The organism is Pseudomonas sp. p106 (genome assembly GCF_003936645.1).
In the GTDB taxonomy this organism is placed as follows: domain Bacteria; phylum Pseudomonadota; class Gammaproteobacteria; order Pseudomonadales; family Pseudomonadaceae; genus Aquipseudomonas; species Aquipseudomonas putida_E.
Map to the genome: position 1 here is coordinate 57672 of NZ_RHQR01000021.1, position 40552 is coordinate 98223.

At 63.1% G+C, this 40552-nt stretch carries 35 protein-coding genes and 7 tRNA genes (1 of these 42 running past the window's edge); 37 read left to right on the top strand and 5 right to left on the bottom strand.

Translation table 11 applies throughout. The features are described from left to right. The 4 genes in view from mltG to EGJ09_RS21980 are tightly spaced (at most 30 nt apart) and all read left to right on the top strand, a layout consistent with a single transcriptional unit that may run on beyond the window. A protein-coding gene (gene mltG, locus EGJ09_RS21965) for an endolytic transglycosylase MltG (RefSeq protein WP_046786555.1) crosses the window boundary here: on the top strand, positions 1-993 show its 3' portion. 138 nt of this gene lie to the left of the window's left edge; only the last 993 of its 1131 coding nucleotides appear in the window; its start codon lies off the left edge, out of view; it ends in the stop codon at positions 991-993. Between the two features lie 9 nt (positions 994-1002). Continuing rightward, a complete protein-coding gene (gene tmk, locus EGJ09_RS21970) occupies positions 1003-1635 on the top strand; it encodes a dTMP kinase (RefSeq protein ID WP_119688519.1) in 633 nt (210 codons plus the stop codon). After that, positions 1628-2614, top strand: coding sequence for a DNA polymerase III subunit delta' (locus EGJ09_RS21975; protein WP_046786553.1), 987 nt, complete (start codon positions 1628-1630; stop codon positions 2612-2614). Before tmk ends, EGJ09_RS21975 begins: the two co-directional genes overlap by 8 nt. A gap of 30 nt (positions 2615-2644) precedes the next feature. Beyond that, positions 2645-3427, top strand: a complete 783-nt coding sequence (locus EGJ09_RS21980; protein WP_125924768.1) for a TatD family hydrolase — start codon at positions 2645-2647, stop codon at positions 3425-3427. Positions 3428-3700: 273 nt separating this feature from the next. On the opposite strand, the gene EGJ09_RS21985 is transcribed toward EGJ09_RS21980, so the two are convergent. Then, a complete protein-coding gene (locus EGJ09_RS21985; RefSeq protein WP_119688521.1) occupies positions 3701-4834 on the bottom strand; it encodes an aminotransferase class V-fold PLP-dependent enzyme in 1134 nt (377 codons plus the stop codon). Between the two features lie 71 nt (positions 4835-4905). On the opposite strand from EGJ09_RS21985, the gene EGJ09_RS21990 reads away from it, so the two are divergent. The 4 genes from EGJ09_RS21990 to EGJ09_RS22005 all read left to right on the top strand — a co-directional run bounded on the left by EGJ09_RS21990 (position 4906) and on the right by EGJ09_RS22005 (position 7859). Continuing rightward, the gene (locus EGJ09_RS21990) at positions 4906-5541 is read left to right on the top strand and encodes a TetR/AcrR family transcriptional regulator (protein ID WP_046786550.1); all 636 of its coding nucleotides are present in this window, start codon (positions 4906-4908) and stop codon (positions 5539-5541) included. 107 nt (positions 5542-5648) lie between these two features. After that, complete coding sequence (locus EGJ09_RS21995; protein WP_046786549.1) at positions 5649-6617, top strand: GTP 3',8-cyclase MoaA; 969 nt, start codon at positions 5649-5651, stop codon at positions 6615-6617. Between the two features lie 65 nt (positions 6618-6682). Beyond that, positions 6683-7288 (top strand): DUF4823 domain-containing protein, encoded by a 606-nt coding sequence (locus tag EGJ09_RS22000; RefSeq protein ID WP_046786548.1) that lies wholly within the window; start codon positions 6683-6685, stop codon positions 7286-7288. Positions 7289-7298: 10 nt separating this feature from the next. After that, positions 7299-7859 (top strand): DUF1285 domain-containing protein, encoded by a 561-nt coding sequence (locus EGJ09_RS22005; RefSeq protein ID WP_046786547.1) that lies wholly within the window; start codon positions 7299-7301, stop codon positions 7857-7859. A 61-nt stretch (positions 7860-7920) separates the two neighbouring features. Here EGJ09_RS22005 and EGJ09_RS22010 read toward each other — a convergent pair. Together EGJ09_RS22010 and EGJ09_RS22015 are read right to left on the bottom strand one after the other, a co-directional pair. Then, positions 7921-7996 (bottom strand) — tRNA-Asn (locus EGJ09_RS22010). A 74-nt stretch (positions 7997-8070) separates the two neighbouring features. Then, positions 8071-9267 carry an amino acid aminotransferase gene (locus EGJ09_RS22015; protein ID WP_039604031.1) on the bottom strand — a complete coding sequence of 399 codons (1197 nt, stop codon included), beginning with the start codon at positions 9265-9267 and terminating at the stop codon, positions 8071-8073. Positions 9268-9554: 287 nt separating this feature from the next. Here EGJ09_RS22015 and uvrB point away from each other — a divergent pair, with 287 nt between their 5' ends. The 11 genes from uvrB (at position 9555) to EGJ09_RS22070 (ending at position 17544) form a co-directional block, all read left to right on the top strand. Next, the gene (gene uvrB / locus EGJ09_RS22020) at positions 9555-11570 is read left to right on the top strand and encodes an excinuclease ABC subunit UvrB (protein WP_125924769.1); all 2016 of its coding nucleotides are present in this window, start codon (positions 9555-9557) and stop codon (positions 11568-11570) included. Between the two features lie 146 nt (positions 11571-11716). Next, entirely contained in the window at positions 11717-13198 is a 1482-nt protein-coding gene (gene gltX, locus EGJ09_RS22025; protein ID WP_125924770.1) for a glutamate--tRNA ligase, read from the top strand. Positions 13199-13444: 246 nt separating this feature from the next. After that, positions 13445-13520, top strand: a tRNA-Ala gene (locus EGJ09_RS22030). A 42-nt stretch (positions 13521-13562) separates the two neighbouring features. After that, positions 13563-13638, top strand: a tRNA-Glu gene (locus EGJ09_RS22035). 52 nt (positions 13639-13690) lie between these two features. Next, positions 13691-13766: transfer RNA gene (locus EGJ09_RS22040), tRNA-Ala, on the top strand. A 42-nt stretch (positions 13767-13808) separates the two neighbouring features. Beyond that, positions 13809-13884 (top strand) — tRNA-Glu (locus tag EGJ09_RS22045). A 169-nt stretch (positions 13885-14053) separates the two neighbouring features. Next, positions 14054-14593, top strand: coding sequence for a TetR/AcrR family transcriptional regulator (locus tag EGJ09_RS22050; protein WP_046786544.1), 540 nt, complete (start codon positions 14054-14056; stop codon positions 14591-14593). A gap of 23 nt (positions 14594-14616) precedes the next feature. After that, complete coding sequence (locus EGJ09_RS22055) at positions 14617-15450, top strand: alpha/beta fold hydrolase (protein ID WP_119688525.1); 834 nt, start codon at positions 14617-14619, stop codon at positions 15448-15450. A gap of 43 nt (positions 15451-15493) precedes the next feature. Beyond that, positions 15494-15928, top strand: a complete 435-nt coding sequence (locus EGJ09_RS22060) for a thioesterase family protein (RefSeq protein ID WP_046786542.1) — start codon at positions 15494-15496, stop codon at positions 15926-15928. A 51-nt stretch (positions 15929-15979) separates the two neighbouring features. Next, positions 15980-16951 (top strand): tRNA-dihydrouridine synthase, encoded by a 972-nt coding sequence (locus EGJ09_RS22065; protein WP_046786541.1) that lies wholly within the window; start codon positions 15980-15982, stop codon positions 16949-16951. Between the two features lie 149 nt (positions 16952-17100). Continuing rightward, positions 17101-17544, top strand: coding sequence for an Hsp20 family protein (locus EGJ09_RS22070; RefSeq protein WP_012313453.1), 444 nt, complete (start codon positions 17101-17103; stop codon positions 17542-17544). 119 nt (positions 17545-17663) lie between these two features. Here the strand turns inward: EGJ09_RS22070 and EGJ09_RS22075 are convergent, their stop codons facing one another. After that, positions 17664-20960 (bottom strand): PAS domain S-box protein, encoded by a 3297-nt coding sequence (locus tag EGJ09_RS22075; RefSeq protein WP_125924771.1) that lies wholly within the window; start codon positions 20958-20960, stop codon positions 17664-17666. A 60-nt stretch (positions 20961-21020) separates the two neighbouring features. After that, positions 21021-21899, bottom strand: a complete 879-nt coding sequence (locus EGJ09_RS22080; RefSeq protein WP_125924772.1) for a LysR family transcriptional regulator — start codon at positions 21897-21899, stop codon at positions 21021-21023. 130 nt (positions 21900-22029) lie between these two features. On the opposite strand from EGJ09_RS22080, the gene leuC reads away from it, so the two are divergent. The 18 genes from leuC (at position 22030) to EGJ09_RS22170 (ending at position 40551) form a co-directional block, all read left to right on the top strand. Further along, positions 22030-23463, top strand: coding sequence for a 3-isopropylmalate dehydratase large subunit (gene leuC / locus EGJ09_RS22085; protein WP_046786538.1), 1434 nt, complete (start codon positions 22030-22032; stop codon positions 23461-23463). Further along, positions 23460-24104, top strand: coding sequence for a 3-isopropylmalate dehydratase small subunit (gene leuD, locus EGJ09_RS22090; protein WP_046786537.1), 645 nt, complete (start codon positions 23460-23462; stop codon positions 24102-24104). The genes leuC and leuD overlap by 4 nt, the downstream gene beginning before the upstream one ends. A gap of 87 nt (positions 24105-24191) precedes the next feature. Further along, positions 24192-24956, top strand: a complete 765-nt coding sequence (locus tag EGJ09_RS22095) for a class I SAM-dependent methyltransferase (RefSeq protein WP_125924773.1) — start codon at positions 24192-24194, stop codon at positions 24954-24956. 54 nt (positions 24957-25010) lie between these two features. Then, positions 25011-26093 (top strand): 3-isopropylmalate dehydrogenase, encoded by a 1083-nt coding sequence (leuB, locus tag EGJ09_RS22100; protein WP_115275634.1) that lies wholly within the window; start codon positions 25011-25013, stop codon positions 26091-26093. A 63-nt stretch (positions 26094-26156) separates the two neighbouring features. Then, on the top strand, positions 26157-27269 hold the full coding sequence (gene asd, locus EGJ09_RS22105) for an aspartate-semialdehyde dehydrogenase (RefSeq protein WP_046786534.1): 1113 nt from the start codon (positions 26157-26159) through the stop codon (positions 27267-27269). Positions 27270-27410: 141 nt separating this feature from the next. Next, positions 27411-28415 carry an aspartate-semialdehyde dehydrogenase gene (locus tag EGJ09_RS22110; protein ID WP_115275635.1) on the top strand — a complete coding sequence of 335 codons (1005 nt, stop codon included), beginning with the start codon at positions 27411-27413 and terminating at the stop codon, positions 28413-28415. A gap of 70 nt (positions 28416-28485) precedes the next feature. Continuing rightward, a complete protein-coding gene (locus EGJ09_RS22115; RefSeq protein WP_125924774.1) occupies positions 28486-31176 on the top strand; it encodes a FimV/HubP family polar landmark protein in 2691 nt (896 codons plus the stop codon). Positions 31177-31274: 98 nt separating this feature from the next. Beyond that, entirely contained in the window at positions 31275-32129 is an 855-nt protein-coding gene (gene truA, locus EGJ09_RS22120) for a tRNA pseudouridine(38-40) synthase TruA (protein ID WP_046786531.1), read from the top strand. 60 nt (positions 32130-32189) lie between these two features. After that, positions 32190-32810, top strand: a complete 621-nt coding sequence (locus EGJ09_RS22125) for a phosphoribosylanthranilate isomerase (protein ID WP_012313464.1) — start codon at positions 32190-32192, stop codon at positions 32808-32810. Positions 32811-33033: 223 nt separating this feature from the next. After that, positions 33034-33927, top strand: a complete 894-nt coding sequence (gene accD / locus EGJ09_RS22130; RefSeq protein ID WP_012313465.1) for an acetyl-CoA carboxylase, carboxyltransferase subunit beta — start codon at positions 33034-33036, stop codon at positions 33925-33927. After that, a complete protein-coding gene (gene folC / locus EGJ09_RS22135; protein ID WP_046786530.1) occupies positions 33927-35213 on the top strand; it encodes a bifunctional tetrahydrofolate synthase/dihydrofolate synthase in 1287 nt (428 codons plus the stop codon). The genes accD and folC overlap by 1 nt, the downstream gene beginning before the upstream one ends. A gap of 4 nt (positions 35214-35217) precedes the next feature. Further along, positions 35218-35877: an SPOR domain-containing protein gene (locus EGJ09_RS22140; protein WP_115275640.1), complete on the top strand. Its 660-nt coding sequence runs from the start codon at positions 35218-35220 to the stop codon at positions 35875-35877. Between the two features lie 117 nt (positions 35878-35994). Continuing rightward, positions 35995-36552, top strand: a complete 558-nt coding sequence (locus EGJ09_RS22145) for a CvpA family protein (protein WP_012313468.1) — start codon at positions 35995-35997, stop codon at positions 36550-36552. A 42-nt stretch (positions 36553-36594) separates the two neighbouring features. Continuing rightward, entirely contained in the window at positions 36595-38100 is a 1506-nt protein-coding gene (gene purF, locus EGJ09_RS22150) for an amidophosphoribosyltransferase (RefSeq protein ID WP_046786528.1), read from the top strand. A 16-nt stretch (positions 38101-38116) separates the two neighbouring features. Further along, complete coding sequence (locus EGJ09_RS22155) at positions 38117-39328, top strand: O-succinylhomoserine sulfhydrylase (RefSeq protein WP_039603172.1); 1212 nt, start codon at positions 38117-38119, stop codon at positions 39326-39328. Further along, positions 39325-40098 carry an SDR family oxidoreductase gene (locus tag EGJ09_RS22160; protein ID WP_125924775.1) on the top strand — a complete coding sequence of 258 codons (774 nt, stop codon included), beginning with the start codon at positions 39325-39327 and terminating at the stop codon, positions 40096-40098. Before EGJ09_RS22155 ends, EGJ09_RS22160 begins: the two co-directional genes overlap by 4 nt. A gap of 220 nt (positions 40099-40318) precedes the next feature. After that, a tRNA-Val gene (locus EGJ09_RS22165) sits at positions 40319-40394 on the top strand. An 80-nt stretch (positions 40395-40474) separates the two neighbouring features. Then, a tRNA-Asp gene (locus EGJ09_RS22170) sits at positions 40475-40551 on the top strand. Position 40552 lies beyond the last annotated feature (1 nt).

The following is a 40552-nucleotide window of genomic DNA, read 5'->3' on the forward strand; positions in this document are numbered from 1 at the left end:
AGTGGCACCAACCCCAATCGCATGTTCTACCGCATGGAGGGCGAGGGGTTGCTCGATGACGCCTTCTGGTTGCGCCTGTACTGGCGCTTCAACATGGCCGGCACACCCCTGAAAACCGGCGAATATCGCATCACGCCGGGCATGACCGTCGAAGCGTTGTTCGACGCCTGGCGCCGTGCCGATGTGGTGCAGTACAACCTGACCCTGGTGGAGGGTTGGACGTTCCGCCAGGTGCGTTCGGCGATCGCCAGGCACGAGAAGATCAAGCACACCCTCGATGGCCTTACCGACTCCGAAGTCATGGACAAGCTTGGCCACACCGGCGTGTTTCCGGAGGGCCGCTTCTTCCCTGATACCTACCGTTTCGTGCGGGGCATGAGTGACGTCGAGCTGCTGCAGCAGGCCTATATGCGGCTGGACGAAGTGCTGGCCAAAGAGTGGGCCGAGCGCGCCACCGACTTGCCTTATCGTGACCCGTACCAGGCGTTGATCATGGCCTCGTTGGTGGAGAAGGAAACCGGCATCCCTCAGGAGCGCGGGCAGATTGCCGGGGTGTTCGTTCGTCGCCTGCGGCTGGGCATGATGCTGCAGACAGACCCTACGGTCATCTACGGCATGGGCGAACGCTACAACGGCAGAATCACCCGTGCCGACCTGCGTGAGCCAACGCCTTACAACACCTATACCATCTCTGGTCTGCCGCCCACGCCGATCGCCATGGTCGGTCGAGAGGCGATCCACGCTGCGCTCCATCCAGCCGATGGCACCAGCCTGTACTTCGTCGCCCGGGGTGATGGCAGCCATGTGTTCTCCGATGACTTGGACGATCACAATTCTGCAGTGCGCGAGTATCAGCTCAAGCGTCGTGCAGACTACCGGTCAAGCCCCGCTCCCCAAGCGTCGCCAGAGTCTGGCGAACCCTCTGCCCAGGACCCGGCACCGGCCAGCGACCCCGCGCCGGCCGACGCGCCTGCGGCTGACGAACAACATTAAGGACTGCCTGTGAGCGGCTTGTTTATTACCCTGGAAGGCCCCGAAGGCGCGGGCAAAAGTACCAACCGTGATTACCTGGCAGCACGCCTGCGAGAGCAGGGGCTGGATGTGGTGCTTACCCGCGAGCCTGGCGGTACTCCGCTGGCTGAAAAGGTCCGCGAACTGCTGTTGGCACCCAGTGATGAAGTGATGGCTGCCGACACCGAGCTGTTGTTGGTGTTCGCCGCGCGCGCTCAGCATCTGGCGCAGGTGATCCGCCCGGCGCTGGAGCGTGGGGCCGTGGTGCTATGTGATCGTTTCACGGACGCTACCTACGCCTACCAAGGCGGTGGCCGCGGCCTTTCGGTAGAGCGGATCGCCGTGCTCGAGCAGTTTGTCCAAGATGAGCTGCGCCCCGACCTGACGCTGGTTTTCGACCTGCCGGTGGAAGTAGGTTTGGCCCGTGCTGCTGCCCGTGGGCGGCTGGATCGTTTCGAGCAGGAGGGCCAGGCCTTCTTCGAGGCCGTGCGCCAGGCTTACCTGCAGCGCGCCCGGCGCGAGCCGCAGCGCTACGACCTGCTGGACGCGGCGCAGCCGCTGGAAGCCGTGCAGCGCGCCATTGACGCGCTGTTGCCGGGCATCCTGGAGCGTTGCCGTGGCTGAAGCCTACCCTTGGCAGCAGGCGCTGTGGCAGCAGTTGGCGGGGCGTGCGCAGCATGCCCACGCCTACCTGCTGCACGGGCCGCAGGGTATCGGCAAGCGCGCCTTGGCCGAGCGCCTGATGGCCCGCTTGTTGTGCCAGCAGCCACAGGGGCTTGATGCCTGCGGGCAGTGCAAGTCCTGCTTGCTGCTCAAGGCGGGCAGCCATCCGGACAACTTTGTGCTGGAGCCTGAAGAGGCTGACAAGCCGATCAAGGTCGATCAGGTGCGCGAGCTGGTGTCGTTCGTCGTGCAGACGGCGCAGTTGGGCGGGCGCAAGGTCATCCTGATCGAGCCGGTCGAGGCGATGAACGTCAATGCGTCCAACGCCCTGCTCAAAAGCCTGGAAGAGCCTTCCGGCGACACCGTGCTGCTGCTGGTCAGCCACCAGCCCAGCCGGCTGTTGCCGACCATCAAGAGCCGCTGCCAGCAGGTCAGCTGCCCGCAGCCGAGCCTTGCCCAGAGCCAGGCCTGGCTGGCCACTGCGCTGGCCGGCAGTGACGAGGCCGAGCGTGACGAGCTGCTGACCCTCGCTGCCGGCTCGCCGTTGATGGCGGTGAACCTGCAGGCCCAAGGTGTGCGCGAGCAACGTGCGCTGGTGACCGATGGGGTGAAAAAGCTGCTCAAGCAGCAGCAATCACCCAGTCAGCTGGCCGAGGCGTGGAGTGGTGTGCCCTTGTTGCTGCTGTTTGACTGGTTCTTCGACTGGTCGCACCTGATCCTGCGTTATCAATTGACCCAGGACGAGGAGGGGCTAGGCTTGGCCGATATGCGCAAGGTGGTGCAATACCTTGCGCAGAAGAGCCGGCAGGCCAAGGTGCTCGAGGTGCAGGCGTGGATTCTCGAGCAGCGCCAGAAGGTGCTGGGCAAGGCCAACCTCAACCGCGTGCTGCTGCTGGAAGCCTTGTTGGCCCATTGGGTGCAGTTGCCCGGCTCCCGCTGATTTTTCATTTTTTCATGTGTGACGTCTCCCATGCTCGTAGATTCTCATTGCCACCTCGACCGTCTTGACCTCAGTGCCCATCAGGGCTCCCTCGATGCCGCCCTGCAGGCGGCCCGCGAGCGCGGGGTCGGGCATTTTCTGTGTATCGGTGTCAGCGCCGAAAATGCCGGGGCAGTGAAGGCGCTGAGCGAGCAGTACGCCGATGTCGACTGCTCGGTGGGCGTGCACCCGCTTGACCTGGCCCCCGGCGAGACCCCAGCGCTGGAATGGCTCCTGCGCGAACTGGCGCACCCGCATGTCGTCGCGATCGGTGAAACCGGGTTGGACTACCACTACGAGCCGGAGGCGGCCGAGCTGCAGCAGGCGTCGTTCCGCCTGCACCTGGAGGCGTCGCGCCAGACCGGCAAGCCGGTGATCGTGCATACGCGAGCAGCCAAAGCCGACACCTTGGCGCTGCTGCGTGAGGCCAGCCTGCCGCAGGCCGGCGTGCTGCATTGCTTCACCGAGGACTGGGAGATGGCCAAGGCGGCCCTGGACCTGGGTTACTACATTTCGCTGTCCGGTATTGTCACCTTCCGCAATGCCGATGCCTTGCGCGAGGTGGCGCGACAGGTGCCGGTCGATCGCTTGCTGGTGGAGACCGACTCGCCGTACCTGGCTCCGATTCCTTACCGTGGCAAGCCGAACCTGCCGCAGTATGTGCGTGAGGTGGCCGAGTACGTGGCTTCCTTGCGCGGCGTCAGCTATGAGCAGTTGGCCGGGCAGACCACCGACAACTTCAAGCGGTTGTTCCCTTTGGCCCGGGTGGCCTGAGCCCGGCGCTGACTCTCAAGGGCGCTGCAAATCTGCCCGTGGCCCCAGCTGCGCCATTGAGGCAAAAAAAACCCGGGTTCTGGGGGAGGAATCCGGGTTAAGACCATTAGGAGTAAAACAAAGGTACGCGGTCCGTGAGCACCTTTATCGACGCGCCACTGGGGGGGATGCGCCGCGCCAACACTTCAAGTATTGGTCAGGTTTGGCGCAGTGCCAGTGCCAATTGTTCGTTTTTTAAACAGATTTGGAATACGCCCGGGCCCGCTTCCTTCCTCAGCGCATGGCCAGGCGCCGTACTTGCTGCACAGCTTCGTCGATAAGCCGCTCACTGGTATAGAAGTGCGGCGAAAAGCGCACACCTGGGCCTCGTAGGGCACAGATCGTCCGCTCTGCGGTCAGGCTGCGGTGAATGTCTGCGCTGTTCTGGCCGCAAATACTGAATGTGACGATTCCACCCCGTCGCTCCGGGCTATCCGGGCTGTGTAACTGAACCCCGGAAATACCCGCCAGCCCTTGGTGCAACTGCTCGACACGTTGCTGCAATTGCCGGGCAACTTCGTCCATGCCGACTTCCTCGAGCAGCGACAGGCTGGCCTCCAGCGCGCAGGCGCCGAGCATGTTCGGGCTGCCGCATTCGAACCGCCGTGCGCTGCGGGCGGGTTGCCACTGGCGGCGTTCGAAGTCACCCAGATTATCCAGCATGTGCCAGCCATAGGCGTTGAGCCTTAGCTGCGGGCGCAGCGCGGCCCTGCAGTAAAATACCCCCAGGCCTTCAGGGCCCAGCATCCATTTGTGGCCGTCAGCCATGGCGAAATCACATTCATAGCGCTGCACGTCGAAAGGCAGGGCGCCAATTTGCTGAATGGCATCGACGCAGAACAGTACCTTGCGTGCCCGGCACCCCTGGCCCAGGCGCGTCAGGTCCAGGCGCAGGCCGCTGCCGAACTGCACGGCGCTGACCGCCAGCAGGCGTGTGCGCCGGTTGCAGGCCGCCAGTAGCGAAGCCTCCGGGTCGGCCCCGGCGAGGCTTGCCTGAACCACCTCGACGCCGCGATCGGTCAGCGCCTCCCAGACAACCCGGTTGGAGGGGAACTCCTCGTCGCTGATCACCACCTGGTCGCCGGGCTGCCAGTCCAGGCCGAAAGCCACCAGCGAGAGTGCCTCGGAAGTGTTCTTGACCAGCGCGATATCGCCGCGTGAGGGTGCGTTGAGCAGGCGCGCGAGCCGCTCACGCAGGCGTCGCTCGGTGGCCAACCATGCCGGGTAGTCACTGGCGCCCAGGTTCACGTTTTCCCGCGCAAAGCGCGCCACGGCTTCGCTGGCCCTGCGTGGCCAGGGGGCGATGGCCGCGTGGTTCAGGTAGCGCAGCCCCGGAGCCTGGTCAAACTCATCGTGAAACATAGACATGGTTGGATGATCCGTGCAATTTGCTGCAAGTTAGGCATAATAAACCGCTTCAATGTCATCCAGTCCTTCCCATGCAGAAAGAACCTCGTAAGGTCCGTGAGTTTCGCCGTCGCGAACAGGAAATCCTCGATACTGCGCTCAAGCTGTTTCTCGAACAGGGTGAAGACAGTGTCACCGTCGAGATGATCGCTGACGCTGTAGGTATCGGCAAAGGTACGATCTACAAGCACTTCAAGTCCAAGGCGGAGATCTACCTGCGCCTGATGCTCGACTACGAGCGTGACCTGAATGCGCTGTTGCATTCGGCCGATGTTGATCGCGACAAGGAGGCGCTGTCGCGCGCCTATTTCGAGTTCCGCATGCGCGACCCGCAGCGTTACCGGTTGTTCGATCGCCTGGAAGAAAAGGTGGTCAAGGGCAACCAGGTGCCGGAGATGGTCGAGGAGCTGCACAGTATCCGTGCCTCCAACTTCGACCGGCTGACCCAGCTGATCAAGGGCCGCATCAGCGAAGGCAAGCTCGAAGACGTGCCGCCATACTTCCATTACTGCGCCGCCTGGGCCTTGGTGCACGGTGCCGTGGCGCTCTACCACTCGCCATTCTGGAGCAATGTGCTCGAGGACCAGGAAGGTTTCTTCCAGTTCCTCATGGACATCGGCGTGCGCATGGGCAACAAGCGCAAGCGTGACCCGGAACCCGCGAACTGAAGCGCTCCGTCCCGGTCGGTTGAAGCCGGTGTGGAACGGGGGCTTGCAAAAACCTGAATTTTGAGTCAGGTTTTGCCGGCCCCGTTTCATCCATGCCGGAGTCATTCATGATTGTCGATCGTCAAGGCAGGCGTTTTCGCAACCTGCGCGTCAGCCTGACGGCTGCCTGCAACTATGCCTGCAGCTACTGCGTGCCCAACGGCAAACGCCTGGTTGCGGCGCAGGATGAGCTGTCCGCCGAGGCGCTGGCCCGCGGGGTGGCCTATCTGATCGAGGCAGCCGGTATTGAGCGCCTGCGTATTACCGGCGGTGAGCCACTGGTCAGCCCCAGGCTGGATGCTTTTTTGGCTGCAGTGGCCAAGCTCGAGCTCCAGGACATCACCCTGACTACCAATGGTCAGTTGCTCGGGCGCAAGTTGCCACAGTTGCAGGCGGCCGGCATCCGTCGTCTGAATGTGTCCCTCGATACGCTCGACCCCCAGGCATTTCGGCGCATCGCCCGTGGTGGCGACCTGGCCAGCGTTCTCGCGGGCATGCAGCAGGCCAGTGCCAGGGGCATGCAGATCAAGGTCAACATGGTACCCATGCGTGGGCAGAACCTGGACCAGGTTGTGCCCATGCTCGACTACTGCCTGGCCCGAGGTTTCGAACTGCGTTTCATCGAACTGATGCGCATGGGCCATCTGGCCCGTGATCACAACGCATTCCTGCAGCAGTTCGTGGGGCTCGACCAACTGCTGGATCTGATTGGCCACGCGCATGCTTTTGAGAGGGCCGATGCGCCGCTGGATGCCACTGCGCTGCGTTACCAGGTGCCGGGCAAGGGCCATTTCGGCGTGATCGCCAACGAGAGCGTACCGTTCTGCCGGAGCTGCTCGCGCCTGCGCCTGTCATCTACCGGCTGGCTGCACGGGTGCCTGTCGTCGAGCAACCGTCACTTTGTCGGCGATCTGCTGGAGCAGCCCCGTCATCAGGCGCTCCCAGCCCTGCAGCGGTTGCTGGTCAAGGCGTTGGCCGACAAACAGGCGCTGGCGTTTTCCGGTGACGTGATGGTGATGAAGGTGATTGGCGGCTGATCTGGCGCAAAAGCTGCATCCGCCGGCTATTCGCCGGTTTTTCGTCGCCGGTCACTGGAGGAAAGATGCGTAGCCTGGTCTTGCTGCTGGCGCTTATGGCGCTGGGCGGCTGCATGAATGTCAGCGATATGGGCGAGGGCGTCCGTTACCACATGAGCGATGCCGGCCTGCTGGATCACAGCGACACACGCCGCACGCTGTCGATTCGCCTGCAGCCCGATTCGTTCATCTTCATCGGCCAGGGCGCCTTCATGCCGCCAAGCAAAGGGCCAGTACCGAAGCAGAACGTGGTTGCCGAGGAGGCCTTCAAGAGCTTCGTCGAGTATTTCCCGCTGGTACGGCGCGCCCAGGGCCCGCTGGGCCTCGAAGAGGCCATCGCCGAGGCCCGGTCGGTCGGCGCCGACTATGTGCTGTATACCCGTTTTGCCCGCACCGACGACCGTATCGGCAATGGCAATGAGTGGTATGACGAGCAGGCTGTCGACCGCCTGGGCTGGGACACCGGTGTGGTGCAGATGATGCTGATCGAAACCAGTACCCGCTACCTCATCGACACTGCGCGAATCAAAAGCCGTGGCGGTTTGTTGACGTTCCACGACAATGCTCCGCAGGATTTGCTCGCAGCGCCGATGCGCGAGTACGCTCGTAGCCTTCTGGGCATGAGTGAGTGAGGGCAGGGTGATGACAGATTCCGGCAAGGCCAATGATCTTCTGGCGCAGTTACCCAAGCACAAGGGCCTGCCGCCGGTGCATCTGTGGAATCCGGACTTCTGTGGCGATATCGATATGCGTATTGCCCGTGATGGTACCTGGTACTACCTGGGTACGCCGATCGGGCGCAAGCCGATGGTGCGCTTGTTTTCCACCATCATCCGCCGGGATGGCGACGACTACTTCCTGGTCACGCCGGTAGAGAAAGTGGGTATTCGGGTCGACGATGCGCCGTTCGTTGCCGTTGCGCTGGATGTGCGGGGCACGGGCGAGCAGCAGGTGCTGAGTTTTACCAGCAACGTCGAGGATCAGGTAGAGGCCGGGCCGCGCAATCCGCTGCGGGTAGAGGTTGACCCTGTCACTCAGGAGCCTTCGCCTTATGTGCTGATGCGCAACAATCTAGAGGCGTTGATCCATCGCAATGTGTTCTACCAGTTGGTCGAGCTGGCGGTGCCTCGTGAGATCGATGGCGAGCAATGGCTGGGCGTCTGGAGCCATGGGCAGTTCTATCCCATCGGGCGCAACTGCTGAATACCTCGGCGTAGCAATAAAAAAACCTCCAGTGCTTGCGCATCTGGAGGTTTTTAGTATTTGGCTCCGCGACCTGGACTCGAACCAGGGACCCAATGATTAACAGTCATTTGCTCTACCGACTGAGCTATCGCGGAATCTGCGCATATCTTACCGATTGCCAGGGGCAAGTCAACCCGCCCCCAGCGAATCAGCCAGCCAAATCAAGCAGTTACAGCACTTCTACGATGGCCTTGGTGACCACGTGGATGTTGCTCTGGTTGAGTGCGGCCACGGCGATACGGCCTGTGTCCAGTGCATAGATGCCGAACTCGTTCTTCAGGCGTGCCACTTGCTCTACCGTCAGGCCCGAATAGGAGAACATGCCCGCTTGGCGGCCAACGAAGCTGAAGTCGCGCTTGGCGCCGTATTCGGCCAGCAGTTCGACCATCTGCTTGCGCATGCCGTGGATGCGCTGGCGCATTTCACCCAGCTCGGCTTCCCACATCTGGCGCAGTTCGGCGCTGTTGAGTACGGTGGCAACGATGGTTGCGCCGTGGGTCGGCGGGTTGGAGTAGGTGGTGCGGATCACGCGCTTGACCTGCGACAGCACGCGGGTGCTTTCGTCTTTGTTGCCGGTCACGATCGACAGTGCGCCAACGCGCTCGCCGTACAGCGAGAACGACTTGGAGAACGAGCTGGAAACGAAGAAGTCCAGGCCCGACTCGGCGAACAGGCGCACGGCGAAGGCGTCTTCGCCGATGCCCTCGCCAAAGCCCTGGTAGGCCATGTCGAGGAACGGTACGTGGCCCTTGGCCTTGACCACTTCCAGAACGTTTTTCCAGTCGTCCAGGCCCAGGTCGACGCCTGTCGGGTTGTGGCAGCAGGCGTGCAGGACAATGATCGAGCCAGACGGCAGGTTGTTCAGGTCTTCGAGCATGCCGGCGCGGTTGACGTCGTTGCTCGGGGCGTCGTAGTAACGGTAGTTCTGTACCGGGAAGCCGGCCGTTTCAAACAGGGCGCGGTGGTTCTCCCAGCTCGGGTCGCTGATGGCGACCACGGCATTGGGCGACAGGCGCTTGAGGAAGTCGGCGCCGATCTTCAGTGCACCGGTACCGCCAACGGCCTGCACGGTAACCACGCGGCCAGCGGCCAGCAGTGGCGACTCGGCGCCGAAGATCAGTTTCTGCACGGCCTGGTCGTAGGTGGCGATGCCGTCGATCGGCAGGTAGCCGCGCGAAGCGTGCTGGGCGGCACGCTGGGTTTCGGCTTCGATCACGGCGCGCAGCAGCGGAATGCGGCCTTCCTCATTGCAGTACACGCCCACACCCAGGTTGACCTTGTCGGTACGGGGATCGGCGTTGAATGCTTCGTTGAGGCCCAGAATGGGGTCGCGGGGTGCCAGCTCGACAGCGGAAAACAGGCTCATTGTTACCTTGGCTCTGAATGGAGAGTGATAGGGCGTACACGCTCCAGCCGAATGCACTGAAGCGGTGCACAAACGGGGAGTCAGTATAGTGATACCGACCGGTCACTGCGACAGTGTGGCGCAGCTTTTCCGGCTATTTGCGCAAATTTTTTTCAACCATTGGTCGAATTGCCCGGTCCACCGCAGTGAGCGTTCACACCGCCGCCTTGAATGCGGCCCCAGGCGGGCGCATTTGGGTATAGACTACTGGCTAAATTTACAGTTGCTGCGTTACCGCGAGGTCCGACATGTCCGAGTTCCAGCTCGTCACCCGTTTTCAGCCGGCCGGCGACCAGCCCGAGGCTATCCGCCAGATGGTAGAGGGCATCGAGGCAGGCCTGTCGCACCAGACCCTGCTCGGTGTGACCGGCTCGGGCAAGACCTTCAGCGTTGCCAACGTCATTGCGCAGGTGCAGCGCCCGACCTTGGTGCTGGCGCCCAACAAGACGCTCGCCGCGCAGTTGTATGGCGAGTTCAAGGCGTTCTTCCCGAACAACGCCGTCGAGTATTTCGTTTCCTATTACGACTATTACCAGCCCGAAGCCTACGTGCCTTCCTCGGACACCTTCATCGAGAAGGACGCTTCGATCAACGATCATATCGAGCAGATGCGGCTGTCTGCGACCAAGGCGCTGCTGGAGCGTCGCGATGCGATCATCGTCACCACGGTTTCGTGCATCTACGGCCTGGGCAGCCCCGAAACCTACCTGAAGATGGTCCTGCACGTCGACCGCGGCGACAAGCTTGACCAGCGCGCGCTGTTGCGCCGCCTGGCCGATCTGCAGTACACGCGCAACGAGATGGACTTTGCCCGTGCCACCTTCCGGGTACGCGGCGACGTCATCGATATCTTCCCGGCTGAATCGGACCTCGAAGCCATCCGCATCGAGCTGTTCGACGACGAGGTGGAGAACATCGCTGCGTTCGACCCGCTCACCGGGGAAGTCTTCCGCAAGTTGCCGCGTTTCACCTTCTACCCCAAGAGCCATTACGTTACCCCGCGGGAAACCCTGCTGGAGGCGGTGGAAGGGATCAAGGATGAACTCAAGGACCGCCTCGAGTACCTGCACAAGGCCAACAAGCTGGTCGAAGCCCAGCGCCTGGAGCAGCGTACCCGGTTCGACCTGGAGATGATTCTCGAGCTGGGTTACTGCAACGGCATCGAGAACTACTCGCGCTACCTGTCCGGGCGCCCGGCGGGTGCACCGCCGCCCACCCTCTACGACTACCTGCCGGACGATGCGCTGCTGGTGATCGACGAATCCCACGTCAGCGTTCCGCAGGTCGGGGCGATGTACAAGGGCGACCGCTCGCGCAAGGAAACGCTGGTCGAGTACGGCTTTCGCCTGCCATCGGCGCTGGACAACCGGCCGATGCGCTTCGATGAGTGGGAGTCGGTCAGCCCGCAGACCATCTTTGTCTCGGCAACGCCCGGGCCTTACGAGGCCGAGCACGCCGGGCGGGTGGTCGAGCAGGTGGTGCGCCCGACCGGGTTGGTCGACCCGCAGGTCGAGGTGCGTCCGGCGCTGACCCAGGTCGACGACCTGCTGTCGGAAATCCACAAGCGCGTGGCGCTGGGCGAGCGGGTGCTGGCCACCACGTTGACCAAGCGCATGGCTGAGGATCTCTCCGACTACCTGGCCGATCACGATGTGCGGGTGCGCTACCTGCACTCGGACATCGATACCGTGGAACGGGTCGAAATCATCCGTGACCTGCGCCTGGGCACTTTTGATGTACTGGTTGGCATCAACCTGCTGCGCGAGGGCCTGGACATGCCCGAGGTATCACTGGTGGCGATCCTGGACGCCGACAAGGAAGGGTTCCTGCGCTCCGAGCGCTCGCTCATCCAGACCATCGGGCGTGCCGCGCGCAACCTCAATGGCCGCGCGATTCTCTATGCCGATCAGATAACCGGCTCCATGCAGCGTGCTATCGATGAAACCGAGCGCCGCCGCGAGAAGCAGATCGCTTTCAACCAGGCCAATGGCATCGTGCCCAAGGGCGTGGTCAAGGACATCACCGATATCATGGAAGGCGCCACCGTGCCGGGGTCGCGTAGCAAGAAGCGCAAGGGCATGGCCAAGGCCGCCGAGGAGAGCGCCCGTTACGAGGCCGAACTGCGCACGCCGGGCGAGATCACCAAGCGCATCAAGCAACTGGAAGAGAAAATGATGCAGTTTGCCCGCGACCTGGAATTCGAGGCGGCGGCGCAGTTGCGCGACGAGATTACCAAGCTGCGCGAGCGGTTGATTACCAGTTGAAGCCTGGTTCGGTCCTTGGGGAGCGGCATGATGTTTGGCGGTCTCCAGGCGTCCGATAGCCCAATAACCCACCTCCCGCGCTGGAGCGCGGTGCCCGCACCCTGCTAACATCGTGCCTTTGTTTCATCTTTCGTTCGAGACCCTCCATGACCACCGTACGCACGCGTATCGCGCCATCGCCCACGGGCGACCCCCATGTCGGCACCGCCTACATCGCCCTGTTCAACTACTGCTTCGCCAAGCAGCATGGCGGTGAGTTCATCCTGCGCATCGAGGACACCGACCAGTTGCGCTCGACCCGCGAGTCGGAGCAGCAGATCTTCGACGCCCTGCGCTGGCTTGGCATCGAATGGAACGAAGGCCCGGATGTGGGCGGCCCGCACGGCCCGTACCGGCAGAGCGAGCGCGGCGAGATCTACGCCCAGTACGCCAAGCAACTGGTCGATGCCGGCCATGCGTTCTACTGCTTCTGCACCGCCGAAGAGCTGGAGCAGATGCGCGCCGAGCAGATGGCCCGTGGCGAAACCCCGCGCTACGATGGCCGCGCGTTGCTGTTGAGCGACGAGGAAGTGCAGCGCCGCCTGGCCGCTGGCGAGCCCCATGTGATCCGCATGAAGGTACCGAGCGAAGGTATCTGCGTGGTCCCGGACATGCTCCGTGGCGATGTCGAGATCCCATGGGACCGCATGGACATGCAGGTGCTGATGAAGAACGACGGCCTGCCCACCTACTTCCTGGCCAACGTGGTCGACGACCACCTGATGGGCATCACCCACGTACTGCGCGGTGAAGAGTGGCTGCCATCGGCACCCAAGCTGATCAAGCTGTACGAATACTTCGGCTGGGAGCAGCCCAAGCTGTGCTACATGCCGCTGCTGCGCAACCCGGACAAGAGCAAGCTCTCCAAGCGCAAGAACCCGACCTCGGTGACCTTCTATGAGCGCATGGGCTTCATGCCTGAGGCCATGCTCAACTACCTCGGCCGCATGGGCTGGTCGATGCCGGACGAGCGCGAGAAGTTCTCCCTGGCCGAAATGGTCGAGCACTTCGACCTGTCGCGTATCTCTCTGGGCGGCCCGATCTTCGACATCGAGAAGCTGTCGTGGCTCAACGGCCAGTGGCTGCGCGAACTGCCGGTGGAAGAATTCGCCGCGCGCGTGCAGAAGTGGGCGTTCAACAGCGACTACATGATGAAAATCGCCCCGCACGTGCAGGGGCGGGTCGAAACCTTCAGCCAGGTTGCTCCGCTGGGTGGTTTCTTCTTCGAGGGCGCGCTCAAGCTCGACGCCAAACTGTTCGAAAGCAAGAAACTCTCCGCCGACCAGGTGCGCCAGGTGATGCAGTTGATCCTGTGGAAACTGGAAAGCCTTCGCCAGTGGGAAAAAGAGCGTATCACCGGCTGCATCCAGGCAGTGGTCGAAGCGCTGGAGCTGAAGCTGCGTGACGCCATGCCGCTGATGTTCGCCGCCATCACCGGCCAGGCCAGCTCGGTGTCGGTGCTCGATGCCATGGAGATCCTCGGCCCTGACCTTACCCGCTATCGCCTGCGCCAAGCCCTGGACCTGCTCGGTGGTGTGTCGAAGAAAGAAAACAAAGAGTGGGAAAAGCTGCTGGCCAACATCGCTTGATGCGGCTTTGACGCGGGGCCATTGCCAGCGGGCTATGCCGCTGGCAATGGTTCAAGTGCTCAAAAGCAGAGTGCGCAAATCAGGGCAGGGTGGTAAGTGGTTGTTATCTGTGAAAAAAATTTTGGATATTTTCAAAATTTCGTTTGACAGCCCTGCAATCCGAACTTAATATGCGCCCCGTCCACAGCGATGAACGAAACGAAGCGCCAGGCACCCAGCCGGTGATTCAGTTCAAAGCGACATTGTGGGGCTATAGCTCAGCTGGGAGAGCGCCTGCATGGCATGCAGGAGGTCAGCGGTTCGATCCCGCTTAGCTCCACCAATTTAGCCAGGGTTCGCAGCAGCGAATCTTCGCGAAGGTTACGTCCCCTTCGTCTAGTGGCCTAGGACACCGCCCTTTCACGGCGGTAACAGGGGTTCGAGTCCCCTAGGGGACGCCAGTTTTGCACAAGCGATGTTCAATGCGTCGCTGGGCCGAGAGGCTAGAAATCCGGGGCTATAGCTCAGCTGGGAGAGCGCCTGCATGGCATGCAGGAGGTCAGCGGTTCGATCCCGCTTAGCTCCACCAATTCAGCCAGGGTTCGCAGCAGCGGATCTTCGCGAAGGTTATGTCCCCTTCGTCTAGTGGCCTAGGACACCGCCCTTTCACGGCGGTAACAGGGGTTCGAGTCCCCTAGGGGACGCCATTTTTACCCGCGTTTTGCGGGACTTTAGAGGCTCATTCGATTATTGAATGGGCCTTTTGTTTTTTCCCTCCCTGAAAAATGTGCACCGACAGGCGGTGGTCGATTCTGCTTGCCAAAAAATATTATGAGAATAATATTTCGATCATCATATTCTGATCGTGAGCCGGCCATGAGCGACAAGAAGACCAAGACCCGCGAGCGGATCCTTGAGGCTGCGCGAAGCGCGTTGATCCAGCACGGCCCCGCCGAGCCAAGCGTCAGCCAGGTCATGGGTGCTGCAGGGCTTACCGTGGGAGGCTTCTATGCGCACTTCGACAGCAAGGACGAGCTCATGCTCGAGGCATTTAGCCAGTTGCTCAGCGAGCGCAGGGCCCTGCTGGCTCACGTTGACCCGAGCCTGGACGGGGAAGGGCGGCGGGCGCTGGTGAGCGCGTTCTACCTGTCGCGCAAGCACCGCGATGCGCAGGTGCATGCCTGCCCGCTGCCCAATTCGATCGGCGAGATGCAGCGCCTGCCAGACGTGTTTCGCGAGGTACTGGCCGAGCACATCGAATTGATGACTGCGGCGATGGTTGACCGCCCTGAAGATGCCGACAAGGCCCTGGCTGATCTGGCCCTGATGATAGGCGGCCTGGCCCTGGCGCGTGCCTTGGGCACGGGCGAGCTTTCTGACCGCATCCTGCGTGCCGCCAAATCGGCGGTTATCTAAGCTTCTGACCCTGGAGCAAGGCGATGACTACCCTGAGCTGGATTCGCGGCGTGAATGGCACCCTGGGGCGTCTGGCCCCCGAGCATGTGGCCGGCAAGATGCGCCGGGCCTTCATGACCCCGCGCAACCTGCCGCCAAGGCAGTGGGAGTTGCCATTGCTGGCGAGCGCCGAGCGCATCACCCTGCGCTTCGGGCTGTCGGCATTGCGTTGGGGGCAAGGCCCGACCGTGTTGCTGATGCACGGCTGGGAAGGGCGTGCGACCCAGTTTGCCGCGTTGATCGAAACCCTGGTAAAGGCCGGGCATACCGTGGTCTCTCTGGAGGGGCCGGCCCATGGCTGTTCGCCTGGGCAGCAAGCGCACGTGGTGCTGTTTGCCCGTGCACTGCTGGAGGCTGCCGCCGAACTGCCGCCGTTGCGTGCCGTGATAGGCCATTCCATGGGCGGTGCCAGTGTCTTGCTGGCACTGCAGATGGGGCTTCGGGCCGAGGCTGCGGTGAGTATTGCAGCGCCGGCCCAGCTGCTTGGTGTGCTGCGCGGCTTCGCCCGCCACCTTGGCCTGCCGGCGCGAGCCAGGGCCGCGTTCATCCGCAAGGTCGAACAGGACGTCGGCATGCAGATCAATCGCCTGGATGTCAGTGGTTACCAGTTGGAGCTGCCAGGGCTGGTCGTGCATGCCGCCGATGATGCCTTGGTGCCCGCCGGTGAGGCCGAGATCATCCACAAGGCCTGGTTCGACAGCCGCCTGCTGCGGCTGGAGGAGGGTGGCCACCAGCGCGTGCTCGCCGACCCGCGCGTGAGCGAGGCGGTGCTCGAATTACTGGCGCGTGTCAGTGCGCCCGCCCGGCAAAGCGCTTGAACATCCGATACACTCTGCCCGTTCACTGACATTGGGAGCGGGCATGAGTTGGGACCTGGCAACGCCATTCATCATCGACCTGCGCGTCGGCAGCGAGGACATCGACGGCCTCGGGCACGCCAATAACGCGGTCTACGTCACGTGGCTGGAGCGTTGCGCCTGGCGCCACTCCCAGCGCCTGGGGCTGGACCTGGCCGAATACCGGCGCCTGGACCGGGCCATGGCGGTGGTGCGCCATGAAATCGACTACCTCGCTGCAGCCTACGAAGATGACGAGTTGCAACTGGCAACCTGGATCATCGATTGGGATCAGCGCCTGCGCATGTCCCGGCGCTTCCAGCTCAAGCGCCCGCGTGACGGTGTGACGCTGCTGCGCGCGCAGACCACCTTTGCCTGCATCGAGTTGTCCAGTGGCAAACCCAGGCGCATGCCGGCGGAGTTCATCGACGGGTACGGTCCTGCGCTGATCGGCGCCTGAATACCCGGCATTTTTTGGTAGACTGCCGGCTTTTCCCGCCGAGACCTCGAAATGCAAATTGCCCTGGCCCCTATGGAGGGGCTGGTCGACAACATCCTGCGCGACGTTCTGACCCGAGTGGGCGGCATCGATTGGTGCGTCACCGAGTTCATCCGCGTGTGCGACCGCCTGTTGCCTGCTTCTTCCTTCGACAAGCTCGCACCTGAACTGCGTCAGGGCGCGCGCACGGCTGCCGGTGTACCAATGCGTGTGCAGTTGCTGGGCTCGGACCCCGTCTGCCTGGCCGAAAACGCTGCGCTGGCCTGTGAGCTGGGGGCGCCGGTGATTGACCTTAATTTCGGTTGCCCGGCCAAGACCGTGAACAAGTCACGCGGCGGCGCAGTGCTGCTCAAGGAACCCGAACTGCTGCACGCCATCGTGCGTGAAGTGCGGCGCGCAGTGCCGGCGCACATCCCGGTCACCTCCAAGATGCGCCTTGGCTTCGATACCCCGGACGGTGCGCTCGATTGTGCGACCGCGCTGGCTGAGGGCGGCTCGGCGCACCTGGTGGTACATGCACGCACCAAAGTCGAGGGCTATAAGCCGCCAGCGCACTGGGAGTGGGTGGCGCGGGTGCAGGATGTGGTCAAGGTGCCGGTGTTCGCCAACGGTGAGATCTGGACCGTGGACGACTGGCGGCGTTGCCGCGAGGTAAGCGGCGCCGAGGACATCATGCTCGGGCGGGGGCTGGTGTCGCGGCCGGACCTGGCCTTGCAGATTGCGGCTGCGCGGGACGGGCGTGAGTACCAGCCGATGAGTTGGGAGGCGTTGTTGCCTTTGCTGCGCGAGTTCTGGCGCCAGGCCCAGGCCAAGCTGTCGCCGCGCTACGCACCGGGGCGGATGAAGCAGTGGTTGGCGATGCTCACGCGGAGCTACCCCGAGGCGGTGCTGCTGTTTGCCGAGCTGCGCAGGGAAGATGATTGCCAGCGGATCAGCCGGTTACTGGGCGTTGAAGTGCAGGCATTCGAGGAATGTGTCGCCTGATCAGTTCTGCCTGGGGCCGGTAAAGCCGCCGCAAAATTTTTTGTTTTTGCCCCTTGAAAGCCATCTCCTGAGCCCTATTTATTCAGTACGCGATGCCGAAGCCGGGTCGCGTAGTGACTTTACTTGCTGAATCTCAGGAGTTTATGACCATGACTACCGCTTTCTCTCTTGCACCTCTGTTCCGCCATTCCGTTGGCTTCGACCGTTTCAACGACCTGTTCGAGTCTGCGGCACGTAACGAGGCGGGTAGCAGCTACCCTCCCTACAACGTTGAAAAGCATGGCGATGACCACTATCGCATCGTCGTTGCCGCAGCCGGTTTCCAGGAGCAGGACCTCGACCTTCAGGTCGAGAAAGGCGTCCTGACCGTGATCGGCGGCAAACGCGAAAACGGCGCCGCAGAAGTGACCTACCTGCACCAGGGCATCGCCCAGCGCGCGTTCAAGCTGTCGTTCCGCCTGGCGGACCATATCGAGGTCAAATCGGCAGGCCTCGCCAATGGGCTGCTCAGCATTGACTTGCTGCGCATTGTGCCGGAAGAAGCCAAGGCCAAGCGCATCCCGATCAATGGTGACAAACCAGCACTCAACTGAGGCTGGCGGCGTTATCAGGGCTGCTACGCAGCCCATCGCCGGCAAGCCGGCTCCTACCCTGTGGGAGCCGGCTTTCCTGCATTGGGCCGCCTGGCGGCCCCAAATCCTTTTTTCCTTGCTCAGAAATCGGCGGGGGCCTCCAGCAGCATCTGCCGGAACTCCGGTAGCGGCAGCGGCCGGCTGTGCAGGTAACCCTGGTACAGGTGGCACCCCAGCCGCTCCAGAAATTCCAGTTGCTCTGTCAGCTCCACGCCTTCGGCGATCACCGCCAGGTCAAGGCTGCGCGCCATGGCGACGATGGCGCGGACAATCTCGGCGTCGTTGGAGTCTTGCGGGGCGTCGCGCACGAAGGTCTGGTCGATCTTCAGCGCGTCCACCGGCAAGCGCTTGAGGTAGGTCAGCGAGGAATAGCCCGTACCGAAATCGTCCATGGCGAAGCTCACCCCATAGCGTTTGAGCTCGCGCATCTTGCTGATGGTGTCTTCCAGGTTCTGGATCACGATGCCCTCGGTGATTTCCAGCTTGAGCATGTGCCGTGGCAAGCGATAGTCGTCCAGGCTGCGCAGCACCCGTTGGACGAAGTCGTTCTGGCGGAACTGCCGGGGGCTGATGTTCACGCACAGGCTGAAATCATCGGCATCGATCAACCCGTCTGCGAGCATGCGCGAACAAGCGTCGCAGGCTTCGTCGAGTATCCAGCTGCCAACTTCCAGGATCAGGCCGCTTTCCTCCAGCACCTGGATGAACTGAGCCGGCGGTTGCTGGCCCAATTGCGGGTGATGCCAGCGCAACAGTACCTCGGCTCCGATAATGCGGTTGTCGCGGGCATCCACCTGGGGCTGAAAGTGCAAGGCCAGCTCGCCCCGTGCCAGGGCCAGGCGCAGGTCGCTTTCCATGCGCAGGCGCTCGCTGGCGGCCTTCTGCATGGTGGTATGGAACAGCTGGGTGGTGTTGCGCCCTGAGTCCTTGGCGCGGTACAGGGCGATGTCGGCGCGTTTGAGCAGGTCGGCGGGGGTGGTGCCGTGGTCGGGGATCAGTGCCACGCCAATGCTTGGGGTTACCTGCAGACGCTGGCCGTCCAGCGACATGGGTTCGGCCAGCAGTTCGCGCAGGGTATCGGCCAGCTCCCGAACCTTGTTCTCCACCGCTTCGCGGCTGCCTTCCAGGCCACTGAGCAGTACCACGAATTCATCGCCACCCAGGCGTGCCACCGTGTCTTCCAGGCGCACACTGGCTTCCAGGCGGGCGGTGATGATCTTCAGCACCGTGTCGCCCACCGGGTGGCCGAGGGAGTCGTTGATGTGCTTGAAATGGTCGAGGTCGAGGAACAGCAGGGCGCCGCGCAGGTTGTGCCGGCGCAGCAGGGCGATCTGTTGGCTCAGGCGGTCCATCAGCAAGGCGCGGTTGGGCAGGTTGGTCAGCGGGTCGTGGTAGGCCAGGTGGCGGATCTGTGCCTGGGCATTCTTCAACTGGCTGACATCGCGCGCAGTGAGTAACAGGCAATCGGCCTCGTTGAGGCTGATCGGCTCAACCGATACTTCCACAGTGAGAATGTCGCCACGTTTGTTGCGCCCGAGCATCTCCCGGTGGTGTACCCGGCCACGCTCCTTCAGCTCCACCAGCAACGCGTTGCGCTGCTTGTCATCGGCCCAGATACCCAGCTCGTAGACGCTGCGGCCGATCACTTCGGCGGTGCTGTAGCCGGTCAGCCGGCAGAAGCCATCGTTGACTTCCACATAGCGACCGCTGTGGCGCTCGGTGATGGTGATGGCGTCCGGGCTGGAGTGAAATGCCTTGGCGAACTTCTCTTCACTGGACTTGAGCGCCGCTTCGGCCCGTTGCTGCTGGGTTATATCGCGCAGGGTCGTGACGCTGCAGGGCTGGTTGTCGACGCTGACCAGCCGGCTGGAAATCACACAGGTCAGTGGTGAGCCGTTGCGGTGGTTGACCACCACGGCGACATTGCTCAGGGCCTGTTCGCGGATAACCCGTTCGATGCGGTGGGCGCGTTCGATCGACTCGGCCCACAGGCCGATCTGTTCGGCGGTGCGGCCGATCACCTGTTCGGCGCTCCAGCCAAAGGTCTGGGTGAAGGCCGGGTTGATCTCGATGAACTGGCCAGTGTCCTGGCGGGTTACGCAGATCGGGTCGGGGCTGACCTGGAAAAGGCTGGCGAACTTCTCTTCCGAGGCGCTAAGGCGCAGTTCGCGCTCGACCTGCTCGGTGATGTCCAGAAGGGTGCCAGCCATGCGCAACGGGTTGCCGTGCTCGTCGCGGTACAGGCGTGCGCGGCTTTCGATGTAGCGTGAAGCGCCGTTTTCCAGTTGCACCCGGTAGGTTATCTGGTAGTTGCCTTCTGGGCCTTCGCGCAGGCTGCGGTAAGCCTGGCGCATGCCATCGCGTTCGTCCTGGGGCACGCCTTCGAAAAATGCGTCGAACGATTCGTGAAAGGGTATCGGGTCCAGCCCGTGCAATTGTGCGGCACGGGCCGAGCCATAGAGCATGCCGCTGGGTATGTGCCAGTCCCAGGTGCCCAGTTGCGCCGAGTCCAGGGCCAGGTCAAGGCGTTCCTGGCTATCCTTGAGCGCTTGCTCGGCGCGTTTGCGCTCGGACGTGTCGACGAAGGTGCTGAGCAGGAACGTCACCCCTTCCAGTTCGATGCCCTGGGCGCACAGGATGCCGTCGTGGATCTTGCCGCTGCTGGCGCGCAACTGCACTTCCAAGATGGCCGGGCCGCCGCTGGCACGGGTCGCATCCAGTACCAGGTGACGCTGCTCCGGGGTTGCCCAGAGGCCCAGCTCCAGGGTGGTCTTGCCGATCACTTGGTCACCGGGCCAGCCGAACATGTCTTCGAAATGCTGGTTGACTTCAAAAATCATGCCGTCGTGGTGGCGGGTGAGCAAAATTGCGTTGGGGCTCAGGTGGAAAAGGGTGGCAAAGCGTTTCTCCGAGTTGATCAGGGCGGTTTCCCGCTCGCGCTGGCGGGTTATCTCGCGGATTACCCCGATCATCTGAGGCCGGCCCTGGCGGTCATGGGTCAGGCTGCCGTTGATTTCCAGCCAGTGCAGGCTGCCATCCGGCCAGCGGATGCGGTGGCGCATGGCTTTCTCGGCCGGTTCACCGTTGACCACTGCCTGGAACAGTTGGCGTGTGCGGGCGCGATCTTCTTCCGGCAACAGGTCCAGGTAGTCGATGTCGTTGGGCAAGGGGCGCTGCGGATCGAAACCGAACAGTGCCTGGGTGCCGCGCGACCAGCTGACCCGCCCACTGTCGATGTCCCACAGCCAGGCGCCCAGGCGGGCACCATTGAGCGCAGCCAGCAATTGCGGAGCGTTCTGCCAGGCCAGTTCCGACTCCTGGGGGTCGGCCGCAGGGATGCGCGGCAGGCGCGGAAAGCGGTTTGCTGATTTGGGCATGGATACCAGACCTTTGGCGTTTGACGCGTCCCTGGTTGGAAGTGCAGGGCTGACGACCGGTCAGGCGGCCCCTGCGTGACTGTCGAGCAGGGCCATGAAGGCCCGGGCGGCGTTCGATAGCGTTCGCTCGGTATGCAGTATGTAGCCTAGCTGGCGTGACAGCTGTATGCCGGGCAAAGCGATGGGTGCAACCTGCTCGTCGAGCATGGTGCGCGGCAGCACGCTCCAGGCCAGGCCGATCGAGACCATCATCTTGATGGTTTCCAGGTAGTTGGTGCTCATGGCGATGTTCGGGGCCAGGCCCTGGCTTTCGAACAGGCGCTGGACGATGTGGTGGGTGAAGGTATTGCCGCCGGGGAATACCGCCGGATGGCGGGCAACGTCAGCCAGGCTGACCTGGGTATTGCTGGCCAGCGGGTGCTCGGGGGCTGCGACGAAATCCAGCGCGTCGTCCCAGATGGGCATGGCCTTGATCAGGTGATGGGGCTCTGGTGCCAGGGTGATGACCGCTATCTCGGCGCGGCCATGCAGAACCTCGTCATAGGCCGCCTCTGAATCGAGGAACTGGATATCCAGCGCAACGGCCGGGTACTGGCGAGTGAATGCTCGCAGCAGCGGGGGCAGGCGGTGCAGGCCAATGTGATGGCTGGTGGCGAGGGTCAGGCGACCACTCACCTGCCCGGTCAGGTTGGTCAGCGCACGTCGGGTATCATCGAGGACGTTGAGGATCTGATAGGCGCGCGGCAGCAGGGCGCGGCCGGCTTCGGTCAGGGTCACCTCGCGGCCCAGGCGATCGAACAGGCGCACGTCCAGCTGTTGCTCCAGCCCGGCAATGCGCTTGCTGATGGCCGGTTGGGTCAGGTGCAGGCGTTCGCCGGCACCGGAAAAGCTGCCGGTCTCGGCAATGGCAATGAAGGCGCTGAGGTTGGCCAGGTCCATCGTTCGAATTCCTGATGGTTATGCAAAGCATGAAAATTATGAATTTGAGTTATTCAATCTATCGCCATAGCATCGTCCGTACAAGCCAAGGGGTCTTTGGCATAGAAAGACGCTGATGAGGAACAGTCTGATGGCTGGCAAAACGCTCTACGACAAACTCTGGGAAGCCCATGAGGTCAAGCGCCGTGATGACGGCTCGTCCTTGATCTACATCGACCGCCATATCATTCACGAAGTGACCTCGCCCCAGGCCTTTGAAGGCCTGCGCCTGGCCAACCGCAAGCCGTGGCGCATCGATGCCAACATCGCCACCCCGGACCACAACGTGCCGACCACCCCGGAACGCAAGGGCGGGATCGAGGCCATCGTCGACCAGGTGTCGCGCCTGCAGGTGCAGACCCTCGATGAGAACTGTGACGAATACGGCATCGTCGAATTCAAGATGAATGACGTGCGCCAGGGCATCGTCCATGTCATCAGCCCCGAGCAGGGCGCCACCTTGCCCGGCATGACCGTGGTCTGTGGCGACTCGCACACTTCCACCCACGGCGCTTTCGGGGCCTTGGCCCATGGTATCGGCACCTCCGAGGTCGAGCATGTGCTCGCCACCCAGTGCCTGGTCGCCAAAAAGATGAAGAACATGCTGGTGCGCGTCGAGGGCACATTGCCTGCCGGCGTGACGGCCAAGGACATCGTGCTTGCCGTGATCGGCAAGATCGGTACCGCCGGTGGCAACGGCCACGCCATGGAATTTGCTGGCAGCGCCATCCGCGCCCTGTCCATGGAAGGCCGCATGACCATCTGCAACATGTCGATCGAGGCCGGTGCACGGGTTGGCCTGGTTGCGACCGATGCCACCACCATTGCCTACGTCGAAGGCCGCCCTTATGCGCCCAAAGGCGAGCAGTGGGAGCGTGCGGTCGAGGCGTGGAAAGACCTGGTATCCGATGACGATGCGGTATTCGACACCGTGGTCGAGCTCGATGCAGCGCAAATCAAGCCGCAGGTCAGCTGGGGCACGTCGCCCGAGATGGTCCTGGCCGTCGACCAGCGTGTGCCGGACCCTGCCGCCGAAGCCGATCTGGTCAAGCGTGGCTCGATCGAGCGCGCCCTCAAGTACATGGGCCTGAGCGCCAACCAGGCGATCACCGATATCCAACTGGACCGCGTGTTCATTGGCTCCTGCACCAACTCGCGGATCGAAGACCTGCGCGCCGCAGCCGAAATCGCCAAAGGCCGCAAGGTCGCTGCCACCGTCAAGCAGGCCATCGTCGTGCCGGGTTCGGGCCTGGTCAAGGCCCAGGCCGAGCGTGAAGGCCTGGACAAGATCTTCCTCGAGGCTGGTTTCGAATGGCGTGAGCCAGGCTGCTCGATGTGCCTGGCGATGAACCCGGACCGCCTGGAAAGCGGCGAGCATTGCGCGTCCACGTCCAACCGCAACTTCGAAGGCCGTCAGGGCGCCGGTGGCCGTACCCACCTGGTCAGCCCGGCCATGGCTGCCGCTGCGGCGGTGACTGGTCACTTCATCGATGTTCGCGAGTTGATCCAAGGGAGCGCAGCATGAAAGCCTTTACCCAGCACACCGGCCTCGTCGCGCCGTTGGACCGTGCCAACGTCGACACCGATCAGATCATTCCCAAGCAGTTCCTCAAGTCGATCAAGCGTACCGGCTTCGGCCCCAACCTGTTCGACGAGTGGCGTTACCTGGACGTCGGCCAGCCTTACCAGGACAACAGTAAGCGCCCGCTGAACAAAGAGTTCGTGCTCAACCACGAGCGCTACCAGGGTGCCAGTGTGTTGCTGGCGCGGGAGAACTTCGGCTGTGGTTCGAGCCGTGAGCACGCCCCTTGGGCGCTGGACGAATACGGCTTCCGCAGCGTGATCGCGCCGAGCTTCGCCGACATCTTCTTCAACAACAGCTTCAAGAACGGCTTGTTGCCGATCATTCTGAGCGATGAGGAAGTCGACGAGCTGTTCAAGCAGGTCGAAGCCAACCCTGGCTACCAGTTGACCATCGACCTGCAGGCACAGGCGGTGACCCGTCCGGATGGCAAGGTGCTGCACTTTGAGATCGACGCGTTCCGCAAGCACTGCCTGCTCAATGGCCTGGACGATATCGGCCTGACCTTGCAGGACGGCGAGGCGATCAAGGCGTTTGAAGGCAAACACCGCACCGCACAGCCTTGGCTGTTCCGTGATGCCTGAATGATGTAATCGGGTTTGCTGGCCTCATCGCCGGCTAGCCGGCGATAGCGGCCGTAGAGACAACCCAAAATCAAAAGGAATGCGCCCATGACCAGCACCACCCACACCGATGTGGTCCAACGCCAGTTCGGCGAACAGGCCAGTGCCTACCTCAGCAGCGCCGTGCACGCCCAGGGCAGTGAATTCGCCCTGCTGCAAGCCGAGCTGGCGGGGCAGGGTGCGGCTCGCGTGCTGGACCTGGGCTGTGGTGCCGGTCATGTCAGCTTCCACGTAGCGCCTCTGGTGGCAGAGGTGGTCGCCTACGACCTGTCGCAGTCGATGCTTGACGTGGTTGCCAGCGCCGCCGCCGAGCGCGGCCTGGGCAATATCACCACCGAGCATGGTGCCGCCGAACGCCTGCCGTTCGCCGATGCCTCGTTCGATTACGTCTTCAGCCGCTACTCGGCGCACCACTGGAGCGACCTGGGTGTGGCGTTGCGCGAAGTGCGTCGGGTGTTGAAGCCGGGCGGGGTGGCAGCCTTCATTGACGTGATGTCGCCGGGCAGCCCGTTGCTCGATACCTATTTGCAAACGGTTGAAGTGCTGCGCGACACCAGCCACGTACGCGATTATTCTGCCGCCCAGTGGCAGCGCCAGGTCAGCGAAGCTGGCCTGCATGCCCGCAGCCACACCCGTCAGCGCCTGCGCCTGGAGTGGGCCTCGTGGGTCGAGCGCATGCGCACGCCCGAGCCGCTGCGCGTGGCCATACGCCAGTTGCAGCAAGCCATGGGCGAGGAAGTGCGGCAGTATTACCAGATTGAGGCAGACGGCTCGTTCAGCACCGACGTGATCGTGTTGTGGGCAGAGCGCTGAGTTTTTTACGGTGCGGCCGGGCTGGCCGCACCGCTTGAATGGATAGAGGAAAGCATGAGCAAGCAGATTCTGATTCTCCCAGGTGATGGCATTGGTCCGGAAATCATGGCCGAGGCGGTCAAGGTGCTGGCGCTGGCCAACGACAAGTTCCAGCTCGGCTTGAGCCTCGAGCACGACGTGATCGGCGGTGCTGCCATCGACAAGCACGGCGTGCCGCTGGCCGACGAGACCCTGGAACGTGCGCGCCAGGCCGATGCCGTTCTGTTGGGCGCTGTGGGCGGGCCGAAGTGGGACAAGATCGAGCGGGACATCCGCCCTGAGCGCGGCCTGCTGAAAATCCGCTCGCAGCTGGGCCTGTTCGCCAACCTGCGCCCGGCCATCCTCTACCCGCAACTGGCCGATGCCTCGTCGCTCAAGCCGGAAATCGTCTCGGGCCTGGACATCCTCATCGTCCGTGAGCTGACCGGCGGCATCTACTTTGGTGCCCCGCGTGGCCAGCGTGAACTCGAAGGCGGCGAGCGTCAGGCCTACGACACCCTCCCGTACAGCGAGAGCGAAGTGCGCCGTATCGCCCGCGTCGGCTTCGACATGGCCCGCGTGCGTGGCAAGAAGCTGTGCTCGGTGGACAAGGCCAACGTCCTGGCCTCCAGCCAACTTTGGCGTGAAGTGGTCGAGGACGTGGCCAAGGACTACCCGGACGTAGAACTGAGCCACATGTATGTCGACAACGCTGCCATGCAACTGGTGCGCGCGCCCAAGCAGTTCGACGTGATGGTGACCGACAACATGTTCGGTGACATCCTGTCGGATGAAGCTTCCATGCTGACCGGTTCGATCGGCATGCTGCCTTCGGCGTCGCTCGATGCCAATAACAAGGGCATGTACGAGCCTTGCCACGGCTCGGCGCCGGACATCGCCGGCCAAGGCATTGCCAACCCGCTGGCGACCATTCTGTCGGTGTCGATGATGCTGCGTTACAGCTTCAACCAGCAGGCCGCAGCCGAGGCCATCGAGCAGGCGGTAAGCCAGGTCCTGGACCAGGGCCTGCGTACCGGTGACATCTGGTCGGCCGGTTGCAGCAAGGTAGGTACGCAGGAAATGGGCGACGCAGTAGTCGCAGCGCTGCGGAATCTGTAATCTCTCTGGCCCGCCACCGTTTTTGGTCGGTGGCGGCCCACTTTTAGCAAAGGTGTAGTTGCGATGAAACGTGTAGGTCTGATCGGTTGGCGCGGCATGGTCGGTTCCGTGCTCATGCAGCGGATGCTGGAGGAGCAGGATTTCGACCTTATCGAGCCGGTGTTCTTCACTACCTCCAATGTCGGTGGCCAGGGCCCGAACGTGGGCAAGGATATTGCTCCGCTCAAGGACGCTTATTCGATTGAAGAACTCAAGACCCTCGACGTGATCCTGACCTGTCAGGGCGGCGACTACACCAACGAGGTCTTCCCCAAGCTGCGTGAAGCCGGCTGGCAGGGGTACTGGATCGATGCTGCCTCGTCGCTGCGCATGCAGGACGATGCGGTGATCGTGCTCGACCCGGTCAACCGCAAGGTGATCGACCAGCAGCTCGATGCCGGCACCAAGAACTACATCGGCGGCAACTGCACCGTCAGCCTGATGCTGATGGGCCTTGGCGGCCTGTTCGAAGCGGGCCTGGTCGAGTGGATGAGCGCCATGACCTACCAGGCGGCGTCCGGTGCCGGTGCGCAGAACATGCGTGAGCTGATCAAGCAGATGGGTGCTACCCACGCGGCAGTTGCCGATGACCTGGCCAACCCGGCCAGCGCCATCCTCGACATCGACCGCAAGGTGGCCGAGGCCATGCGCAGCGAGGCCTACCCGGCCGAGAACTTCGGCGTGCCCCTGGCGGGCAGCCTTATCCCATGGATCGACAAGGAGCTGCCGAACGGCCAGAGCCGTGAAGAGTGGAAGGCCCAGGCCGAAACCAACAAGATCCTCGGCCGCTTCAAGAGCCCGATCCCGGTCGATGGCATCTGCGTGCGCATCGGCGCCATGCGCTGCCACAGCCAGGCACTGACCATCAAGCTGAACAAGGACGTGCCGCTGGCCGATATCGAAGGCATGATCAGCCAGCACAACCCGTGGGTGAAGCTGGTGCCGAACCAGCGCGAGATCAGCATGCAGGAGCTGACCCCGACCAACGTCACCGGTACCCTGAACATTCCGGTGGGCCGTTTGCGCAAGCTGAACATGGGCTCGCAGTATCTGGGCGCGTTCACCGTCGGCGATCAGCTGCTGTGGGGTGCTGCCGAGCCGCTGCGCCGCATGCTGCGGATTCTGCTCGAGCGTTGATCGTTCTGCGTTGAACAGAAAACCCGCGCTGGTGACAGCGCGGGTTTTTTTATGGTGCGCCCCACAGGGCCAGCACAGACAAAACGGTACAATCCGAGTAAAGTGCCGCCCCCCCGCCGTTACAGCAAAAGGATCCTCTCCATGACCCAACCCTTGGACATCGCCGTCGTCGGCGCCACCGGTAGCGTCGGTGAAACCTTGGTACAGATTCTCGAAGAATTGCACTTCCCGGTCGGCACGCTGCACCTGCTGGCCAGCATGGAGTCGGCGGGCAGCAGCGTGATGTTCGCCGGCAAGAAGGTCAAAGTGCGTGAGGTCGACAGTTTCGATTTCACCCAGGTCAAACTGGCCTTCTTCGCCGCCAGCCCGGCCGTCAGCCGTAGCTTTGCCAGCAAGGCCCGTGAGGCCGGCTGCACGGTCATTGACCTGTCTGGCGGCCTGGATGACGCCCTGGCGGTCGTGCCTGAGGCCAACGCCGAGCGCATCGCCGGCCTGGCGCTGCCGGCGTGCATCGCCAGCCCCAGTGCCGCAGCCGTGGCCTTGGCCGTCGCGCTGGCGCCACTGAAGGGGCTGTTGGAGATCGAGCGCGTGCAGGTCATGGCCGCGCTCGCGGTGTCTGCCCAGGGCCGGGAGGCTGTCAACGAACTGGCCCGGCAGACCGCCGAGTTGCTCAACGCCCGCCCGCTGGAGCCGCGTTTCTTCGATCGCCAGGTGGCGTTCAACCTGCTGGCCCAGGTCGGTGCGGCAGACGAACAGGGCCACACCGCGCTCGAACGCCGCCTGGTTGATGAGCTGCCGGTGCTGTTGGGGCAGCCGGAACTGAAGATTTCCGTGACCTGCGTTCAAGTCCCGGTGTTTTTTGGCGATAGCTTCAGTGTGGCGGTACAGAGCCGTAATCCGGTGGATCTTGTTGCGGTCAATGCCGCGCTGGAGGGTGCCGACAGTGTCGAGCTGGTCGAGCGGGATGATTATCCGACCCCGGTAGGGGACGCAGTAGGGCAAGACGTGGTCTATGTTGGTCGTGTACGCCATGGTGTTGACGAAGACCAGCAGCTCAACCTGTGGCTGACCACCGACAACCTGCGCAAGGGCGCTGCGCTCAACGCCGTGCAGGTGGCGCAATTGTTGATTAAACACATAGCGTAAAAGATACTGGCGAGCACTTTTGTCCCGCACCGCATGCGGTTTCGGGACGATTCATACAAGGGATGAGGTCATGCTTCGAATTCGCAAACTGGTTCTGGCCATGGCGGCAGCGTCGGCGCTGTCATCTGGCATGGCGAATGCCCTGGGGTTGGGTGAGCTGACGCTCAAGTCGGCGCAGAACCAGCCGCTGGACGCCGAGATCGAATTGCTCGATGTGCGCGACCTCACCGCTGCCGAAGTGGCACCAAGCCTGGCGCCGCCGGAAGAGTTCAGCAAGGCCGGGGTGGAGTATCCGGGCTACCTTGAGGACCTGAGCTTTACCCCGGTGATCAACCCCAATGGCAAGAGCGTGCTGCGGGTAACCTCCAGCCAGCCGCTGCCGGGCTCGGTGGTCAAGTTTCTGGTCCAGGTGATGTGGCCCCAGGGCCGCCTGCTGCGTGACTACAGTGTGCTGCTCGACCAGGCCAAGGCCCAAGGCGAGCAGCCTGCCGCGGCCAATGTCACCCCGGCAACCAGCAGCGCCGGCAGCTACACCACCAAACGCCGCGATACCCTTTGGCAGATTGCTGCGCGCAATACCCAAAGTGGTGGCTCGGTGCAGCAGACCATGATCGCCATTCAGGCGCTGAACCCGGATGCCTTTATCGGCAACAATATCAACCAGTTGAAGGTTGGCCAGGTGTTGCGCCTGCCCGATCGTCAGCAGGTCCAGAGCATCCCCCAGGCCGAGGCCAATCGCGAAGTGGCCGAACAGTACGCCGCCTGGCGTGAGGGCCGGCGCCTCGGCCCCCGCGCCAGGCAGTTGGACGCCACCCGTCGCGGCGCTGCCGATGCGGCGCCGGAACGTATCGCCCAGGGCGACAACCTGCGCCTGGTCAGCCCAGGCAACCAGCCTGGCGCTGGCGATGCCAAGGCGCTCAACGACAAGCTGGCCGTGGCCCAGGAGAGCCTGGACACCAGCCGTCGTGACAATGAAGAACTCAAGAGCCGGATGAGCGACCTGCAAAGCCAGCTGGACAAGCTGCAGCGCCTGATTCAGCTCAAGAACGACCAGCTGGCACGCCTGGAGGCACAGGGTGCTGCCGGGGAGCCGGCATCGGCCGCCGCCTTGCCTGGTGAATCGGCCCCGGCGCAGCCTGCAGGCAACGCCCAGGTACCGCCCGCCGAGCCCGTCGTGGCACCGGCGCCGGCTGCCGTCGACACCGCGCCTGGCTCTGCCCCGGCTGGCGAGGATGCCCCAGCCGCCCAGCAGCCGGGCGCGCTGGATGAGATGCTGGGGAATCCGTTGGTGCTGGGCCTGATCGCAGGTTCCGCATTCCTCGTGCTGCTGTTGCTGCTGTTGCTGCTGGCGCGCCGACGCAAAGCCCAGCAGGAGGCCGAAAAGCACCTGCGTATGGCGCGGGCACTGGCCGAGGAGGGCGAGCGTAACCCCGACCTCGACCTGCCTTCGAGCAGCTTCGATGAGCTGGAAGTGTCGGCGCCTGGCGTAACCCTGTCGCCGGCGGTGGTAGCGGCTTCGGCTGCTGCAGCCGTTGCGGCGGAAAAACCCGTAGCCCCAGCCCCCGTTGCCGCGCCATCACCGGCACAGGACCCGAATGCCGAGCTGTTGGCTGAGGTCGAGCAGAGCCTGGCCAGCGGCCGTCTGAACCATGCGGCCGACCTGTTGGAGACGGCCGTCGCTGCGCAACCGGAGCATGATGGCCTGCGGTTGAAGCTGATGGAGGTTTATGCGCGCCAGGGTGACCACAGCGCATTCGTGGAGCAGGAGCGCAAGCTGCCGGGCAGCGAAGAAAATATCGCGCAGGTCAGTCAGCTCAAGGAGCATTACCCGGCCATGCTCGGCATCGCCGCAGCGGGGCTGGGGGCTGCGGCGCTGGCTGCCGAGCTGGATGAGCAGTATGTGCAGGATCTGTTGCAGGATGAGGCGCAGCCGCCGGCAGAGGTCGATGCCGAGCCTGAGCCTGACGCTGTTGCTGAGCCTGAGCCTGAGCCTGAACCTGAACCGCAAGCCGAGGCCGATGCTCAAGCGCCTGCTCTTGATGATAATGGTCTGGACAGTGCCTTCGACCTTGACCTGGGTGACGATCTGCCCCTGAACGACCTTGAACCGCCGATGCTCGATGAAGCGGCGTTGACGGATCTGCAGGTAAATGACGAGCCGCTCGCCGCCGCTGATCCTGCCGTGCAGGAAGCAGATGCCGATGCCGATGCCGACTTCGAAGCCTTGCTGGCGCAGGCTCAGGCCGAACCGCAGAGCGTCGATGATCTGGCGGACTTCGACCTGGACATCGGTGAGCCGAGCGTTGCCGAACCGGTCGAGGAAGAGCCGGTCGACGTTGCTGCCGAACTGGCCGCTTTCGATTCCATCCCTGAGTTCGACCCGATTTCCGAGCTGGAGCTGCCGGAAGACTTCGACCTGTCGCTGTCGCTGGATGACCAGTCACCGGCTGCCAAGAGCTTTGCTTCGGAGCTGAGCGACGTCAACGCCGAACTGGACAAGCTCTCGCAGAATCTCGAGTCGCCGTCGCTGGCGCCGCACTTCACCGCTGCCGATGCTGCCCAGGAGCCGGAACCTTTGGACGACCTGGACTTCGATTTCTTCTCCGGCAGCGACGAAGTGGCCACCAAGCTCGATCTGGCACGTGCCTATATCGACATGGGCGACCATCAGGGTGCGCGTGACATCCTCGATGAAGTGGTCAAGGATGGCGACGACACCCAACGTCAGGAAGCCGAAGACATGCTGTCCCGGCTGGTCTGAAGGCCTCACCTGCAGCGTAAAACCAACGGCAGCCCAACAAGGCTGCCGTTGTCGTTATAATCCCCGGCACTTCGTATTGCCCCACAGGTTTCACGCTCTTGGACATCATCGACACCGCTGCCACCGAATCGGCCGCCGAAGGCTTCACCCGCATTGCCCTGGGCGTGGAATACAAGGGTTCGCGCTACCGCGGCTGGCAACGCCAGGCCAGCGGTGTGCCCAGTGTCCAGCAGGCACTGGAGCAAGCCCTGTCGAAAGTGGCCAACGAGCCCATCACGGTGGTCTGCGCCGGGCGTACCGACGCCGGTGTGCATGGGTGTGGGCAGATCGTGCATTTCGATACCCGCGCCAATCGCGACGAACGCGCCTGGACCCTGGGCAGCAACTTCAACCTGCCCCATGACATCAGTGTGGTCTGGTCGCGGCCGATGCCTGCGGATTTCCATGCGCGCTTCAAGGCCACCGCCCGGCGCTACCGTTATGTCATCTACAACGACCCGATCCGCCCGGCACACTTGGCCGAGGAAGTGACCTGGAATCACCGGCCGCTTGATGTAGAACGCATGGCCGATGCTGCGCAGTTCCTGCTGGGTACCCACGACTTCAGTGCCTTTCGCGCCAGCCAGTGCCAGGCCAAGTCGCCGATCAAGCATATTCATCACCTGCGGGTCACCCGTCACGGGCAGATGATCGTGCTGGATGTGCGGGCCACCGCTTTCCTGCACCATATGGTGCGCAACATTGCCGGCGTGCTGATGACCATTGGTGCAGGTGAGCGCCCTGCGGGCTGGGCCCGTGAAGTGCTGGAAGGGCGCAACCGGCGCGAAGGCGGTGTGACGGCCCATCCGTACGGCCTGTACCTGGTGCAGGTAGAGTACCCGGAGGAATTCCAGCTGCCACAGCGTTACATTGGCCCACACTTTCTGACCGGCTACGAGGCGTTGGCCGACTGACGGGCGAAAACGCTTTTGCTACCATCGGGCCTTTCAGTGTTTTCTCAGGGTTTGCAGTCCATGAGCAATGTTCGCAGCAAGATCTGCGGGATTACCCGCATAGAAGACGCGCTGGCCGCCGCCGAGGCGGGGGCCGATGCCATCGGCTTCGTTTTCTATGCCAAAAGCCCGCGCGCCGTCGACGTGCGCCAGGCGCGGGCGATCATGGCCGAGTTGCCACCCTTCGTGACTACGGTCGGCCTGTTCGTCAACGCCTCGCGCTGCGAACTCAACGAGATCCTCGAGGCTGTGCCGCTGGACCTGCTACAGTTCCACGGCGACGAAACCCCGGCTGACTGCGAAGGCTACCACCGCCCCTGGATCAAGGCGCTGCGAGTGCGCCCGGGTGATGACCTGGAGGCTGCCTGCCGGCACTATGCCGGTGCGCGTGGCATCCTGCTCGACACCTATGTTGCCGGCGTACCCGGTGGTACTGGCGAGGCGTTCGACTGGTCGCTGGTGCCTTCACGGCTGAGCAAGCCGATCATTCTTGCCGGAGGCTTGTCGGCCGGCAATGTCGGCCAGGCCATCGCCCAGGTGCGGCCGTATGCGGTGGATGTCAGTGGTGGTGTGGAGCAGGCCAAGGGCATAAAGGACGCGGCGAAGATCGAAGCGTTCATGCGCGCGGTGAAACAGGCGTGATGCCAGATGTGACGGCTGGCTGCGCGCCATCGTCCATAGCTATCGCAGCCCTGCGGGGCGGCTGCCGGCATGCCGGTTGGCCAAAGAATACGTTGAAGACGGTGCGGTACGCAGGCAGCCCCTGTGGCCGGCTCGTCATCGTTTGACAGAAGAATTTGAGCTCAAAGGGCAGGGCATGGCCGGCCAGACTGGTCCCCGCCCGCCAATACTGGAGAAATAAAGCATGAGCAACTGGTTAGTCGACAAACTGATCCCTTCGATCATGCGTTCCGAGGTGAAGAAGAGCTCGGTGCCAGAAGGCCTGTGGCACAAGTGCCCAGCCTGTGAGGCCGTGCTGTATCGTCCGGAGCTGGAAAAGACCCTGGATGTCTGCCCCAAGTGCAACCACCACATGCGTATTGGCGCACGTCAGCGCATCGACATCTTCCTCGATGCTGAAGGCCGCGCCGAGCTGGGTGCCGAGCTGGAGCCGGTCGACCGCCTGAAATTCCGCGATGGCAAAAAGTACAAGGACCGCCTGGTCGGTGCCCAGAAGCAGACCGGCGAGAAGGACGCCCTGATCTCCATGAGCGGTACCCTGATGGGCATGCCGATCGTGGTCAGTGCCTTCGAATTTTCCTTTATGGGTGGTTCCATGGGCGCCGTCGTCGGTGAGCGTTTTGTCCGCGCCGCCAACCATGCCCTGGAAAACCGCTGCCCGATGATCTGCTTCTCGGCCTCCGGTGGTGCGCGCATGCAGGAAGCGCTGATCTCGCTGATGCAGATGGCCAAGACCTCGGCCGTGCTGGCCCGCCTGCGCGAAGAGGGCATTCCGTTCATCTCCGTATTGACCGATCCGGTCTACGGCGGTGTTTCCGCCAGTCTGGCGATGCTCGGCGATGTCATTGTCGGTGAGCCGAAGGCGCTGATCGGCTTTGCCGGCCCGCGCGTGATCGAGCAGACCGTGCGCGAAAAGCTGCCTGAGGGCTTCCAGCGCAGCGAGTTCCTGCTGGAGCACGGCGCCATCGACCTGATCATCTCGCGTGGCGAGCTGCGTCCACGCCTGGCGCGTCTGCTGGCGCAGATGACCGGCCAGGAAACTCCCGAGCAGGCACGCGAGGCCGCTGCGGTCGCCTGATGAAAGACAGAACCCTGGGCGAATGGCTCGCCTACCTCGAGCAGTTGCACCCCTCGGCCATCGACATGGGGCTGGAGCGTTCGCAAAAGGTGCTTGCACGATTGGCCCTGGGCAAGCTGGCGCCCCGTGTGGTGACCGTCACCGGCACCAACGGCAAAGGCTCGACCTGTGCCTTCGTGGCGTCGATGCTGCGTGCTCAGGGGCTCAAGGTTGGCGTGTACAGCTCGCCACACCTGTTGCGTTACAACGAACGGGTGCTGATCGATGGCCAGGAGGCCAGTGATGAGCGCCTGTGCGAAGCCTTTGCGGCCGTCGAGGCGGCGCGAGGCGAGATTTCCCTTACCTATTTCGAGATGGGCACCCTGGCGGCATTCTGGCTGTTCTACCAGTCCGGGCTGGATGCCGTGGTGCTTGAAGTAGGCCTGGGTGGTCGTCTGGATACCGTGAACGTCGTCGATGCCGACCTGGCCCTGGTGACCAGTATCGGCGTCGACCATGTCGATTACCTGGGCGATACCCGCGAGTTGGTAGCCTTCGAGAAGGCTGGCATCTTCCGCCCGGGCAAGCCGGCATTGTGCGGTGACCTGGATCCCCCTCGGCCATTGTTGGACAAGGCGCGTGAACTGGCGGCGCCGTTGTTCCTGCGGGGGCGTGACTTCGATCTGACCAGTGCCGATAGTACTTGGCACTGGCGCGGGACAGCAGCAGATGGCGCGGTGGTGGAGCTGTCAGGCCTGCCGCTGCTCGACCTGCCGATGGAGAACGCCACCCTGGCCCTGCAGGCTTACCTGCTGATGGGGCTGCCTTGGGATGCCGGGCAAATTCGTCAGGCGCTGCTCGATACCCGTATCACCGGGCGGCTGGACCGTCGCACGTTCAGTTGGCAAGGCAAGCGCGTGGAGCTGTTGCTGGATGTGGGGCATAACCCCCATGCAGCAGAGTACCTGGCGCGTCGCCTGTCAGCGCGACCGCTCAAGGGCCGGCGCCTGGCAGTCTTCGGCCTGCTGGCGGACAAGGACCTGGCGGGCGTCCTGGCGCCGTTGCAGGGCCTGGTCGACGACTGGGCGGTGGCGCCTTTGCAGTCACCGCGCAGCCGTCCGGCCGCCGAACTCGTCGGCGCCTTGACGAACCTCGGCGCGTCGGTGAAGTCTTATGCCAGCGTCGGCGCCGCTCTTGATGGGCAATGCGCTCAGGCGACGGCGGATGACCAGATCCTGCTGTTCGGTTCGTTTTTCTGTGTTGCCGAGGCCCTGGAATGGCTGGGGCAGCAGGCCCTGGAGGGGTGAGTAGATGGCAGTGCTGGATAAAGGGATGAAACAGCGCATGGTGGGTGCGTTGGTGCTGGTGGCGCTGGCGGTGATTTTCTTGCCGATGCTGTTCACCCGCGAGGACGAAATGCGCCAGGTGCGCGTCGAGGCCCCGCAGGCTCCAGCGATGCCGAGCTTGCCTGAAGTCAAGGTAGAGCCGGTTGCAGTGCCCGAGCCGCAACCGCTGCCGCAAGAGCCGCAGCAGGCACCTGTGGTAGTCAATGAGTCCTCGGCCCCGGTGGCCACGCCGAGCCAGCCGATCACGCCTTCGCCGCAAACCCAGGCTCAAGTTCAGCCCAAGCCGCAGGCGCCTGCTCCGGCATCCAAGGCCCAGGTGCAGCCGGCCGCTACGCCTGCGCCAGCAGCAAGCGCTACCGCACCGTCGAAAATCGACGTCAACGGCTTGCCGGTGAGCTGGTCGATCCAGCTGGCCAGCCTGTCCAATCGCGCCGGAGCCGAGAACCTGCAGAAAACCCTGCGCAGCCAGGGTTACAATGCCTACATTCGTTCGGCCGGTGGCATGAATCGGGTGTATGTGGGGCCGCTGATCGAGCGTGCCGAGGCTGAGCGCCTGCGTGATGCAATCAATCGGCAGCAGAAGCTGAAGGGCTTTGTGATCCGTTTCCAGCCAGAACGCGGTTGATTCCAGGGGGCTGCCCTGCAGCCCATCTGCGGGCTGGCCAATCGGCCTGACATTCCGCTTACTCCCGGCCCTTTGCTCTGGTAAAATGCGCCGCCTCAAACGTCTGCAGGCAGCACCGTGGCATTTACCTGGGTTGATTGGGCGATCATCGCGATCATCGCCGTTTCCACACTGATCAGTCTCAAGCGCGGCTTCGTCAAGGAAGCCTTGTCCCTGCTCATCTGGATCATTGCCGGTGCAGTCGCCTGGATGTTCGGTGGGTCGCTCTCGGTGTATCTTGAAAGCTACATCCAGACCCCATCGATGCGCATCATCGCTGGCTGCGCCATTCTTTTCGTCGCCACCCTGCTGGTGGGCGCGATGGTCAATTTCCTGGTCGGTGAGCTGATCCGCGTGACCGGGCTGTCCGGTACCGATCGTTTTCTCGGCATGGCCTTCGGCGCGGCGCGCGGAGCCTTGCTGGTGGTGGTCGCCATCGGTCTGCTCAGCCTGGGGCCGGTGCAGCAGGATACCTGGTGGCAGGAATCTCGCCTGATACCACAATTTCTATTGGTCGCTGACTGGTCGAAGAACCTGATCCTGGGTTTCACCAGCCAGTGGATGTCCAGTGGGGTGATCAGCACTCCGGCTGATCTCCCGTTCAAGGAACAGTTGCTCGGGCCTGCAAAGCCTTGAGCGCTATTCACTCAAGTTTCATCAAAGTAGGGGTTGCGTCGCATGTGTGGCATCGTCGGTATCGTCGGTAAGTCGAACGTCAATCAGGCGCTGTATGACGCGCTTACGGTCCTCCAGCACCGCGGCCAGGACGCTGCAGGTATCGTGACCAGCCACGACGGCCGGTTGTTCCTGCGCAAGGATAATGGCCTGGTGCGCGATGTCTTCCAGCAGCGCCACATGCAGCGCCTGGTAGGCCATATGGGTATCGGCCACGTCCGTTACCCGACTGCGGGCAGTTCGACCTCGGCCGAAGCCCAGCCGTTCTATGTCAACTCGCCGTACGGCATCACCCTGGCGCACAACGGCAACCTGACCAACGTCGAGCAGTTGGCCAAGGAGATCTACGAGTCCGACCTGCGCCACGTCAACACCAACTCCGACTCGGAAGTGCTGCTGAACGTGTTCGCCCATGAGCTGGCGGTGCGTGGCAAGCTGCAGCCCACCGAAGAAGACGTGTTCGCCGCCGTTTCCCACGTGCACAGCCGCTGCGTTGGCGGTTACGCGGTGGTGGCGATGGTTACCGGCTACGGCATTGTCGGCTTCCGTGACCCTAACGGCATTCGCCCGGTGGTGTTCGGCCAGCGTCATACCGACGAAGGCGTTGAATACATGATCGCCTCGGAAAGCGTTGCCCTGGACGTGCTCGGCTTCACCCTGATCCGCGACCTGGCGCCGGGCGAAGCGGTGTACATCACCGAAGAAGGCCAGCTGTACACCAAGCAGTGCGCTCAAAGCCCGAAACTGCAACCGTGCATCTTCGAGCACGTCTACCTGGCCCGTCCGGACTCGATCATGGATGGCGTTTCGGTATACAAGGCGCGCTTGCGCATGGGCGAGAAGCTGGCCGAGAAGATCCAGCGCGAGCGCCCGGACCACGACATCGATGTGGTCATCCCGATCCCTGACACCAGCCGCACCGCCGCCCTGGAGCTGGCCAACCACCTGGGCGTCAAGTTCCGCGAAGGCTTCGTGAAAAACCGCTACATTGGCCGTACCTTCATCATGCCCGGCCAGGCTGCACGCAAGAAATCGGTGCGCCAGAAGCTCAACGCCATCGAGCTGGAGTTCCGCGGCAAGAACGTGATGCTGGTCGACGACTCGATCGTACGCGGCACCACCTGCAAGCAGATCATCCAGATGGCCCGCGAAGCCGGCGCGAAAAACGTCTACTTCTGTTCCGCGGCCCCTGCAGTGCGTTACCCCAACGTCTACGGCATCGACATGCCGAGCGCTCACGAGCTGATCGCCCACAACCGCACCACCGATCAGGTGGCCGAGTTGATCGGCGCCGACTGGCTGGTCTATCAGGACCTGCCGGACCTGATCGAATCGGTCGGTGGCGGCAAGATCAAGATCGAGCACTTCGATTGCGCGGTGTTCAACGGTGAATACGTCACCGGCGACATCGACGAGGCCTACCTCGACCGCATCGAGCAGGCTCGCAATGACCTGGCCAAGGTGAAGAACCAGGCGGTCAGCGCGATCATCGACCTCTACAACAACTGATTTGGAGAGCGACGGCATGACGGATCAATGGGATGCCGGGCGACTGGACAGTGACCTCGAGGGTGTCGGCTTCGACACCCTGGCGGTGCGTGCCGGTCAGAACCGTACACCGGAGGCGGAGCACAGCGAAGCGCTGTTCCTGACCTCCAGCTATGTCTTCCGCACGGCCGCCGATGCGGCCGCGCGCTTTGCCGGTGAAACCCCGGGCAACGTCTACTCGCGCTACACCAACCCGACCGTGCGTGCCTTCGAGGAGCGCCTGGCGGCAATGGAAGGTGCCGAGCAGGCCGTGGCCACCTCTACCGGCATGGCGGCGATCCTCGCCGTGGTGATGTCGTTGTGCAGCGCCGGCGACCATGTGCTGGTGTCGCAGAGCGTGTTCGGCTCGACGATCAGCCTGTTCGAGAAGTACTTCAAGCGTTTCGGCGTACAAGTGGATTACGTGCCGCTGGTCGATCTGGCGGGTTGGGACAAGGCCATCAAGGCCAATACCAAGCTGCTGATCCTCGAGTCGCCTTCCAACCCGTTGGCCGAACTGGTGGACATTGCCGCGCTGGCCGAGATTGCCCATGCCCGTGGTGCCATGCTGGTGGTGGACAACTGCTTCAGCACCCCGGCGCTGCAGCAGCCGCTCAAGCTTGGCGCTGACATCGTGTTCCATTCTGCTACCAAGTTCATCGACGGCCAGGGCCGTTGCATGGGCGGCGTTGTGGCCGGGCGCAGCGAGCAGATGAAAGAAGTGGTGGGCTTTTTGCGCACCGCCGGCCCGACCCTCAGCCCGTTCAACGCCTGGATCTTCACCAAAGGCCTGGAAACCCTCAAGCTGCGCATGCGTGCGCACTGCCAGAGCGCTCAGCAACTGGCCGAGTGGCTGGAGCAGCAGGAGGGTATCGAGAAGGTGCATTACGCCGGCTTGCCAAGCCATCCGCAGCACGAACTGGCCAAGCGCCAGATGAGCGGCTTTGGTGCGGTGGTGAGTTTCGAGGTCAAGGGTGGCAAGGAAGGCGCCTGGCGCTTCATCGATGCCACGCGGGTGATCTCGATCACCACCAACCTGGGTGACAGCAAGACCACTATCGCGCACCCGGCCACCACCTCCCACGGCCGCCTGACGCCGCAGGAGCGTGAGGCTGCGGGTATTCGCGACAGCCTGATCCGCGTTGCCGTCGGCCTGGAAGACGTGGCTGACCTGCAAGCCGACCTTGCGCGTGGGCTGGCAGCGCTGTGATCGACTGGAAGGGCGGCGGGCCGGGCCATAACGGCCGGGTAGCCCTGGTAACCGGTGCCGCACGCGGCATCGGCCTGGGCATTGCTGCCTGGTTGATCTGCGAGGGCTGGCAGGTGGTGCTGAGCGACCTGGACCGCGCTCGCGGCGCCAAGGTCGCCAAGGCCCTGGGTGAAAACGCCTGGTTCATCACCATGGACGTAGCCGACGAAGCTCAGGTCAGTGCCGGGGTTTCCGAGGTGTTGGGGCAGTTCGGGCGGCTGGACGCGCTGGTGTGCAACGCGGCCATCGCCAACCCGCATAACCAGACCCTGGAGAGCCTGAGCCTGGCGCAATGGAACCGTGTGCTGGCGGTCAACCTCAGCGGCCCGATGCTGTTGGCCAAGCACTGCGCGCCTTACTTGCGAGCGCACAATGGTGCGATCGTCAATCTGGCCTCGACCCGTGCCCGGCAGTCCGAGCCGGATACCGAGGCCTATGCAGCAAGCAAGGGCGGCCTGGTGGCGTTGACCCATGCCCTGGCCATGAGCCTGGGCCCGGAGATCCGCGTCAATGCCGTGAGCCCGGGCTGGATCGATACGCGCGACCCTGCGCAACGCCGTGCCGAGCCGTTGAGCGATGCCGACCATGCCCAGCATCCGACGGGCAGGGTAGGGACGGTGGAAGACGTGGCGGCCATGGTTGCTTGGCTGTTGTCGCGCCAGGCAGCTTTCGTCACTGGCCAGGAGTTCGTGGTCGATGGCGGCATGACGCGCAAGATGATCTATAGCTGAGCTGCAAGCTGCAAGAGGGGGCCGTGAGGTCCCTTCGTCATTTGCCGGGCTTGGAAATCGGGCCAGCGCCACCTGGCTTTTTCTTGCGGCTTGCAGCTTGAAGCTTGCAACTGCTCTCCCACCCTTTTCAAAAAAAATTCAACGGGGCTATTGACTTAGCATCGGCACCTGCGTAAATTTCGCGGCCTCAGCGAAGCAAACGCAACAAGCAACATCGCGAGGGTGATTAGCTCAGCCGGGAGAGCATCTGCCTTACAAGCAGAGGGTCGGCGGTTCGATCCCGTCATCACCCACCACTTCCTGAGCGTTCCTGGTGCACGATGCTTCGAAAGAGGCAGATGGCCAGAGAGGAACAAGGCCTGATAAGCCACTATGCGCAGCGGTAGTTCAGTCGGTTAGAATACCGGCCTGTCACGCCGGGGGTCGCGGGTTCGAGTCCCGTCCGCTGCGCCAT

Bases quoted from the DNA above. Each gene is read 5' to 3' on its own strand.
- EGJ09_RS21980 (WP_125924768.1), top strand. From the start codon at position 2,645: ATGCTCGTAGATTCTCATTGCCACCTCGACCGTCTTGACCTCAGTGCC.
- EGJ09_RS21985 (WP_119688521.1), bottom strand. From the start codon at position 4,834: ATGTCTATGTTTCACGATGAGTTTGACCAGGCTCCGGGGCTGCGCTAC.
- EGJ09_RS21990 (WP_046786550.1), top strand. From the start codon at position 4,906: ATGCAGAAAGAACCTCGTAAGGTCCGTGAGTTTCGCCGTCGCGAACAG.
- EGJ09_RS21995 (WP_046786549.1), top strand. From the start codon at position 5,649: ATGATTGTCGATCGTCAAGGCAGGCGTTTTCGCAACCTGCGCGTCAGC.
- EGJ09_RS22000 (WP_046786548.1), top strand. From the start codon at position 6,683: ATGCGTAGCCTGGTCTTGCTGCTGGCGCTTATGGCGCTGGGCGGCTGC.
- EGJ09_RS22005 (WP_046786547.1), top strand. From the start codon at position 7,299: ATGACAGATTCCGGCAAGGCCAATGATCTTCTGGCGCAGTTACCCAAG.
- EGJ09_RS22015 (WP_039604031.1), bottom strand. From the start codon at position 9,267: ATGAGCCTGTTTTCCGCTGTCGAGCTGGCACCCCGCGACCCCATTCTG.
- uvrB (WP_125924769.1), top strand. From the start codon at position 9,555: ATGTCCGAGTTCCAGCTCGTCACCCGTTTTCAGCCGGCCGGCGACCAG.
- gltX (WP_125924770.1), top strand. From the start codon at position 11,717: ATGACCACCGTACGCACGCGTATCGCGCCATCGCCCACGGGCGACCCC.
- EGJ09_RS22050 (WP_046786544.1), top strand. From the start codon at position 14,054: ATGAGCGACAAGAAGACCAAGACCCGCGAGCGGATCCTTGAGGCTGCG.
- EGJ09_RS22055 (WP_119688525.1), top strand. From the start codon at position 14,617: ATGACTACCCTGAGCTGGATTCGCGGCGTGAATGGCACCCTGGGGCGT.
- EGJ09_RS22060 (WP_046786542.1), top strand. From the start codon at position 15,494: ATGAGTTGGGACCTGGCAACGCCATTCATCATCGACCTGCGCGTCGGC.
- EGJ09_RS22065 (WP_046786541.1), top strand. From the start codon at position 15,980: ATGCAAATTGCCCTGGCCCCTATGGAGGGGCTGGTCGACAACATCCTG.
- EGJ09_RS22070 (WP_012313453.1), top strand. From the start codon at position 17,101: ATGACTACCGCTTTCTCTCTTGCACCTCTGTTCCGCCATTCCGTTGGC.
- EGJ09_RS22075 (WP_125924771.1), bottom strand. From the start codon at position 20,960: ATGCCCAAATCAGCAAACCGCTTTCCGCGCCTGCCGCGCATCCCTGCG.
- EGJ09_RS22080 (WP_125924772.1), bottom strand. From the start codon at position 21,899: ATGGACCTGGCCAACCTCAGCGCCTTCATTGCCATTGCCGAGACCGGC.
- leuC (WP_046786538.1), top strand. From the start codon at position 22,030: ATGGCTGGCAAAACGCTCTACGACAAACTCTGGGAAGCCCATGAGGTC.
- leuD (WP_046786537.1), top strand. From the start codon at position 23,460: ATGAAAGCCTTTACCCAGCACACCGGCCTCGTCGCGCCGTTGGACCGT.
- EGJ09_RS22095 (WP_125924773.1), top strand. From the start codon at position 24,192: ATGACCAGCACCACCCACACCGATGTGGTCCAACGCCAGTTCGGCGAA.
- leuB (WP_115275634.1), top strand. From the start codon at position 25,011: ATGAGCAAGCAGATTCTGATTCTCCCAGGTGATGGCATTGGTCCGGAA.
- asd (WP_046786534.1), top strand. From the start codon at position 26,157: ATGAAACGTGTAGGTCTGATCGGTTGGCGCGGCATGGTCGGTTCCGTG.
- EGJ09_RS22110 (WP_115275635.1), top strand. From the start codon at position 27,411: ATGACCCAACCCTTGGACATCGCCGTCGTCGGCGCCACCGGTAGCGTC.
- EGJ09_RS22115 (WP_125924774.1), top strand. From the start codon at position 28,486: ATGCTTCGAATTCGCAAACTGGTTCTGGCCATGGCGGCAGCGTCGGCG.
- EGJ09_RS22125 (WP_012313464.1), top strand. From the start codon at position 32,190: ATGAGCAATGTTCGCAGCAAGATCTGCGGGATTACCCGCATAGAAGAC.
- accD (WP_012313465.1), top strand. From the start codon at position 33,034: ATGAGCAACTGGTTAGTCGACAAACTGATCCCTTCGATCATGCGTTCC.
- folC (WP_046786530.1), top strand. From the start codon at position 33,927: ATGAAAGACAGAACCCTGGGCGAATGGCTCGCCTACCTCGAGCAGTTG.
- EGJ09_RS22140 (WP_115275640.1), top strand. From the start codon at position 35,218: ATGGCAGTGCTGGATAAAGGGATGAAACAGCGCATGGTGGGTGCGTTG.
- purF (WP_046786528.1), top strand. From the start codon at position 36,595: ATGTGTGGCATCGTCGGTATCGTCGGTAAGTCGAACGTCAATCAGGCG.
- EGJ09_RS22155 (WP_039603172.1), top strand. From the start codon at position 38,117: ATGACGGATCAATGGGATGCCGGGCGACTGGACAGTGACCTCGAGGGT.